Source organism: Halomarina oriensis (assembly GCF_009791395.1).
In the GTDB taxonomy this organism is placed as follows: Archaea; Halobacteriota; Halobacteria; order Halobacteriales; family Haloarculaceae; genus Halomarina; species Halomarina oriensis.
The window spans coordinates 1-40,673 of sequence record NZ_WSZK01000033.1; the positions used below are offsets into that span (position 1 = coordinate 1).

Below are 40,673 nucleotides of genomic sequence, written 5' to 3' on the forward strand. Positions count from 1 at the left end.
CACCTCTCGACGGGACTCGGACTACTACACCCGCGAGAACGAAAGCGCGACCGACCTCGCCAACGTTCTCCTGGACGGCGCCGGACACTTCGAGGAGATCGCTCAAGCACCCGGGCCACGGGCTTCGACTTCGTCCCGTCACTGAATCTCGAACGCGTCGTCGACGAGCTCTCGAAGGACCTCGGTGCTCGCGAGCGATCTTGAAAATGAAAAAACGAGTTCGTCGACCCGCTGCTCGACGAGGGCGAGTACGACTACATCCTGTTCGACCTCCCGGGCTCGCGAAACAAGCTGACGAACAACGCGGTCGTCGCTGCGCCGAACGCTATCCTGCCATTGATGCCTGTCCCGGAGGCACTGAACGGTCTCAGGGAGACAGCAACGAAGTTGGTCGCACCGATTCGCCAGCAACTCGGCGAGTTCGACATCCTTGCGACCGTCCCGAACGACCTCTCGCGACGGGTCGACCAGAATACGAAGGACCGTCGACTACTGGAGTCGATGAACACCGACGAGCACTTCGCGAGCTACCTGATGGCGGGCTACGACGGCGTCGACCCCGACTCTGGCGACCTCCCCGAGGGAACGACCGTCGAGGAGGTCCTCGACGCGCACATCCCACCGTTCGCGCGCGTGACCGCCGAAGAGTGGGACGCCATCGACAACGGCGAGATGGCACCACCGAAGATTCCAATCCGACACAGCGCGGCGTTCGGCGACGCCTACGAAGAGCGCCAACCGCTCACGGCGTACGATCCCGACCATCCCCAGCTGGACCACTTCGAGACACTGGCGCGTATCGTCGAACAAGGAGGTGTCCAGGCGTGAGCTTCGACCTCGGCGATGCGGCCGACGATGCTGATGACGACGAGGAGGAAGTAGAAGAGGAGTCGACCGAGAAGACGGCCGACCAAGAGGAGCCGGCAGACCCTCCCGAGAAGACGCCTGCGTTCGGCTTCGAGAACCAGTGGCAACGGCAACTCTACCCGCGCCCCGAGTCGTGGGAGCGCCTTGAGGACGCGATGACGCTCGACATGGAGCGGGTGTTCCGCGAGCATGGCGTTCGGAACATGTCGAAGCGAGAGATCCACGACGCGCTGGTTCGGTTCAGCGCAGCCCACGCTGAGGAGGTCGCGCGGCTGGCGCTCGAAGAGCGTGGGGTCGACATTGAGGAGTAGCCGAGACGGTCAGCTCACGGTTCGTGGGCAAAGGCCGGGGAGAACGACCCCTGTTTTTGGCACAACAAGTGGGTACGTTAGCTCCGGCCCTGTCGATAGTAGCGGGTTCACCATCAAAAGCGTATGCCTCTCCTTTACACACTCCTTGGATACGCCTTTGAGCGGTGGGTTCGGACGAGTAGTCATGAGTGAAGCCTCCAAAGTGGATGACGATCGCCTCGTCGAGCGGGTCGTCGCGACGGTCGACGCCCAGACCTCGCCGAAGCAACCCGACTCGGTGCCAGAGCACGTCATCGTTCGAGCCCTGTCGTGGGACCGTCGCGATGGTGCTGGGCACATCGAGGAGTCTGTCGTCTCTGCCAGTGATGTCGAAGCCGCAATCGAGCGGGCTGTCGACGAAGAGAGACTCGTCGTCGATGACGAGGAAGAACAACCGCGCCGGTATCGAGTCGAAATTTAATGGTCATGACAATCATGTCGTGTTAACCGAAAAGTCCGACAGCACCTGACGAGTTCGTCAGGTGGATTATTGTTCCAGAGTAACTGAGTCCTCTTCTTTGTCCGATTCCGCCGCAAACGTTAAAGTAATCGAGACTTAACGGACTGCTGATGACATTGATTGGTGCACTGACTGGAGCGGTAAAGTGGCTCTTCGGCAGTGGAGCAGGTTTCCTCGGTGTCGTTGTTGGCCTGATGGTGATCGGGGCGGGAAGTACAGTGGCTTCGACGATAGCGGGCGGCCTCATCTTCGTCCTCGGTGTCGGCTTCATAATGTGGGGCGAGCAAAGCCGTCGAGCGGCGGTGGGTGGTCGGTAGTGGGGTTTTTCGGAAAAGGACTCGTGTTCCTTGGCTCGCTGACGGCTGCGTCTTGGATGCTCACGAAAGCCGAATTCTTCGACATGGTGGGCATGTCTGGTGGCATGTTCGCCTGGGTCGGCCTATTCCAGAGCGTTCCTGTATTCGGGGAGTGGGTGGCTCCTGCACTGATTCTCTTCATCGTAGGTCTGGCTGTGAAAGCCGCGCTATAGCTACTCCGACGACCCGCTGCGCTTCGGATTCACCGGCGAGAGATACTCAGATTTCGTTTTTCCGTCTTCCCACCACTGATAGTAGTAGTACTGATTGCCGTCGATGGTCTTCGTCACGATGTTCGCCTTTCCAGGGACGCCATCGGGTCGATCGGCGTCGGCGACCTCGTCGGGGACGTCCTCTTCTTGGTCGGCTTCCTTCCAGTCGGCGAGCGCCTCGGCGTACTCTGCGAGCTGACGCAGCATCGGTGGCTTCTGTCGGTTAAGACCATCGACGATGTACTGTACGGCGTTGTTTGGGGGAGCTGGACGCTTAGCTTCGGCCATTCTCTAACCAAGGATGGCGGCAGTGTCTTATATCGTCTTGGTTAAGAGGTGAGGTTGCTGTCGCTGAGGTCTTGCAAGAGAGGAGGGGACCCCGCATCCAAGAGAAAATGAGCGCCAAAACGTTGCATTCGTCGATAGCAACGTCGAGATGTTCGTAGTCTTCAACGACTGGAGTGTGAGTTACTCCTGATCGGCTTCTCGGTCGTTGCCCTCGTCTTCGAGGGGAGGTAGCGGTTCGTCGACGCCGACAGCCATCTCCTCGTCGGTGAGGTAGCGGGTAGCCAATCCTTTCGTGTAATAGTGAGGGATGCGCGAGGAAAGCGTAGTCTCGAGCGTGCCACCCCCCATCCTCGTGCAAATGGCCACCCAGATGACGACAGCAACGACCCCACACGCTTCCGTTAGAACCTCTTCAGTCGAGTAACCGGGGTGAAGGACACGAACGGCAGTAACCGACCACTGAAATACCGCAGAGACGATTGGTGAGGGCTGTTCACGTCCGGCTGCCCATAGTTCGTCGAGGATGATGTCTCCGAGTGTCGGGTTGTGGTACCCAGATGTAGCCGGGTCGACCGTGTAGTCTATCCCCTGAAACAGGGTGTCGAATATGTCAGAGGGGGGCCCGAACGTTTGTAGTTCTTCTACCGCGAGCGCCGCGTTGACACCCTTCATCATCTCTTTCCCAAGCGTGACCTTCGGTATCTGGCCTGTGAGGCGCATTTGTTCAGCGACCGATGTGAGGTCCATCGCTCCTTGGATTGCTTGGGTCGTCGGGGTAAAGCCGGAGGAGGCGTGCATGGCCTGGATGGCCGGAGATATATCGAGTGCTCCGTGCAGCGCTTGAACGGCTGGCGAAATATCGTTGCTGGCGCCAACCAGTGTTGGTGCAATGTCTGCTGCGCGGAGAATCTCGTTGGCAGGCAGGTGCGCTGCCGTGAGGGTCGAGGTGATGGTGCTGGAGTCACCGAGGACGCTTTGAGCCATCGTTGGACTCATCACATCTGCTGCATCCACTTCTGCTCCTGTGAGCGCGGTGGTGAGCGTCGAAGCCTCGGTTGGTGTGGGGGTGAAGTCTATGAGGTTCGCGGTTTCGACCGCCGGTCCGAGATTGTTGAGCGCGCTCGCCTCGCCGAGAGCACCCTTCATGGCGAGTTCGAGGCTGGAATTTGCATCAACGGGTGTTCCAGCCATTCCAGCAACTGTAGCGGCGTCAAGTGTTGAAGAGTCGAACGCCGCCGCTAGTATCTCACTCGTCCCGGCGACTTCCTCGGACACAGCATGGAGGGCTGAGAATTTCGAGATATCTGAGGTCATTCCGAAGACCATGTATAGTCACATTTCACGGTTGTAATATTTAAGATTCACGCGCGTACGCGCACAGATTCGGTATCGCGTGATATGGTTTAAACAAATTACAGGTGGGTGAATATCTGCGCCTTGAGGCCTGTATCGGCGTTGAGGGCCGGTTCAGATATTCCGGGATGCCACTATGTTGTAAAGACACACAACCAAGTAGATATTTCCGGGGCCTCGCCCTCGGGTCGTCGTACGAGATGGAACCCACCGAGACGGCCGTTACTCCCGGGGACGACGGCCAGCAAACATCGCTGCAGATAGCGGCCGAGCGCTACCTCCGGTCGAAGTCGACAGGTCGAGATGACGACGGTGACCCGACCGGCGCGTACGTCGACGCCGCGGGCTCGGAGCTCCGGCGGTTCATCGGCTGGATGCACGCCCGCGGTCGTGACCTCGACGACCTCGCCGGTGACGATGGACCGCTCGTGATGCGTCGCTACGCCGAGCGTCTCGATGACCGTGTCACTGCGGGTGGTATCGCGGGTTCGACCGCGAACTCGTACTTTTCGTATCTATCTGGGTTCCTCACCTACTGCGTCCGTGACGATCGCCTCCCGACGAACCCTGCCCTCACCAACGCCGCCCAGGAGGCGCTCCCGGCTGGCGAATCCTCGCGAACAGACCAGCAGTTCTGGACGACCGAGCAGCGTCGCCAGCTCGTCGGCTACGTCGACCACCGCGCAGCGGAGGCTGTCGACGAGAAGGGGTTCGATGCGACCACTGAGGCACGTGACCGAGCGCTCGTGCGCGTGCTCGCGTACTCGGCCGTTCGTGGCGCGGAGGTGCTGCGCCATCCGAAGGACGACCGTGAGGGGCGTCAGGGCCTTCGGTGGGGCGACGTCGACCTGGAGGGCCAGACGATGCGCATCCTCGGGAAGGACCTGCACCTCGGGCCCGCAGCGCTCCCACAGAAGTCGGCGGTCGGCCTCGAACGGTGGCAGGCTGTCCAGCGCCCCGTAAGCGAGGATTGGCCGGTGTTCCCGACCGGGCACGCCCCCTCGAAGTACGACGCCGTTCGCACAGTGCTGGGGGACGATGTCGACGTCGCCAACCTCGCGTCGGAAGCGGGCGGCATCGACTCACTCCTTCGCGAGCGCGATCTCGCTCCACCATCGCTTACGACCGAGGGCGCACGCACTGTCATGAAGCGACTCACCACCGAGGCGGGTATCGAAGTTGAGGACCGAGCGGGCTACCTCCAACTCCACGGCGCTCGTCGAGGCATCGTCGGCGAGGTCTACCGGCGCGATCGGGGCGACGCCCAGGACCTCGCTCGGCACAAGGATCTCTCGACGACCCATGCCGCCTACCAGCACATCGACGTCGAGGAGCAGACCGAACGCTTCGACGACCATCTCTCTAACATCGATTGAATTCTTCGGCCTCTGATATATCCAGGTGACTCACGAGGATGTGATATGGCCTCAGAGGTCACCATCAACGACGATACGGAGGACTACGCCGAATACGAGGCGCGTTGCGACGAACTCAACGAAGGCCTGTTGAAGGCCTACGCCGCTGGGTTCTCGAAGGCGCTCGAAACGTTCGACGTCCAGGTGGACTTCGACACCGACCCGGAATCGATTCAGGAAAACCGGTTCGTCATGGAGAGCCACTACTACTTCTGGGACGGCCGGCTGAAGCCGCTCAAACTGTTCCTCCGTGACCAGTTCCACCTCGACGAAGACGACGACCGGGCTGCTCCGAGATGCTACGAGGACGGGTGTGACGAGGAGGCAACGCACGTCTCGGCGGGTGGAGACGTCCTGTGCGGCGAGCACCGTCATGACGGGGACGCCCCGCTCGCTGTCTTCGAGGACTACGAGGTAAACGATGAGTGACGCGAAACCGCCGCAGGAGGTATTTCAATGCCCGGAGTGTGGCTATCAACCGCGTCAGTGCGCCGAACCGGGCGACGAGGGGGCGTGCGCGTCCTGTGGCGTTGAGTTTCCAGTCGGCGCGACGAGAAAGGTGGTCAGTCGTGAGTGACCGACGCTCGCAGGAAGTTCAGCAGGACGGCGACGGCCAGAACGTTTGGATAATCACTGTTCGAGACTCCGACTCGGGGAAGTGGACGCGAGACGTGTTCATGGCGTACACACTCAATAACGCCAAGCATCAGGCGAAGTACGCCGTGCGAGACACCTACGACGAACCGCAGGTAATCTACACTGAGGAGGTGGCTACCGATGTCTCGGCCTGATAAGCTCTCCACGAGCGACGGTCGAGACGGTGACTCGTCGCAGGGGATGTATCACTTCGAATGTGGCAAGTGCGGATGGGTAGAGAAAATCGACGGTGCTGGCGACGCCGAGCGAGAAGGTATGAGCCACGAAGACCACGCAGGTGTCGGTCACAGCGTCACTATCACGCGAGAACGTGACGGGCGGGTGATTCACCCATGAGTGAGTGGAAATTCGAGGACGGCGACCTGATTCGAGAGACTGAACAGCAGTTTGCCCCCGGCGGTATCGCTGTCGAGAAAGCCGAGTACGCCGTCACGCACTTACTCTCTGAACCGGACGGGACGCGGTACTACCACGTCGAAGCGACTGACTCCGGCGAAGGGTCGCTTTACCGCGCGAAGACGCTCGAACTGAACTACGAGGTGTCTCCCCGTGAGTGACAGACCCTCCATGAGAACCGATAGCCTCGTCGCCGTCGACCTGTTCTGCGGCGGTGGTGGGTTTTCGACTGCACTCGCGCTCGCGTGCGAACAGTTGGAGCGTGACGCTCGCCTCATCGCTATCAACCACTGGACGAAGGCCATCGAGACGCACAAGCGGAACCACCCGTGGGCGGAACACCACAACGCGAAGGTTGAGGAACTCCACCCACCCGCTGTCGTCGGGAAGGACGATGTTGATCTCCTCGTCGGCGGTCCCGAGTGTACGCACTTCTCGTCGGCGCGGGGCGGGAAGCCCGTCAACGAGCAGAAGCGGGCGAGTCCGTGGCACGTCGTCGACTGGGTGCAGAAGACCCGACCGAAGCACCTCATCATCGAGAACGTTCCCGAGCTGGAGTCCTGGGGACCAGTCGACGAGGACGGGAAGCCGTCGCGGAACGGCGAGACGTTCGAGGCGTGGATAAACGCACTCCACTCGCTCGGCTACTCAATGGACTGGGACGTGCTAAACGCCGCCGACTACGGTGACGCGACGAAGCGACGGCGGTTGTTCATCGTCGGCCAGCGCAACGGACGAGCGACGTTCCCGACGCCGACCCACTCGAAGACGCCGGACGAGGACACCGCACCGTGGCGGAGGGCGGCGGACATCCTGAACCACTCCCACCGTGGCGGCTCTGTCTGGGAGCGGTCGCGGCCACTCTCGGACAACACGATGCAGCGAATCGCACAGGGCTTACGAGAACACTGTGGCGACGAGGTCGCCGCGTTCGCTGACGCTATCGAGGAACTCACCCCGGACGACGTCCACCAGATGCAGGAGGACATCGTTGCTGTTGATGACTTGGACTCGGCACTCGTTGAGCGCACCGAACCGTTCTTCGTCGCAGCTCCAGCCGTCGCCGCCGATGGCGGCAGTGTTGCCGAGTCGGAGACGGGGACGCGGATGGTGATGGGCCAGCAGTCGAACGCTCGCGCCCTCGACGCCGACGACGCGCCCGTTCCGACCATCGCCACCCGGGGCGCTATCCACTACATTGAGGCCGAGCCGTTCGTGAAGCCTCGGAACGGCCCGCGTCGTGGCCTCCACAGCAACGCCACGTACCAACCAGACGAGCGACCGCTGCACACCGTGACTGCGAAGAACCACGACGGCCACCTCGTCTCGCCGTTCCTCGTCGAGTACTACGGGAACAGCGACACGGCCTCGCTCTCGGATCCAGTCCCGACGGTGACGACGAAGGACCGACACGCGCTGTGCGTGCCGGAACTCTCACCGTGGGGGCTGGACCTCCGTTACCGGATGCTCCAGCCGGACGAACTCGCCGCTGCACAGGGCTTCCCGCCCGAGTACGAGTTCGTCGGGAACAAAGGCGAGACGACCGAGCAGATTGGGAACGCCGTGCCGGTGAACATGGCGAAGGCGCTCATCGAGAACGTCCTAACCGACGAAGCGGTCTCACTCACGAGTTTCGGCAACGAGGAGGTTCCTACGGATGACTGACAGCGATAGCTTCACGTCAAGCACTCCCCTCGCTGACCGCGTCGAGGTTGTCGGTGGCGAGTACGACGTTCGACTTGTCTTCCACACCGAGTACGTGCTGGAGGGCGTCGTCGCGGGCCACTACGACAATGACGCGGTAGAGGTGGCCGAGACTCTCGCGCTACACGGGCGGCACTCGAATCCCGCCGACCGTGACCCCGTCCACAGCGAGGTCGAGCGTACGCGGGATGTTTTCGAGGACGACGTGGCCGCCGAGCGAATCGACTGGGTCGACGGCCCGACCGCACCGAGCGAGTCGACGTTCTGGGACGACACCGCCCACTTCCAGGAGACAGACCAGTGACCGCGACCGATGACCAGTGGTACGACGGTCTCGAAGAGGGTGACCGCGTTCCGCTCATCGACGAAGTACCGAGTGAGTACCGCCTGCAGAAAGTACTCCCCGAGAACGGTATCGACGGCGATCTCCTCATCGCGAGCACCGACTACAGCCACATGGGGTCGCACCCTGCGTGGATAGAGGTCGACCAGCGCGTCATCTGTCCAGAATGCGGGACGCTCAACCTCACCCGAACGCAGGAGTTGAACGCATGACTGCTCGGGACAGCTCGGAAACGTCGGCGCATGGCGAGTGTGAGGACTGCAGCACCGAGTGGTGGGGTGCGGAACCGAAGCGCTGCCACCACTGTGGCCACCCGACTGCCGCCGGCGAGAACTGGACGACGTCTGGCCTGGACCGTGACGTTCTCGAAGCACGAGGCTGGGACTACTGCTCGGACCAGACGGAGCGCCATCCCATTCTCGGCGATGTCACCCTCCAGGAACTTGATTTAGTTGACGGACACGCGGTAGTCGCCTTCGATGAGGACGGTGAGCACCTCCACTCCACGGTTGTAGTTGAGGTCCGAAGGTGACTGCAACATAGGACTCTGTGTGTAACCTCTGTGACTATACTTTTTTGCACCGGAACCATCGTCTCGTCTCTGTTCCTCAGAAGCGATGAATTCGGGCACCAAAGACCGTGATGGGAGGTCTGACTTTGTTGCACGTCTTCATCGACGCGAATTCATCGACGTATTTTTATAACGGCGTACCTTTGAGACATCTACCGGTTAGAGGTGTGGGGTCCTCCGATTAAGAGTTGGAGGCACATTTCCACACTGACTCAACCCCGACCAGAACAATCTAAATTTCGTGTGGGTCGGCCCCACATGGGCTACACGCCAGTGCTAAAGAGCCGAATCAGCCAGACAACGATTCGGACTCCGAGGAGGACTCTTTCGAGTACCTCCTTCGACGGGCCACGGGGATTGCCCTCTTCGTTTGGCTGGCTATCCGACGAAGGTGTTGAGATGTTCTCACCTCCGTTCAAGTGCCCGAACTCAAGGACAGGGAGAACTCGATCACCGGTTAGAGGTGTGGAGTCCTGTGCCAGCGGGTAGGTCTTCGTGCCCTCGCGTTGGCACGCTTACTTGTACCGCAGTATCTGCCCCAAGTTAAACCCTTGGAGTCGGGGGGGTTTGGGGGTAGAAATTGCATTGACAATATATCTCACAGTACTGATGACCACGCAAGTCTCAGCCTGTTCATGTATACTACGACTTCTCCAGCGACAGAAGCCATTGCCCACTATCCTGCCTCTGCTATTCCCGGGGTCACCCGACACACCGAGTAGTGACTGACGACCTCCACCTCTCCGACCTCGTCACCGAGCGTGGTGAGCTCCGCGACCTCCGAAGTCGCCTGAAGCAACTCCGGGACGACCTCAACGTCGAGCGCGACCCGACCGAACAGCTCGACATCGCCGACGTCCTCGCGCTCTCACCGAAGAACGACGCTGGGTACATCCGCCCCTCAGACCTCGAGAAGGCAGAGTGGTTCGCTGACCTCTACGAAGCGCAGGGCAAACCGGACGTCCACCCCCGCGGCTTCCACTATATCATCATCCACGAAGACGTTGAGCGTCGCAACGGCGACCCGTACGGGAACACGACAGCCTGCTGGCGCGAGCTGAAGGAGGGGACGTTCTGGGCCCAACTGCTGGGCCTCGTCGATGCCGACCGAATTGGTGACTCGAAGAACGACCGCGAGCCGGTGACGAGCGCGTTCGACACGTCCGACCGTCCGCTGCCACGGTGGGACCGACCACTCGACCCGCGTCGGACCAGCGTCGAGCACGCCGTCGACGACGGCTACCGGCGAGCGACCATTCCGCGCGAGCTCGGGCCTGCCCGCGTAGAGGAGGTCGACGTCGAGGCGTTCATCGACCAGCAGGTCGAGCGTGTCGTGAGGGCGGCGTTTGACCGTATCCAGTACCACCACCAGGCACGACAGGACTACTACGTCGAGGTGTGGGCTGAGAAGTCCGGTGTCATTCCCACCGAGACGGTGACGGACTACGGCGCCACCGTTCGCGAGGCCGACGGTGGGGAATTCTCCTATCAGATGTGTCGGTCGGCCATCGAACTCGCCGCTGCTCGCGACCAGGACCTCGCCATCGTCGTCGTCGCTGACTACGACCCGAAGGGCCACGACATGAGCAAGTCGGTCGCCCGAAAGGTCGAAATCGAGTCGCTGTTCCACGACTGCGAGGCCGAAGTCGTCCACGGTGCGGTCACCAAAGAGCATGTGCGCGCGTTCGCGCTCCCGGGTACGCCAGCCTCCAAGCCTCGCGGGCTCGACCACGGGAATCGCGGTGCCGTCTCCTACGAGACGCACAAGGATCTGTTCCGGAACTACGCCGGTCAGGAGCCAGTTGAGATACAGGCGTTCTCCTCACGGTACCCTTCGGCGTTCCGGCAAGCCCTCGAAGACTGTCTGCGCCCATACGTCGACGAGTCGCTGTCGTCGCGTATCGACCAGGCCATCGAGGACGCGCGGGCAGACGCGCGGGATGGTGTTCGGGCGGCGTTCCTCAAGCGTGATGAGGACCTCGCCACCGCGCTCGGCGAGTTGGAGACCGCGGTGGAGCGGTATCAAGAGCGGATGAACCCCCACTTCGGGGCTGCTGAGTCTGGGTTGGATGCTCTCCACGTCGAAGACCAGAACGTCCGGCGAGAGGAAGGCGTCCCCGATCGGCGCGACGCGTTCGTCGACATCGTCGAGTCGGTCGACTGGGAGGGGGCCCTCGCGGATGTATCGCTGGAGCTCCCTACTGCCGAGGTCGACCTGTCCGACGGCGCCGTGCTGGACACGCGGCGCTCGCTGCTGGACCAACTGGATGCCTACAAACGGTTCGACATGCGCTACGACGAGTAACTGTTCAGGTTTCGGGAACCACCTTTTCGAAGAAGCCGTTACCGCATGCCCCGCACTCGTTAGGGGTCATGAATGGTGCGTATACGACTCCACAGTCCTTACAGGCGTAGAATGTACGCTCTTTCGCCATTTGCAGCTGACTGTTCGGGGTCCACTAACTCAAAGCTCATGGAGAAGGTGATTACCGATTACGGCGGAGTAGAGGCTGAGGCGCACTCTACTCTCGCTACCCGTCACTGGTCCACACAGCTTACTAATCAGCGACATCCCGCCGTCTGGCTCCTGATCGGAGGATGAGCGTTTGGCGCGCTTACGATTGGAGTGGGTCGACAGCGACGATTCGCTCTTTGTCGATATCGAACAGCTTGGCTGTGAGCATCGAACCAGCCAAAGTCAGTGTCATTACTTGAAGGCCGATACCCTCTCGACAGCCCTCCTTCCTCCCCCAGCAGCGGGACGACCCCGACGGGCCCCCGACCCGACACCTTGGTGTCGGTCTGTGGTCCAGTTTTCTATTAGTTGGCTCTGACTCTATCCGATACGGTATACATCGCACAGGCGGGTGGACGCGGGACGCTGGCTACTGTACCTACTGTACCTGTTCGTCCTACTGTACAGTCAGGTGGGGCATCCACCAATCCGCCAGTCCGTTCAGTCGGTGGATGCTGTGTGGTGATGTGGTTACCCCATCACGACGAGCTTCGAGGAGACGGCGTCTACACGCGACTCCCGAGAGAGCGTCTCGATGGTGTCCCGAACTTCCTCCTCGCGCAGTCCCTTCTTCCGGAACTCCGTGACGACCGTCTCGCGGTGGACACCCCAGTCGCTTCCCTCGTCCATGTGTTCCTCGACGAACGCAACGATGCGGTCGCTCAGCTCGGCGGAGTCCGCACCGACCTCCTGGTACTCGTCGACGTCGAGGTCGAACGCTTCAACATAGGTCTTCAGCTTCGTCTCGTTCTGCTTCGGGAGCGTGTCGAAGACGCCGACGACCGTCACCCGGTCATCGACCCCCATCCGGTCACAGAGGTCGTCTTTAGCGAACACCGTAACTGCCGGCGGACTGTCGAGTTCGGTGTCCTGTGGGATGAGGACGACCTCCTGAAAGTCGACGAGGTCGGACTCACGCTCGTTGAACACGAACGGGCCCTGGTTCTCACAGGCGCCACAGATGCTCGGCTCGATCATCTTTCCGGCCGACTGCTTCATCCGCGTCATCGTCCCGCAGCGCTGGCACTCCCAGGCAGCCTCGCTCGCGAACGGAACGACACCTTCTGTCTCGATGACGGTGCCCGTGAGGGCGATGAGGTGGCCCAGATGCCGCGTGCGCTGTTTCCCGACCCGGTAGGTGTGTTCGGTAGGGAGGTTCCGGATGCGGACGTTGAGCCGAGCGTGGCGGCCCGCGTGCCGACGTTGGCGTTCGAGGTCCGGTCGGAGGTTGACCAGCGCTTGCTCGGCGAGGACTCGCTGCTGCCGTGGATCCTCGCGCAACTGCTCGGCGAGGCCGCGGTCGAAGTCAGAGAACGCCGCCCAGTCCAGCCGGACCGAGCAGCGGCCGGGGCCGTACTCGTCGGCCAGTGAATCAACCGCCTCGCCCATCTCCTGGGCGAGGAACTCACGGAAGCGCTGGGCGTTCGGCGGGAGTTCGCCCTCGTCGGTCTGGTCGTAGTGTTTCGGCGAGAGGACGAATTGACACCCCCCACAGCGATGTCCCGTCCCGCCGGCGGTTTCTTGACGCACTCCCAACGTGGCTCATCGGTGCCACAGCCGGGGCAGGCGTCGATAGCGATTCCACTCTCGGTGTCGTGTGTTGCGTGGCTCATCGACTCACTCCATGAGTTGAATCTCGACTTCGTCCCAGTCGATTCGGCACACTCGCGTGCCCACAGGCGTCAGCTGGTAGAAGCCCTGTTCGTCCGTCTCGTAACACGGTGAGAGGTTGCTGTCGGGGCCACAGTGGTTCCGAAGCGTCGAGACCGGGATGGCTGGGTCGGTGAGCCGCTCGGCCCACTGGTCTTGCGTCCGCACCTCTCCTTCGGCGAGCCCTCGGCAGGCAGCGACCAACCGATCACGGATATCGGGCTTCTTGTCCAGCCAGAAGCGAATCGCGTTCGGTATCTCGTGAATCTCGATGAGTTCCTCGCGGATGCTCTTCTGGTCGACAGCGGTCAGTTCGAGGTCGCGCTGCCGGTCGGCCGCGCCCGTGCGCTGAAGCCGAAGCTCACTCGGAATGGAATACGGTCGCCGGCGACGCAGCGCCCGTTCGAGGACGTCGCCCGGTACGACGTCGTCCGTCTCCCGCTCGTCTCGCGGTTCGTACGCGGGCAGGTCCGACGGCAGGAGATACCACGTTCCGATTGGGGGTTTGCGGTCGTCGGTTAGGGTCCGCCGGCCGGTGTTGGCCTCGACCCACCACTCCGGGCGGCCGTTCCCGGCGGTCCACTTCGCGTGTTCGCTCTCGCGGACCCGAGCGCCCCACGCGATACCGTAGCGGTCACGCCACGACCGATCACCGTACCCGAGGCCGCACGGCGCTCCCCGCCACTCGATGGGCCAGTACGCCTTCCCGTTCGCGATGATCATGCCCTGGCCAATCGAAAACTCCGAGAGCTGGCGCTGTTGCTCGTAGCTGAAGTTGTAGACCTTCCCCAGCGTGTCGATTTCGTCCTCACCGAGCTGGAGGAGAATCTTCGTTGCCATGTTCGAGCGAATCGGTTTGTAGACGTCGTTGTACTTCTGCGTCGAGGCGAGCATCATCACCCGCCGCGAGCCACCTTGTGTCGAGAGGAAGAACAGCGTCTGCCGGAGGGGCTTGATGGCGTCCTTGTACGGAACGTCGGCCCATTTGCTCGGTGCCAACGCCTTCAGTTCCCGCAGTTCGAGACACACCCGGGGTAACCGCGAGTTCCGGTCGCGGGCCTTGAAGATGAGTCGCAGCCAGAGGTCGATGATGGTGTACTTCAGCGCCTCCTGGTCTTCTTCCATCATCGAGCAGCACAGAACAGCCGCCTGTTCCTGATTGGCGATGACACCGTCCATGTCGATGTTCGTCGCTGCATCCGGCGAGGTGATGAGCCCCTCACCGGCGAGCCGAGCCAGTTGGGCGGCCGCCTTCCGGAGTGCGTCCGCTGCGGGCATGGAGTAGGAAGCCTGGTACGTCGAGACCGAGTCACCACCTCCCTTCTTCTCGCGTATCTCGGTCCACTCGATGGTCGCGTCCGTTTCGTGCGCGTAGACCTGTAGGCGCGTCACCAACTGTGAGACGTCACCGCCGTTCTCGATGGTCTCCGACAGCGCTCGGCCGATGCGCCCCTCGATGTCGGCGTCGGACTTCGTGACGCCGCTCAGTCGAAGGACCATGTTCGGCGTCAAGCGGTCGATGCCGATAGTGAACTCCCGGAAGTTCGCTGGGAGTCGGTCGGGGACGCCCGGCATCCGCGGGACGAACACTTCAGCGTCCATCGCTCGCGGGCCCTGGCCCATTCGGTCGAGGTTCTCCTTGATGGCGGGCTCGTCGGCCGGGACGGCCGTCATCGGCGTCTCCATCCGGCCGTCGTCGTAGATGCTGAAGTACGAGTAGCCGTGTTCACGCTTCAGGTTCATGCCAATACTCGCCAGTGTCGAATCCTTCCCGCGCCTCGGCAAGGCGACCGTCAGGATGTGGTCACACGACTGGTGCGGTATCTCGACGATACGGTCGTCGAGCGAGCGCGTCGACGTTGCCCCGACACGGATACGCCCCACTGGCGACGGTGTCTCGACGTTCGTCTGCGTCCCCGGCTCGTTGATGCCCTCCAACCGGACGGGCGCGTAGCGCGACATGTCGCGCACGCCGGCGATATACTCCTGGGCACGGGCGACCTCGACGAGTATCTTCAACTCCGTCTCCAGCCCCGGTTGCTTGCCTCGACACCGGTCGCGATGGACGGCCCGGAAGCCGACCTGCGCCCACGGTTCGAGGTCACTCCCCGGGTGGAGGACACGCTCACGCTCGGGGTCGCACCACAGGAACCAGTGCAGCACCCGGATGTTCTCGGCGGCCCCGACGAGGTCGTCCTCGGCGAGTGTCGTCTCGACGGCCTTGATTTTCTCCCGGACGGTCGCCTCAATCTCCAGGTTCTCCTCGTGGACACGACGCTCTGCCCGCTTCCGGATCTTGTTCTCGATGGCCGTCGATGGCGTCGTCTCGTCAGGCGACTGGATGGCACTGTACTGCTGTCGGTACTCAAGCTGGTCGTTGGAACTCATTGGTTAGGTCTGTGTAGAACGTGGTTAGGTCTCAGTCGTCGGCGACGGCAATATCGGTCGCCTGCTGCTCGGGTGCAGAGACGAAGAACGGCGCACGCTGGGCGCGAAGGTCCACGTCGGGCGGCGAGTACCGAGTGTCGAACTCGCGAGCGCGGAACTCGTCGGCGAACGCCGCCTTCGTGACGGCGATGGAGCGGTCGAGTTCCTCGCTTCGGGCACGGACCGCGGTTATCTCGCGGGTCTCGCCGTTGGGACCCTCAACCTCGATGGTCTCCTCGACGAGGCCGTGGGGGACGAGGTCACGGTAGCACTCAGCGACGAGGTCAGGATCACGGCCGAAGCCGACGAAACGGAGGCCACGCCAGACGTATCGGCGGTCGTCCTCGATGACGGCGTCGAACAGCACTTCTTTGGGTATCATCCCGAGTTCGGCGTCCTGAACGCGGCCGACGAGTTGCTGGAGGACGTCGTAGCGTTCCTGGTCGCGCCACTTCCCGAGCGAGGGGATCTTGCGGCGGAGACACCACGCGAAGCGTTCTTCGAGCGCGGGCGCAGGATGCTGGCCGCGGGCGCGATGCAGTGAGCGGGTGGCGAGGACGCTGGCGAGGCGGTCGAGGTCGGTGGAGGCGTAGCTGCGGCCGTTGACGAAGCCCATCGCCATCGTCACCTCGTCGGTCTCGACGGTCTTGACGAACACCGAGAGCTGGTCGACGGTGACGTTCGTCTCCTCAGCGCGGAGCTGGGCGAGCTTTCGCTGGTCGAGCCAGTCACGGACCCGGTACTGGATACCCGAAACCGCGCCGGCGAGTGCCAGGAGGACCGGGTAGACCCACCACGCGACCCACAGCTGCACGAGCAGGAGTTCGGCGACGAACAGCGCGAGCGTCGGGACGGCCCAGCGCCAGAGGATCTTCTCCTCGTCGAACGTCGTGGCGAGGTCCATCCACGCGAGCTTCCGCGTCTCGCGGTCATCACGAACAGACGCCTCGTCAGTCTCAGCCACCTCGGGGACGGGTGCGAGACTCGTTGGCTGGAGCGCGAGTGGCTCCTTGGTCTCCGCAGGGTCCGCACGTTCGGCCAGCTTGATTTCTTCATCCGTGACGTCCTCGCCGGCGAGTCGAGCGCGGATGCGCGCTGTGAGTTCCTCGACGTCGTCGTCGTGGAACGCGATGACTCGACGCGAGCCGTCAGCGGTCTTCGCCTCCATCGCCAGCTGGTCGACGGTCGCCCGCGAGTAGCCCGTCGAGCACGCGACCTTGGTGGTGACCGTCCGGCCGAGGAGGAACAGGTAACTCCGGAAGTAGAACGCCAGCAGCAGGACGAACACCGGTCCAGAAGTACCGAAGCTGAACATGAACCGCAGGAACGGCCCCGAGGAGCCCGAGGCACCCTCGGCGTCTAGCAGTGCGTACAGCATCCCGACGACGGCGATGAACAGCCCGAGGCCGATGCCCCAGACCTGGAGACGACTGCCGAAGTCACCACCGTCGCCGAACAGCGCGTAGCGGACCCGCGCCGCCGAGCGCTGGGCAAATCCGAGCAGGGCCGAGAGACCACGACCGACCGCTCGGAGGAGTGTTCGGTGGGCCCCAGCGTAGACGCCTGCACCGAGTAAGATGAGCGCCCCCAGCGCCGCGCTGAGGACGAGCGGACTCACCGGTAGACCGGCGAGTTGCGCGGGGTCAGTCATCGGATGGCACCCCACCAGCGCGGCCGGTCGTCGACGGGAGCGACCCGCCGACACCGCTCTCGAGTTTCACGTTGTCGATGAGCACTTCGAGGCGCTGGGCGGCCTCGCCGTAGCGATGCGACTGGCCGTACTGCGAGCCCATGTACTCACAGACCGACTTGACTTGCCCGAGCGCCTGGACGACGGTCATGTTCCCGTTGCGATGCACGGGTTCGAGCCACGACTTCCCGTTCCGCAGGCTCTCGACGGTGAGGTCCTCGACGCCGTAGTGGACGACCTGCGTCTCGCCGGTCTCGTCACGCTTGACGTGGCCGCGGGCCGCGAGATTCGCCAACTGCGCCGGTGAGAACGTCCCGAGGCCGTCCTCCCAGTAGACGGCGTCCGAGCCGATGGCCGGCACGTCTCGCAGCGACTCCTCATTGGCCGTCTGGACCTGCCGTTCGTTCGCCGACTTCAGCTGGTCGATCGTCCGGCGAGCCTTCCCGGGGTCGTTGTTGACGATATCGAGGATACCGCCGTACTTCCCGGCGAGGAACTTCCCCGCAAGAACGAGCAGGCCGAGGACGACCGCCCACAGGATGGGGTTCGTCCCGGCGGCGACGATGATGGCGAGCGCCTGCATCGCCTTCTGGCCGAGCCAGCTGTCGATGAGGTCCGCTCGCTCCTGGATGAAGTCGAGATAATTCTCCATCCCCTCGTTGGTACATTCGTAGCCCTTCGCCTCGGCGTCCTCACACAGCTCGGCGAGAACGGGTTCCTTGTCTTCGAGGCGGGCGGCCGCAACGCTCACGTCCGTTTTCTGGGCGTACAGCGAGACGTTCGTCGAGCTTCCATCAGTGAAGAACAGTTCGAGCGTGTAGAGGGACGCCTCGGAGTCGCCGGCGGCATCGTCGTCGTACTCGACGCGGACCTGCTGGCCCCCGGCGAGGACGTCCGCACTCGCCTTCGGCTGGCTGATGCGCGCCGCCTCCAGTGGCTCGTCGACGTCGAGGACGACGAACGGCCCGGTCGTGTTGAACGCCTCGTCACGCTGGGTCGTCTCCACCGTCAGGAACGGCTCGGAGAACTCGACGGGCGTGATTCGAGCCCGTGAAGCGGCATCTGGCCGCCCCGAATCTGGGGTTTCACCGTAGCGATACGTGCTATTCGTCGAGTTGTTCTCCGCGACCGGCGTCGGCGTGGTCGGGGTTGGTGTGGTCGTCGAGCTATCCTGCTGGTAGTCGAGTGCCGCGGCTGGCGTGGCGAACGCACCGCTCACGAGCACGAGCAACACGAGCGCCCAGCGGATGGACGCGCGGCTCAGTGGGTTGCGAATCATGGGTTAGGTTCTGGTCTCTGGGTTCGGTCTCAGTCGTCGCTCGGTGCGGCTCGCTGCCGGTCCATCTCGGCGACCTCCGACTGGGAGGTCGGGTGGCGCTGGGCACCGCTCTGCTGGACGGTGTAGGACTGCTGTGGGTACATCTGTGGGAGTGACTCTTGGAGCGTCGCTATCTTCTCGGCAAGACGCTCGATCTGGTCGTCGTCAGAGAGGTTGACCTTCCGACGGAGACGGGAGATCTCCATCTGTGCCTCGCCCAGTTGGGCGTCGAGGCTCTCGGCGTACTGCTCCATCTTGCTCATCCGCTCCTCGCGGTCGAGATGCACCTCGTACGGGACCGTGATGGGCGTCCGATAGCTGTAGTGCGCCTCGGCGTCGGGGTCGATGACACCCTGCTGGTTCGTGTTCGCGCGGCGGCCACGAGTCCGGACGACCCACTCGTCGGGGCCGACCTCCGCGGCCTCCTTCGGTATCTGGTGGGTCACAGGTTCGCCGGGGAACGGCGTCTTTCCCCGCAGTGACCGGACGTCGCCGGCTAGTCGACGCTTCCCGAACAGGCCGAGGAATCGCGTCTCGTAGGACTCAGCGACGATAGGGCGACCCTCGGAGTCCTTCTTGACGGTTCTCGTGTCGTAGTAGACGATTTCGGTGCTGTCGATGCCGCCGTCTTCGTCCTCGTAGATGACTTCGATCTCTCCGCGGAAGCGGTCCTGTCGACGGGCGGCAGCGAGGCCGATGATAGCCGCTGTGACCGCGATGGCCCCGCCTTCGAGCGCCCAGACGTACGGCAGTTCGATGGGCGCACCGCCCTTGAACGTGAAGTAGAGGTAGACGCCGGCCCCGATGACCAGCAGGTTCGCCGCCAGCCCCGCGATTTTCGCGGGCAGGGTGTAGCGGTTGAACCGCGCCCGTAGCGGGAACGCGATGGAGTACCCTGACTGGTCTTCCCGGTCGACCTGCCGCTGGATGCGGTCGGTCGCCGTTGTGTCCTCACCGCGGTCGCCGATGACGCCGAAGCGGACGAGTGCGAACAGCGTCCCGAACAGTGCGACCAGGCCGATGAGTGCGACCGCGATGAACGTCGTGTTCAACGGCATCTACGCGCCCTCCTCGTCTGTACTGTCGACACCGCCGTCGGTCACGGCCGCACCGGCAACGCCCGAGGAGGCTTGCTGGTCGGCAACCACCTGTGCGGCCTCATCCGCCGAGGCGACTGCAGAGGTGACGTCGGCGTTGATGCGGCGGTACAGCTCCCACCCCGTCGTTGCGAGTTCGGAGTAGTCGGGACCGTCGTTGACGAACTGGCGAATCTGGTGGCAGTTGTTCGCCGCCGCAAATCGCTCGTAGCGCTGCTGGACCTCGACGGGCTCGGCGTCCCGCTCGCGGAGTGTGTCCTGGAGGCGCTTGCGAGCCTCTCGCTCGTCGGGGTCGATGAACACCGGACAGCGCGTTCCGTAGTGGGGACAGCCCTGGCAGGCGTCCGGAAAGAACGACTCGCCGTCGTCGCGGCCGGCCTTCGTCGGTCGGCGCATGTCGTACTCGCCGACCTCGTCGCCGTCTTTCAGGCGGAGGTCGGCCAGCTCTCGCTCGATGTGAGCGAGGCGGTCACTCGACTGGAGGCTGTCGACGGTCTCCAGCCAGGCCATCGCCTCCCGCTTGAGGTTTGCGTCGGAGACGTACAGGAGGTTGTCGTGCAGGTGTTCAGCGATACGGTGGATGCCGCGTGTGCGAGCGGGTGCGCCGCTCTGTGAGGATGAGTGTTGGAACATGGATGGATTGTGTCGGTCAGCGAGTCGGTTCGGCCGGTGTCGAGGCCGGCGAGGTGGTCGCATAGTCTCGGAGTTCGTCGAACTCCTGGCAGAGGCCCGGCGGTGGGTCAGGCACCCGGACCGGGTACGTGTCGGGGCCGAGCGCCTCGATCGGCAGGACGAGCAGGCCGCCGTTCGGCAGAGCGTGTGCGACACACGCCGTGTCGTCGCCGATTGGATGGTCGATGAGACGCGAGTCGTTGACGAACTCGCTCCCGAGATACGCGTTCAGACCACGCCCGTTCTGGCGGAGTGTGAGTCGCGTGAAGTCGGTCATCGGTCGAGCCCTCTCGAAGCCGTCGAACGCCGACCAACCCAGATTATACTCGGATTATAACGCCGCGAACGACGGAACTGACGGCTTGAACCCGTGTCTCGATGGTTGAACATGGTTACTTGTCACCCCAGTTCGACGCGGTGGCACGGAGGTCCGTCCCGCCGGCCTGTTTCGCGTTCGAGCTGTTGCCGAGCGCGAGGAAGACACTCCACGTCGCGATGGCCATGCCGATGACCATCAGCGGAAGGATGCCCGTGATGAGCATGATGCCGCCGACGAGGATGCCCGAGAGGTTCTGCATCGTCGCGCTGAGCGCCCCGGCTCGTCGAGCGTGGCCCGGCGACCGGCGGAACAACAGGAGGCCGATAGCGAGACACACGACAAACAGCCCGCCGATGATGAGCAGCTGGCTCATCGCCGGCCCCACTGGTCGTTCGAGCCGCCCTTGTTCTGCTTCCGGTTCGACCCGCCGATGACGTCCTGGATGTCCGTCCGACGTGACTTCGCGCCCATGTGGCGGTTCTCCCACGCCCTCGTCCCCGTCCGGACTGCGAACCGGCCACCGAGGAGGCTCGCGACCACGGCGACCGCCAGCGCAGCGGCGATGTAGAAGCCCGCACCCGCAATGATGGCGGGGAGAAACGCGATTGCCGCGAGCCCGACGACGACGCGCAGGTAGGTGTCGCTCATCTACCGGCCCTCCTCGAGGAGCGTGGTGTCGATCGCGAGCGCTCCGAACAGGTCACCGATACCACCGAAGAACCCACCGAGGTCGCCGAAGCCAGCCCTGTAGCCGGCCAGCTGGTGGTCGAACTTGTCGCCGTGGTCGGGGTTGGCGACGAACTTGACCGAGACGTTCGACTGGGTGAACGTGAACTGGACGGTCTCGTCGCCCGGTTCACGGTAGAACGCCGGGTCGTCGACATCCTTCGAGATGGGCCGCCAGTCGTCCTCACCGACGCGGTAGTAGCCGAGCCACTCCTCGACGGTGCGGCCATCGGTGTCGTTCGTGAGCGAGACAGTGATCGTCTTCGTGCTCTCGCTCTCCGGCGAGAACTCGTAGCTTCGTTGTTCCAGGTCATCGTGAAAGAGGTCGTTCCAGAACTGCTGTGCCCCGTCGAAGAGGCCCGAACCGGTTTCCTTCGCCTTCGCCGCCCACGAGAGCGTCTCGATACGCGCCGAGCTCGGGGCGAACGTCACGCTCTCGTGTGCCCCGAGCGTGAACTCGACGCTCGTGTACGTCTCGTTGCCCTCGAAGTCGGCCATCGCCCGCCACATCGCCGTCTGGTTGCCGTTCGACGCGCCGACCTCGCCCACCTCGGAGGGGGCGACGACGCGCTCGGAGAGCTCGATGACGAACCGAACGCAGTAGCCGTTCGGGTTCTCGCCCTTGACGCGGACGAACCCAGGCGCTTGCTCGACCGTCACACGGGTGTTGTCCCGCACGGACGCGGCCGAGACGTTCGCCGCTGCGCGGATGGTCGACTCGTCCGTCCGGAACGCGTCGTGAACGACCCGCGTCTCGCAGGTCGTCTCGGCGCTGGCTGTCGGGGTCGCGCCGATCGGGGCGACGCCGGCGACGGTAGCGACCAGGAGACAGGCAACAAGCAGTGTCTGGACCACTCGATTCATCGGCGAAGCCTCCCGAAGACACCCGTGGCGGTCTCCGTCGTCTCGTCGTAGGCTTCCTCGCCTGCCTCGCCGCTGTAAAGCGCCCGTGCAGCACCCTTGAACCGGCCCGTCGGCAGGACGATTTTCAGCATGACCGAGAGAGCGACACCCGCCAGCAACGCCACGAGCAGTGGCGTGGTCTCGACGAGTGTCAGCGCGAGGAGGCCAAGCATGATGCAGAAGAACAGTCCTTTCCCGAGCCACCCGGCGGCGGTCCGAGCCGACGGGATGGCTCCACGAGGCGAGTTGGGGAGCGAGCGACCACCGGCGTTTCTAACCAAGCGTCTGATATCAGGCATGGTTAGGTCAGTCACGCTCCCAGAGCGGCACGTCGTAGTCGTTCTTGATGGGCAGGCGGCCGGTCACCCGTTGCCACGTCTTGTTCACGCCCGGGTTGAGGCGAGCGAGAGCGACGAGCATGAGCGCAACACACGCGCCCGCGAGGACGAGCGTCGTCCCCAGCGAGATGACGCCGAGGAAGACGAACGTGATGGCCAGGCCGGACGCGGCGTAGAACATCCGGTCCCGTGAGGTGTCGCGGATTCCCAGCGCTGCGGGGACGGCGTCGACGTAGAACTGGATGTTGTCAGCGAGCGCTGGCGGCATCGCGCGGTCGAAGCCGAAGCCGCCGACGAACGACCGGGCGTTGCGGGCGGTCGGGCCGAGCGACCCGAGAACGGCGTAGACGACCGTGAGCGGAAGCAGGACGAGTGTCTGTGCCGTCCGCAGGAGAAACACGGTGACGTCGACGAGTGTCTCGCCACCCAGACGAGCCGTTCGTCGGGTCGCCGATTCCCAGCGTGACTTCGCCGCCTCACGGTGGTGCGTGGACTTCTCGCGGCGTTTGTCTCCCCACATCACTCAGCCTCCGAGTCCGATTCGAGGAAGTCGAAGGTACCGTAGACGAACCCGTTGTACTGCGCACCCTTCCGAGCCGCATAGGTGCGTTCGGGCGTCTCGTTGGCCTCGACGTACTCGTCGGTGAACGCCTCCAGGTCGTCGGGGAGTTCCTCGGTCGCCAGGCCGGTGAGGACGATCTCTTCGTCGACGACCCGCTCGGTCGCACTCGGTTGCTGGACCTCGAAGTTCTCATAGACGAGCTGACCGTCACGTTCGACGACGTCGGCCGTCGCGATGACGGATGTCTCGTTCTCACCCAGCCGGCAGGTGATGCGGAGGACGTCACGCGACTCGCTGGCTGTGATGCGGTCGTTGACGTACGTCGTGTAGGCCGCGCTATGCTGGTTCAGCTCGTGGTGAATGTCCTCGGCACACTCCGCGTCCGTTCGGACGGGCTCGTGCCACGGCGTGCCTTCGGAGAACGTCTCGTACCAACCGCGCTTGAGCGCTGCGTGCGTCTCGGTCAACCAGGCGGTGGCACTGTCGGTGAACGATTCGAGGCTCTCGACCGGATGCGTCACGCGGTGGGTGACGCTGGCGAGAAGCCCCCGCTCAACGTCTTCCTCGGGGGCGCTCCCAAGCAGGGCGTCGGAGATGTCGGAGTCCGCACTTCCCGCGGTCGCGGTCGTGACCCCGACAGTCGAGGTCACCACCAACACCGTGGCGAGAAGCGCGAACGCTCGCTGTGTGGATATCATGGATGGGTTCGTGGGCTGTTCTGAAGGCGATACGGAGTGCCCGCGGTCGGCGTGAGCGACCTTGGCGGCGTGACCGCAACGGGCGAACCAAACCTCGGCCTCACAGGCGGAGGTCAGAGTGACAGACAGGTACGAGCGAACCGCTCGGCGCGGTTAGAACAGCGACGGGAACTCGAAGTCGAGACCGGCCGTCGACCAGAAGCCGAAGACGTCCATCTGCTTCCAGATGCCGACGTTCGTGTTGATGAAGACCTCGTCCATGGACTCGGCGTCCTCGAAGGACTCACCGTACTCGACGACGACCGAGTCGTTCGCGACGTCGTAGACTGCGTAGGTGTCCGTCTCGGTATCGACCTCGTCAGGAACTTCTTCGTTGTAGAGGTTCGCGACGACAGCCGTGTCGTCGTTCGTCACGAGGATGGGCACGCGCTTGATGCGCTCGCCGTCGTCTTTCTCCTCGGCGGCCATCTCCAGACGGTCGGCGGCGTCGCCGTCGTAGAAGTACGTCGTGCTCGCGTTGGCGTCAGAGCCGTTCACGGTGACGTCCTCATCCGAGATGGTGGCGAAGTTGTCCGCCGTCCAGAAGTCGAAGCCGGCGATGGAGAAGCCGTCAGTACCAAGATCGACGAACTCCGAGGCGTTCCCGACCGTCCGGGCCGTCTGGGCACCGGGTGCCGTGTGGGTCAGCGTGAGCGTTGAGTTGTCGAAGACCGCACTGCTGTTCGACAGTTCGATGTCGACGGTCTCGTTGCCGACCTGGTTGATGATTTTGTTGTTGCCGGTCTCGACAGCGACGATGTCCGTCGCGGCGACCGCCTGCGTCGTGTCGAGCGTGACGGTCATCGTCGAGGTACCGGTGTTCTTCACTGACGCGATGTCGGCATCGACACCGGCGATGGAGACGTTGACGTCAGCTGCGTTAACGCGCTGGACGTCGGACTGCTCGTAGTCGATGACGACTTTCTTCAGGTCGCCCGCTGCGGAGGCGTTGATGTCGTAGGCGTGGTTCGTCGCCGTCAGTGCGGCGGTGCTATCCTGGGTCGCAGTGGTGGTCGCTGCACCGGCCATCCCACCCGTCATGATGACGGCGAGAACGGCCAGCGCGGCTACGATACGTGTGCTGAAGCTGTTGCTGAACATGTGAATCTTTAGTGGAAACGAAGGGGTTGATCTGTCGGTGATACATCGGAAACGCGGTGTCTCAGCGGTGTAGAGGCGGTGGGACGCACGGTGGCGGCCACCGGGTCCAGCGTTGGGGTGGCGGTCGATCCTCTCTGGTCAGGCCGGCCATCAGAACCAGCCCCACGGGTCGAGCGAGATGTCCGCGTTCCCGGCGTCGTCGAGGCCGAACCACGACCAGAGCTTGATGAGACTCGTCTGGTTCGAGCCCTCCTTCCACCAGCTCGGCCGCGCGTGCATCACGGCCGGATCGGCGATGGCGTCCTGGTGGATGGACGTCCAGCCGTCGTCGTACCACTCCTCCAGCGCGGTCGTGCCGTCGGTGAGCTCGATGAGGTCGCCCTCCTCGCGCGTGAGCGTGTAGTGATGGTGTGGGTTGAACGGGTAGAGCAGTGGCCGGCCCTCGCTGTCGGCCTGCCACGCCGCGGCCGTCGCCCGGAACCAGTGGTAGCCCGCGTAGTCGACGCGGAGGACGTCACCGAACTGGCCGTCGTCCTGGCGAACCGTCACCAGCACGGGCTCGTGGTCGCCCCAGTGAGAGTCCGAGAATAGACCGTACCCGCTGAACCAGCCCGTCTGCCGACGGTACTTCGTCCAGTACGAGAGGACTGCGTAGGGCTGGTCGGCGTACTCGGCGACGTACGACGCCATCTCGATGGGCTTCTGTTCGAGGTGGCCCGTCGCGAGCCGAGGCTGGTAGCGCCGTAGCAAATCCTCGTCGTAGTAGGTCGAGACGTACTCGGGGACGCCACCGAACAGCGTGCCCGCCGCAGCGCTGGTCGAGGTCGTGCGTGCCGCCGACCCGAGCATCGTGCTCACGGTGACGGTCCGGAGGAAGCGACGGCGAGTGACACCGCTGGCGCTGGAGTGTGTTTCTGTCATGGTTAGGTTTCTGAGTTCGTGGTTAGACCCGCCACTTCGCCCAGCCGAACAGCTTGCGAGTGCCGTGCCAGTTGCCGCTCAGCCCGCGATTGTACGCATCACGCCCGTCGGCGGCGTCGTTCTGGACCGCTATCTGTGCCTTCTCACTCGGTTGGTTCTCGAGCGCCCGCTCGAGGTGGACGAGCCCACCGGGGCCGACCTCGGTCTCGCCGGCTCCCTTCAGGCGGGTGCCGGTCGTCACGAGTCGGTCGCGGACCTGCTTCGCGTTCAGCGATGGGTCCTCAGCGCGAAGGATACCCGCGTAGGCGGCCACCGTCGGCGTCGCCATCGACGTACCCGAGAGTGTCACAGCGCCGTCCGGTGTGGGCGCTGTCGTATTCATCCCCGGGGCAGCGATATCGGGCATCGCACCCTTCGTCCGTGCGCCGGAGAAGTCACCGAGGCCGCTGTCGGGACCGACACACGAGAAGTAGGCGCTCTCGGCGGCGACTGCGCCGCCCATCTCCTCGGTGGGAGCGTTCGTCGCCGTCACTGTCAGAACACCCGACGCCCGGAGGTCGCCCGGTGAGCCGATCCACCGCGTCGACTGGCGAGAGTTGCCCGCCGCGATGGTGAAGACGACGTCCTCCTTGTCGATGGCGTCCTCGATGAGGTCCGCCTGCTGCTCGGCGTAGATCGAACTGCCCAGCGACATGGAGACGACATCCGCGTTCTGCTCGATAGCCCACTCGATACCGTTCGAGACCGAAACCGTCGAGCCGCTGCCGTCGTCGCTCAGGACCTTGGCGATGAGGAGGTCTGCACCGGGTGCGTGGTCGTGGATACAGCCCGCACACCAGTCACCGTGGCCGTTCCCGTCTTCGATAGGGGTGTAGTCCCCACCGGCGGGGTCGGCCTCGGTATCCTCGACCGCGTTGTAGCCGGCGACGACCGAGTCGCCGTACTGCGCGTTGTCGTAGGTGAGACCAGTGTCGAGGATGGCGATGCGTGCGCCGGTGCCGTCGGGTTGGCCGCTACCACCGGTGAGCTCACGGACGCGTTGCATGTCCGCCTCCGGAGCGTTGGCGTTGTAGGCCACGCCCTCCGTCGTCCACTCGCCGTTATCGCCGAACCAGCCCCACGCACTCGAGAAGCCACCGGCCCACCAGCCGCCGGGAGCCTCCACGGCGTCTGCGGCGAGGTGTTGACTCGGTAGGAGCGGCTCGACGATCTCGACGCCGAGGTCGAAGTCGACGTGTTCGACGACGCTGATGTCCTGGAGCTTGTCGTCGCGGTCCCACCACCCCTGGAGGACGTCGAGCATGGGGGCGGCGACTGTCGCCCGACCCGTGTCGCCGTCTCCGGCGACCGACTCTTTCACCGAGAGAAGCTCGCGTCCGTCGATGTCGCGGACCCACTTCTCGATGTCTTGGGTCCCGTCACCGCGGTTGTCGAACCGCACCGAGAAGATGGGGTTGCCCATCTCCGAGCGCCGCACCGTCTCGGGGAGGTTCAGGTCGAACCACCCGTCGGTCCCGCGAATCGCCGGCGAGAGCGCACCATTGTCCGCCCGCGCCGGTCGAGGACCAGCGGCGAGGGTTGCGGCCGTCGCGCCCGCACCCGCGAGGAACCCACGGCGAGAGACGCTGTCGGTCATCGCAGGTCACCTCGGCGGCGTCCGACCAGCGGAACCAGCAGGCCAGCGAACACGCCCTCCGTCGGTGTGACGGTCAGCGGCAGGAGGCCGGTGATGGACCCCAGCGAGATGTTCGGCGTGATACCTGCCAGCCAATGCGTGAACCGGTCCAGGAAGCCGGGGTCGTTGTTCACCTGGACGGTGAGCGTCCCGTCGTCATCGGTCTCGGTCGTGATGGACGTCCCCGAGTTGGTCTCGGTGACCTGGCCGTAGCCGTTCGAGCCGGGCATGCGCAGGACCTCTCCGTCGCCGCGGTAGAGCAGTGCGTTCTCGGCGAGCGTCCCCGTGTGAACGACGACGCCGACCGACTCGTTCAGCGCTTCCTCGGTCGGGCCCTCGACGACCGAGAGCGAGACCGTGTGGTCCGGGGCGACCGAGAGGCCACTAAGGTAGACGTGGACCTGGCTCGGAACGTCGCCTGTCGGCGTGACCGCGGTGATGTCGATGTCCTGGTCTCCCTCGCTCAGTTCGAGCGAGCCGCGTTCTAGACCACCACCGACGGCGAGGTGTCGTCCGGTCGGACCGGAAACGGCCATCACACGCGCCACATCGGGCTGGTCGGTGTCGGTAGCCTTCAGCCGGTAGGTCTGGGAGAACTCCGTGTTCTCCGTGTTCGTCCACGTCGCACGGATGTGGTAGTACCCAGAGCCGTTCGTAGCGAACTGAGCGGTCTTTCCATCGAGCGTCGTCTGGAGCTCCGTGGCGTCGGGTGCGTGGATCGTAACGTTCTGCAGGTCGTTGAACACGGCCGGGTCCTCAGGCGTCAGCTCCATCGTGACGATTTCGTCCGGGCCGGGTTCGAGCGTCGAGAAGCGAGTCGACGCCAGCGAAGGCGTCTCGCCCCCGAACGCCGGGTTACTTGCACGCGTGTTCGCACTCCCGAGGTCGGTCTCGGTGGCGACATCGTAGCGAAGTTCGACACCCGGCGCGTTGCCGATTGGGTAGTCCTCAACGGAGACACGCGTCTCGGTCGTCTCCAGCCCGAAGTTCGGCGACTGGTCGAACGAGAGGTACTCCGCGGGCACGGGTGCCGTCGTCCCGTTGGCGAAGTGGGCGGTCACCATCACCTGGTCGGGGTCGAGCGGGCGGGTGAACGTCGCCCCGCCGTTGAACAGTCCGTCCTCGTCGATGTCGGCGACTGGATCCTGGGCTTCGATGCTGCCCTGGAGTTCCGTGATGGCCTGCTGGAGCGACTCGATGCGCTCGCGCTGCTCGGCGTTGTCCAGCCCGGAGATGTTGACGTTGACTTGTGGGTTCTCGATACCTGTCCGGTTCTCCAAGATAGCGCGGTAACGGTCTCGGAGTTGTTCGTTCGAGTCCGAGAGGTTCTGCATCTGGCCGTGGAGTTCGTCAAGGCGCTCATCAGACGTCTCGTTCAAGAGTTGCTGCATCGCGGACGGGAGGTCACCGAACGAGCCGTTCTGCAGGTTCGAGAGCCACACCTCGAATTGCTCGTTGACCTCACCGTAGCGCCCACAGAAGTCTGGGGAGCGGGCCTCGACCATCGTCAGTTCGACAGACGAGTTGGGGTTCTGGGGCACCTGCACGCGCTCAACCTCCGTCGGCGAGTAAAAGGACGAGCGGAGGTTGACTTGCTCGCACATCGCGCTGAAGTTCTGGTAGTTCAGCGTCGACGGGTCGACACCGCTCGGAACGCTCGACTCCGGAACCTTGAACGCGTAGACGCCCACGGTCTTGAGGTTCTCGTCGGCGATGTCGAAGCTGAAGCTCCCGTTGGCGTTCGTCGTCGTGGTGACGCGGGTGAACACGCCGTTATCGAGGTACTCCTGGACCTGCTGGGACTGCTGGCTGAGCTGGCCGTCCAGCGTCGGGAGGTCCGGCGAGATGAACGACGAGGCGTCGCCCACGCGAATCATGTACGACGTCCCAGTTTCGCCGTCGACTCGGGGAGTCACCTTGTAGTGGCCCGCCGGAAGCGTGTACGTCGCGTACTGCAGCGTGTCGGGGTCGAGGAACGTCGATCCACTCGATTTGTTCAACTCCAGTTCGACAGGCCCGTTGATACCCTCGTTCGAGGGGCCGACCTGCTCGATGACCACGGTCGCTTCGGAGAGGGAGGTCCCGGGCAGTTGGCGGTCCCACTCACTGGTCTGGATACCGAACGTGCCGGTGTTCGTGGGGTCCCACACGGTGAAGATAGCTGGTTCGCCCTCGCCGAGGACGACCTGCGGCTCTGAGATGTCACCCTTGTCCAGCACGGCAGGGGCGGTGTTGATGCCCGTCTGGGAGACTGCGACGTAGTTCGCGTCTGCCGAGGAGAACAGGCCGTCGTCCTCGACGAGGCTGAAGCCATCATCCATCTGCGTCCGCCAGTCACTCGGCACCTTATCGGCAACCGACTGCAGCGTCTGCCGAGCGTTCGAGGTCGTGTCGGCGACCGAACCGCGGTTGACCTCCGGATGGGAGTAGTCCACCGCGTAGCCGACGACCTGTGCGCCAGACACGGGGGAGCCGTCTGTCGTCTTTACGACCCCGGAGATGTCGCCAGTCTGAGACTGTGAGAAAGAACCAATAGTGTGTTTGGTAGCCGCACGGACCACCGAAGCCGAGGGATGGGGTTGATATTCGTTCAGAACACTGCCGCTGGCCCCCGAATCCTCTATCTCAACGACGTTTCCGTTATCCAATCCAATCCAGAAACCAGACGAATCGGACCTCAGCGCGATCTCAGTATATTGGTTTGCCTCGCCGGGGAGGGATACCTGCCAAACCTGATCCCCCGTTTCAGCATCTATCTTTCTCGAAGTGCCATCATACGAACCTGTGTAAACATAGTCTCCAGATTTGTCGGTCCAAACTGCCGAAACTGTTGTCGTATGACCACTAAACGACCACTTTTGACTCCCGTTCGATGCATTTAGCGCCCGGACCGTGCCATCCTGCGAAGCGGTGTAAACAGTCGAACCGTCTGGCGAGGGAGATACCGAGTCTACATATCCGGTGTGTCCAGTGAACGACCACAGTTCACTCCCGTCCGAGGCATCCAGCGCCTTTACCGTTTGGTCAGCAGAAGCAGTGTATACGACCGACCCATCAGGGGACGGAGCAACGGACATGACATTGCTCGTATGTCCAGTGAACGACCACAGTTCACTCCCATTAGATGCGTCCAGCGCCCTCGCCGTAGCATCTTTAGACCCTGTGAAGACGGTCGAACCATCGGGGGAGGTAGTAACAGATGAAATGGTACTCGTATGTCCAGTGAACGACCACAGTTCACTCCCGTCTGAAGCATCCAGCGCCTTTACCGTGTCGTCGGAGGACCCCGAGAATACTGTCGAACCATCGGGAGAAGCGGCAAGGCCGAGTATAGGAGCCGAATGACCAGTGAATGACCACAGTTCACTCCCGTCTGAAGCATCCAGCGCCTTTACCGCGCTTTCGGAAGATGTGAACAAGACCCCTCCGTCGGCAGATTGTATATTGCTGGTCGAAGCCTGTGCCCCTGCTGGCACGAACGCCACAACCCCGCCAGTAATTATTAACAAAGCAAGAACGCACGACGCGACTCGGGAGTCTATCAGCCGACTCATGGCCGGCCCCCGACGGGCGATGCTACTCGGAGATTGTTCTGGGATTGCATGATGTTGAGGCCAGCACTCGGAATCGAACCGAGGCGAGACACCAGTCACTGGCGAGGTCGCAGGCCGCAGGAAGAGCAGCGGGGAGAACGAGACTACTGGTCGAACGGATCGGGGCCGCGCCGAAGTTCGGTGACGAGTTCGCGCATGTTCGTCTTGTCGTGCATCCCGTCTTGCTTCCGACGACGCGCACGCGTGGCGAGGTCGCGCCCACGACTCGATGGAACATCGCCGATACCGTCCAGCACCGTCGAGACGATCTCCATGAACTCGCCGGCCGGGCGGTCCTGGAGGTGGCCACCCCAGACGATGTGTCCACGCGCACGACAGGTCCGATGGCGGCGGTGGTCGCCGTACATCTCGACGTGGAACCCATCAGCGTCGACGAGCTGGCTCAGCGGTGGATACTCACTCGGGTCCTCAAGGATGACGTGGTCGTCGTGCTCGTCGGCACACATCGGGCAGGTGTAGGTGGCTCCCTTCGCCAACAGGGCGTGAGCGACGTACTGCTCGTAGCTCGTCCCTGCCAGCGCTGGGCCATGGCCCGACTCGTGATACTCGTCTTCCGATGCTCCCCAAAAGTTCTCCCTCGAACCGAGGGCGGTGCTGTTGCTCGAAGACATGACGATAGGATTGGCATAAATTGGCCCGCGGCGAATCGGTTCGAGCGCCCGGAGACGCCCGATTCTGTGTTGCCGACTGGCAGGGCACAGGAGGCATATCGCGACCGTCGCCGCCAACTATCAGGTGAGAGGGAGTTGACCCGTATATAATTGACGCTGGGCAGAACGTCACCCCTACGTTGGTATTAGCGTCAACTTTCTCCCCAACAACGCGGCCTCTGATATATCCGGGTCAGGTCAACAGAGGAGATATGGCACCGACACTGGGCGCGAGCCAGAGCCACGACTCTGACGATCCAGGCCCGACGGACGAGGTCCTCGTCGTCCTGCGTAGCTGTGGTGGTTCGTTCGGCTCGGAGGACACACCGACGTACCACCGCGAAAGCGATTCCCGTTCGCTTCGACCGCCGTGTGGCCCGGCACGATCGGACGGGCAGAAGATGCCCCGTGGCTCGGCGGAGTCCGTCCTCGAAGCCAAACCGTGTCCAAAGTGCTTTCCAGGCCTCGGCGAGCGCCGCGCGTGAGCCGTTAGGGGAGTCGAAATCAGCCCGTCAGCGGCCGCGAGGCTATACTGATTGATAGGACAGTTGCCACGAGGGAAATTCACCGGCTGTAGCGAGAGCGTCTGTACCTGCCGATAATGCTGTGTTAAGGCCCTGGCAACGTTGTTCAACGGAAGATTTACTCAATATAGTGAATGATAGGAATTTAGGATAGACTTATGTTCACAGAGTTTTTCGTATCGGATGAAGCGGATCAGACGCTCACGGAAGAAGGTGAAAGGATGGCGCGGTGGGATGACCCACCACGCTTGAAATCGCCGCGCTTTCGCGCTCTATGAGCCTGTACTATGGCTTGCGTGATAAGCGTAGCGGCCGGACTCCGGGGAACTGTCCGCGACAGAACACAACCATGATGCAAAAAATCAAATCGATGCTCAACGCGGACGACCGCGCAGTCAGTCCCGTTATTGGCGTGATACTTATGGTGGCCATCACGGTCATCCTCGCCGCTGTGATTGCCTCGCTGACGCTCGGCCTCGGTGACTCCGCCCAGACCGCCCCGACCGCGAAGTTCGACTTCGATCAGGGAGCTGCGTCCGGTTCGGGCGACGCTGATGTCACCGTCACGCACGCAAGCGGTGCCTCGATTGACGCAGACCGTATCACTGTCACCTACAGTGGCGCTTCCCCCGCGGACCAGGACGGCACAGCCTTCAGTGGTGCTGACGCAGATAACCCTATTTCCGCAGGTGACAGCCTGACTCTGTCCGACGTCTCGGAAAATGAGCAGATTAAGGTTATCTGGACGAGCGAAGACGGTGGCACGTCCTCGACGCTCGCGACCTACACCGTTCAGGAATAATGAACCTACGTAAGTTCATTGATGCTGAGGACAGGGCAGTCAGTCCCGTCATTGGCGTGATACTTATGGTGGCCATCACGGTCATCCTCGCCGCTGTGATTGCCTCGCTGACGCTCGGCCTCGGTGACTCCGCCCAGACCGCCCCGACCGCGAAGTTCGATTTCAACCAGAAGACGGTCACCTACAACGACCCTAACGACGGGGATTCGATGGAAATCAAGACAGTCGATATTAGCCACATGTCTGGTGCCTCCATTGACCAGGGGCGTCTTGCAGTTACCGTCAACGGCGAAGAAGCCTACACCACCGACGGCGACTCTGAAGCTGTCAAGCTTTGGGACAGCGATGGCACAATGGTCACAGCGAGTTCGTCTACTACGATCTCTCTACACTCTATCGCTACGTTCAGCCCCGACACCAAGGTCACTATCACCGACCCTGCTGGGGCTGACCCGTCGCTCGATGTTGGTGAGTCGCTTGAGTCGGGTGACACGGTTCGTATTATCTGGACGTCTGAAGACGGCGGTAGCTCGTCTACCCTCCAGGAATACACCGTTCAGTAAACCACGCGAATCCCCACGATTCGCACTCTGTTCCACCCACGCGGGCAACCCCCCACGATGCTGCCCTACCGTGGCGTTTTATTTTGACTCACCACCGAGCGATAGCTACCGCATGGCCCTCGACGACTCTATCGCCCGAGCGCTCGCCGAAACTTACACTGGCGATGCCGTCGAACGGGTCGAGCAGTACGCCGAGGTACAAACATATGCCGAGGACCACCCCGACGAGGCTTCGGGGGCTGTCGCAACTGCTCTCGGCCTGTCGCGCTCACGAATCCGTCCCTGGCTGAGCGGGTCGAAACCCGACGCCGTGCGAGGCATCGACGCTGCGACCGATTACGGCTGGCTCGACCCCTCGCTGGAATCGCTTCGAGCGCTCACGACACTCGTGGCGTGGGTGTTCTCGGCGGGCTCGATTGCCACCGAGACCTACACGCCGGTATTCACGGTCAACACCGACGACAAACACCAGCGGCTCACAACTGCTCTCGATTTGCTCGAACTCGCTTACACCGTCACCGAGCGTGAGAGTCGGGCGACCCAGGCGACCGTCGACGAGGATGCCTCGCTGCTCGGCCGGACACTGGTCGCCTACGGTGCGCCGATCGGCTCGAAGGCCGACTTGGACCTCACCGTCCCCGAGTACATCGACGATGCACCCAGCGCAGTTCAGGAAACGTTCGTGGCGACGTACGTGCAGAACCGCGCGGGCCGGCGGATAGAGCCCGGTCTGGGCATCGCCTTCCGAGAGGACCGAACGGACGACTACCTCGACGCGCTCGCCGAGTTCATCGCCGCCGTCACCGACGCGGAGACCAGCCGCTCGGAGAAGAACATCTGGCTCACCGCCGAGGCGGTCGACGCCGTCCTCAACGTGCAACTCACCGGCTTGGCACCATCGGCCGACACTGAACCACAGTTGACTGACCGAGAGGCCAAGCTCGTCGAGGAACTCCGACGCGTAGCCGCTATCGTCGACGGGACTCCTCGCCACGAAGACCTCCGGGAGCACGCCGAGGTACCCTATCACCACTTCCTCAATGCGTTCGGCTCGCTCACGGTGGCCCAGTTGGCCGCTGGACTCCCGCCGAACCAGCCCGGGAATCTTCCAGATGAGTTCCTGCTCGCCGAACTCGACGCTGTCTGTGAGGCCGTCGGCCGCGCCGTGACGGGTCCAGAGTTCGAGGACCGCTCGCAGTTCACCGCTCGCGTCTACATCCATCGCTGGGGAACCTGGAACGACGCCATCCGAGAGACCGGACGTGAGCCCCGCATCGAGCGAAGTCAGGAGTGAGCGTGGCCACTCCGGAGCGTTGAAACAGCGAGGTGAAGCTGAAAGGGACTTCACCCCGCGAGCCACCAGTCGAACGACTGGTACGTGGGCCGCGACAGTCACACGACCGCGCATATGAGTGGCAGAACCACCAGGGTATAGTCGTTTCGTCGTCTGCTGAATGCCCCACTCCAGAGTGACGTATCTCCGGCCCCGACCTAACCAAGGTTGCAGGCGCTCTTTTCTAATCCTTGGTTAGGCCCGATAGACCAGTTCATTCACAGAACGTTTTTGTCTAACGAGCAGTGCCTGCCGGTACGATGGTCGCACAGAACATTGCGTACCTCCGAGAACACGGCCCAAGCCCGATTGCTGAGCTTCCAGGCAGACAGATCCGCCCGGCCGATCGAAAAGCCGATATCCGGCGGTTCACGTTGACCGTCTCCGGTGGGACGCGTATCGGTGGCAGCTGCTCGACAGTCGCGTATCTTGCTGCGCACGATCGAAAAGCCGTCCTTCGGACGTTCCTCGAGGACAACCCCGGTGTCATCGCCAATCGCCGGTTCCGGGACTTCCAGAAGCTTCTCTCGGAAATGAACCGTGAGTGGAAAGCCCCGTCTCGGGAGATTCGAGACGAGTTCTTCGACAAACCAGACGAGAAGGACGCTGACGGGCATCCCCAACCCAGCGAGCAGGAGTGTCCACACTGCGGGGACGCGGTGTCGTTCGGAGAGATTCCAAACCACATCCGCAACGGCTGTGAGGCGTTCGCGGAGGTGTGATAGAAACCAGTAGGGAGACGGCCCCGGAGGCGAGCGAAACCAGTATCGGAAAGAATCGGAAACGGGTCGAAATCGTGCTGAACAGCCGTATCGGAGGAAGCAAAGGCGGTTTTCGTGACCATGCTACTCTTTCTGGCACTTCTGGCGGCGACACCCCTGCCATTTTATTCCCGTTCGACTAACCTGCCCGGTAGATGATTACCGACGCACGCGTTCTGCAGGCGGATTTTACCCCGCGGGACGTCCGCCACCGCGACTCGGAGGTCGATGCCCTCACGACGGTGCTCGACCCGCTCGTCCAGGGCGACTACGCCGACCCAGCCATCCTGTACGGCCCATCGGGTGCGGGCAAGACCTGCATCGCCAACTACACTGTCGAGCAACTTCGCCAAGCCGTCCTCGATGTCGACTACCAGTACGTGAATTGCTGGCAGAACTACTCGGGCTATCGGACGCTCTATCGTATCCTGGAGGGCCTTGGCAAGACAGTCGACGTCCACCGGCGCTCGACTCCGCTCGACGAACTGCTCGAACGCCTCCAGAACTACGACGGGCCACCGGTCGTCGTCATCCTCGACGAGGCCGACCAGCTCGAACACCAGCAGACGCTGTATCACCTCAACAACCTCCCGAAGTTCGCTATCGTCCTCATCGCCAACGACGAAGCCGATATCCTCTCGGGAGCCGACGATCGCGTCCGGAGTCGGTTCGTCGGTGCCGAGCGCATCAAGTTCTCGCGGTACTCGATGGCCGAACTCGTCGGGATTCTCGAAGACCGTGTCCGATGGGGCTTCCAACCGGATGTGGTGACCGAGTCGACGCTCGAACACATCGCTGACAAGGCAGCGGGTGACGCCCGCGCTGCGATTTCGATGCTTCGGAGTGCTGCTCGCCACGGCACTGAGGAAGGACTCGAACAGATCACGCCCGACCTCGTCGACGATACGGAATCCGACGCCCGAGAAGAGGTCCACCGCAAGAACGTCGATACGCTCACACCACACCAGCGAGCGCTATACGATTGTCTCCAGGTGAACGGTGAGATGGAACCTGCAGAGCTCTATCAGGCCTACCGCGAGCGCGTCGAGGACCCACGCGCCGACCGGACCATCCGGGACTACCTCCTCAAACTCGCTCGATACGACCTGATTCGCGTCGAAGGGACCAGCCGTGACCGGCGCTACGGGCCGGTGGAGTAACGCTACTCGGGGGCGGTCCGCTCCAAGTGCCCATATCTGACCAGTACTGGACAACGTTGTCTAATGAGACAAAAAGCGTCAATAGAATACCTTGTGTGAAGTATGATACAGGGTGTCAGAGGCCCCTGTTGTTGCGAACGAATTCGGTGGTGTTCGGGAAACCATCGCAGTCGGCGGCCTGTCTACTCGACTTCTGGCGAGAATAGCGGTCTTCTGGCGGACAGTTTCACCGAGGTGGAAACCGAGTGCGGGCGCAGTGGCGACCCCCCACCATGCTATGCTTTCTGGCACTTCTGGCACCGACTCGGGTCGCGTTATCTGTCAGTCGATGCTGAGTATCAGTATGCATCGTACGCACTCGACGGTCGCACAGGAGACCGGCGCTGGAACGCCGGCTCTTCCCACGCTCCGGCCGGGCGTCCGCTTGCTGGAGGCGGGCAACCCATCGGCGACGGCCCGGCAGCACCACGCCGCTTCGACGACGATCGTGCAGACGCTCGTCCTCGACCACCTGTTACTGAACGGTGGGGAGATTCAGTGGGTCGACGCCGGTGGCCATGCGACGACCCATCCGCTGGCGCGACTCGCACCGAGCAAGCGAAGTCTGGAGCGCATCGCTGTGGGCCGGGCGTTCACGCCCTACCAGCACCTTCGACTCCTCGAAGAGGTGGCCCAGCGCGTCGATGACGACACGTCACTCGTCGTGTGTCCCGCCCTCGACCTGCCCTACCGGGACGACGACTGCTCGCGGGATGCCGACCGACTTCTCCTGCGAGCGCTGGCGACCGTCGCCGGTGTCGCCCGTCAGTACGACGTTCCAGTGTTGGTGACCAGAGCCGGCGTCGACGAGTTCACCGAACCCATCGCCGAAGCCAGCGACGAGCGTATCGAGTACCAGGAGACCCGCCACGGCCCGCGCTTCGCCGGCGAGGAGTTCGAGACACTCGTCTATCCAGCGGGCCATGGCCTCGTCCAGACGACGCTCGCGTTCTGGCGACAGACCATCGAAGCTCGTCGACCGCTGTACGATGACGCCGAGATCGGACTGCTCGCGAGGGCCTGAAGATGGGGCGAACAAATCTCACCTTCCGCGACCTGCTGCGCGGTGTTGAGGACCGGTGGGCGGACTTTCGCCGAGCGCTGCGTCGAGACGACCAGTTCGTCCTGGACCGACTGTTCGAGTACGCTCACGAACACGCCGACGCGGGCAGTTACCTCAATCACCGCTCGCCGCTGATGCCGGTGTTCGTCAGTATCGACCTCGAACAGGAGAAGCGTATCGACGAACTGGAAGGTCGCCTCGACGATATCGAAGATGACCTGAATCGCTGAGTCGTGGTCTACAAAATCGACTACCGGGACGACTGCGTCTGGGAGTGGACGCTCACCGACGACGGGGCAACCGTCGAACGGAATCCAGAGTACACACCGACGCTCTACGCGACGACCGCGCCACCGCTCCCAGATGGGACTCCCTCACAGGTTGGGCGGTTGACTCGACTCACTAAGCGCCTACGAAATCTACCGCACGTCGAAGCCGTTCGTACCGTCTCGAAGCGACCGGGCTTTCGCTATCCTGTACAGGAGGCGCTCGCCATCGACGTCTGTGACCTCACCGCTGTCGAAGAGGTCGCGTGGTTCGTCTCTCGATACGACCGACCGGGGCGATTCCGCCTGTTCAACGTCGACCTTCACCGCGAGTTCCGCTACTGTCTCGAAGAGGACATCCAGCCCGTGGCATCGAGAGCGCTTCGGACAGTCGAGATAGCGATTCCATCCGAGCAGATGGCGAGTGGCGACCTTCAGCGGGTAGTGGTCGACGGGGAAGCGACGACCGGGACCGATTGGGACATCCTCGATGCGGTTCGAGACCGCCTCAACGAACGCGATCCAGACGTGCTCGCGGTGAACACAGGCGACGTCGTGCCGGCGCTGTTCGACGTCGCCACCAGCCACGACGTCCCGCTGCGCCTCGGGCGAGCACCGGGGTACGACCAGCTCGCAGGAAAGTCGACCTACCAGTCATACGGTCGCGTCGGGCACTCACCCGCTCGGTACAACGTTCCCGGACGGGTACTCATCGACACCTCGAACGCGTTCTTCTGGGACGAATCGAATCTCGACGGCATCCTCGACCTCGTCGAGCGCTCGGGGAAACCTCTGCAGGAGGTGGGGTGGGCCAGCATCGGGAACGTCCTGACGGCGATTCAGATTCGGGAGGCACTGTCGCGGAGCGTGCTCGTTCCCTGGAAGGCGTGGCGACCAGAGCGGTTCAAGACGATGCGACAACTCCACGCCGCTGACCGCGGTGGGACGACGCTCTCTCCGGAGGTGGGCCTCCACCGCGACGTTCACGAGCTCGACTTTGCGAGTCTCTATCCCAACATCATCTGTACGCGAAATCTCTCGCCCGAGACGGTTCGCTGTGACTGCCACCCCGATCGACGCGACCTCGATAGCCTGGACTACGCGGTGTGCCCCGACGATGGCTACCTACCCGACGTCCTCCAGCCGATCATCGACGACCGTGCGGCCATCAAGCGCCGGATTGCGGAGACCGACGACCCAGACGAGCGAGCCGCTTTGGAGGGGCGCTCGTCGGCGTTGAAGTGGATTCTCGTCTCGTGTTTCGGCTACCAGGGGTTTGCGAACGCGAAGTTCGGGCGCATCGAGGTCCACGAAGCCATCAACGCCATTGCACGGGATATCCTGCTCTCGGCGAAAACGACGCTCGAAGCCGGTGGGTGGGAGGTCCTCCATGGCATCGTCGACTCCCTCTGGGTGACGCCCAGCGCTGCGGACCCAACGTCGCTCGACGAGCTGGCCGCCGCGATTACTGCCGATGTCGGTATCGAACTGGAGTACGAGGGGGCGTTCGACTGGGTCGCGTTCGTCCCCCAACGCCACGCCGAGGCCGGTGCGCTCACGAAGTACTTCGGGAAGCGGACTGGCATCGACCGTACTGAGGAGAAGGCGTTCAAGTTCCGTGGTATCGAGTGTCGCCAGCGCTCGACCCCACCGTTCGTCGCTGCCGTCCAGCGGGACCTAATCAGAACACTTGACAAGCACCTCGCCGCCGGCAAGCCCGCCGACGAGGCACCTGCGGCCGTCTGCGACGGGCTGCGCGTCCATCTGTCTCGCCTTCGACGCGGGGACGTGCCAACCGACGCTCTGGCCATCGACCAGCGGATGTCGAAGGCCCGTGACGAGTATCACCACGAGACGCGCACCGTCTCCGCGCTCGCCAGAGCTTCCGACTACGGCCTCCCGGTGAGTTCCGGGCAGTCCATCCGGTACGTCGTCGTCAACGACGAACGACGTGGTCGGGAGCGTGTTCGACTCCTCGAGGAATGTTCGAGCGGTGAATACGACACCGAGTTCTACGCCGACCTGGTAATCAGGGCGACGGCGAGCGTCCTCTCACCGCTCGGTTGGCGTAAGGAAGAGGTTCAGGGATGTCTTGATTCTTGGAAGAACCGACCGCTTGAGTCGTTCAGGGCGGGTCTCGAAAGTCGTTAGTTCGATATCGACCGAGCGCCGGAGTGCCCGCGGGAGATAGAACGTCATCACCGGTCAAATCGACAACTACTTTGCCCACAGCTTACAACGGCGGGTACCCGCCGTTGTAAGCTGTGGGCAAAGT

Annotated in this window: 40 protein-coding genes and 1 pseudogene; 20 read left to right on the forward strand and 21 right to left on the reverse strand. The window is 63.1% G+C overall.

The features are described from left to right. Window positions 1–231 precede the first annotated feature (231 nt). The 4 genes from GQS65_RS17280 (at window position 232) to GQS65_RS17295 (ending at window position 1,994) form a co-directional block, all read left to right on the forward strand. The gene (locus GQS65_RS17280; RefSeq protein WP_199268496.1) at window positions 232–828 is read left to right on the forward strand and encodes a ParA family protein; all 597 of its coding nucleotides are present in this window, start codon (window positions 232–234) and stop codon (window positions 826–828) included. Then, on the forward strand, window positions 825–1,178 hold the full coding sequence (locus tag GQS65_RS17285; protein ID WP_158205877.1) for a hypothetical protein: 354 nt from the start codon (window positions 825–827) through the stop codon (window positions 1,176–1,178). The genes GQS65_RS17280 and GQS65_RS17285 overlap by 4 nt, the downstream gene beginning before the upstream one ends. A 184-nt stretch (window positions 1,179–1,362) precedes the next feature. Next, window positions 1,363–1,638: a hypothetical protein gene (locus GQS65_RS17290; protein ID WP_158205878.1), complete on the forward strand. Its 276-nt coding sequence runs from the start codon at window positions 1,363–1,365 to the stop codon at window positions 1,636–1,638. Between the two features lie 149 nt (window positions 1,639–1,787). After that, window positions 1,788–1,994, forward strand: coding sequence for a hypothetical protein (locus GQS65_RS17295; RefSeq protein WP_158205879.1), 207 nt, complete (start codon window positions 1,788–1,790; stop codon window positions 1,992–1,994). 212 nt (window positions 1,995–2,206) lie between these two features. Here the strand turns inward: GQS65_RS17295 and GQS65_RS17300 are convergent, their stop codons facing one another. Both GQS65_RS17300 and GQS65_RS17305 read right to left on the reverse strand, forming a co-directional pair. Further along, a complete protein-coding gene (locus tag GQS65_RS17300; RefSeq protein WP_233265181.1) occupies window positions 2,207–2,452 on the reverse strand; it encodes a hypothetical protein in 246 nt (81 codons plus the stop codon). 261 nt (window positions 2,453–2,713) lie between these two features. After that, complete coding sequence (locus GQS65_RS17305; protein WP_158205881.1) at window positions 2,714–3,847, reverse strand: hypothetical protein; 1,134 nt, start codon at window positions 3,845–3,847, stop codon at window positions 2,714–2,716. Between the two features lie 239 nt (window positions 3,848–4,086). Here GQS65_RS17305 and GQS65_RS17310 point away from each other — a divergent pair, with 239 nt between their 5' ends. The 8 genes from GQS65_RS17310 (at window position 4,087) to GQS65_RS17345 (ending at window position 11,277) form a co-directional block, all read left to right on the forward strand. After that, window positions 4,087–5,262 (forward strand): tyrosine-type recombinase/integrase, encoded by a 1,176-nt coding sequence (locus GQS65_RS17310; RefSeq protein WP_158205882.1) that lies wholly within the window; start codon window positions 4,087–4,089, stop codon window positions 5,260–5,262. 45 nt (window positions 5,263–5,307) lie between these two features. Beyond that, on the forward strand, window positions 5,308–5,730 hold the full coding sequence (locus GQS65_RS17315; RefSeq protein ID WP_158205883.1) for a hypothetical protein: 423 nt from the start codon (window positions 5,308–5,310) through the stop codon (window positions 5,728–5,730). 140 nt (window positions 5,731–5,870) lie between these two features. Continuing rightward, on the forward strand, window positions 5,871–6,092 hold the full coding sequence (locus GQS65_RS17320; RefSeq protein ID WP_158205884.1) for a hypothetical protein: 222 nt from the start codon (window positions 5,871–5,873) through the stop codon (window positions 6,090–6,092). Window positions 6,093–6,290: 198 nt separating this feature from the next. Next, window positions 6,291–6,515: a hypothetical protein gene (locus GQS65_RS17325; RefSeq protein ID WP_158205885.1), complete on the forward strand. Its 225-nt coding sequence runs from the start codon at window positions 6,291–6,293 to the stop codon at window positions 6,513–6,515. A gap of 10 nt (window positions 6,516–6,525) precedes the next feature. Beyond that, a complete protein-coding gene (locus tag GQS65_RS17330) occupies window positions 6,526–8,019 on the forward strand; it encodes a DNA cytosine methyltransferase (protein WP_158205886.1) in 1,494 nt (497 codons plus the stop codon). Continuing rightward, window positions 8,012–8,362 carry a hypothetical protein gene (locus tag GQS65_RS17335; protein WP_158205887.1) on the forward strand — a complete coding sequence of 117 codons (351 nt, stop codon included), beginning with the start codon at window positions 8,012–8,014 and terminating at the stop codon, window positions 8,360–8,362. Before GQS65_RS17330 ends, GQS65_RS17335 begins: the two co-directional genes overlap by 8 nt. Next, window positions 8,359–8,613 carry a hypothetical protein gene (locus tag GQS65_RS17340; RefSeq protein ID WP_158205888.1) on the forward strand — a complete coding sequence of 85 codons (255 nt, stop codon included), beginning with the start codon at window positions 8,359–8,361 and terminating at the stop codon, window positions 8,611–8,613. Before GQS65_RS17335 ends, GQS65_RS17340 begins: the two co-directional genes overlap by 4 nt. A gap of 1,080 nt (window positions 8,614–9,693) precedes the next feature. Further along, on the forward strand, window positions 9,694–11,277 hold the full coding sequence (locus GQS65_RS17345; protein WP_158205889.1) for a hypothetical protein: 1,584 nt from the start codon (window positions 9,694–9,696) through the stop codon (window positions 11,275–11,277). A gap of 681 nt (window positions 11,278–11,958) precedes the next feature. Here the strand turns inward: GQS65_RS17345 and GQS65_RS17350 are convergent. The 19 genes and pseudogenes from GQS65_RS17350 to GQS65_RS17435 all read right to left on the reverse strand — a co-directional run bounded on the left by GQS65_RS17350 (window position 11,959) and on the right by GQS65_RS17435 (window position 31,848). Next, window positions 11,959–13,017: a hypothetical protein gene (locus tag GQS65_RS17350; RefSeq protein ID WP_158205890.1), complete on the reverse strand. Its 1,059-nt coding sequence runs from the start codon at window positions 13,015–13,017 to the stop codon at window positions 11,959–11,961. 87 nt (window positions 13,018–13,104) lie between these two features. Further along, window positions 13,105–15,525, reverse strand: coding sequence for a hypothetical protein (locus GQS65_RS17355; protein WP_158205891.1), 2,421 nt, complete (start codon window positions 15,523–15,525; stop codon window positions 13,105–13,107). Window positions 15,526–15,556: 31 nt separating this feature from the next. Then, complete coding sequence (locus tag GQS65_RS17360) at window positions 15,557–17,215, reverse strand: hypothetical protein (RefSeq protein ID WP_158205892.1); 1,659 nt, start codon at window positions 17,213–17,215, stop codon at window positions 15,557–15,559. Further along, window positions 17,208–18,533 (reverse strand): hypothetical protein, encoded by a 1,326-nt coding sequence (locus GQS65_RS17365; protein ID WP_158205893.1) that lies wholly within the window; start codon window positions 18,531–18,533, stop codon window positions 17,208–17,210. Before GQS65_RS17365 ends, GQS65_RS17360 begins: the two co-directional genes overlap by 8 nt. Window positions 18,534–18,562: 29 nt before the next feature. Next, window positions 18,563–19,630 carry a hypothetical protein gene (locus GQS65_RS17370; protein WP_158205894.1) on the reverse strand — a complete coding sequence of 356 codons (1,068 nt, stop codon included), beginning with the start codon at window positions 19,628–19,630 and terminating at the stop codon, window positions 18,563–18,565. Beyond that, a complete protein-coding gene (locus GQS65_RS17375) occupies window positions 19,631–20,302 on the reverse strand; it encodes a hypothetical protein (RefSeq protein ID WP_158205895.1) in 672 nt (223 codons plus the stop codon). 16 nt (window positions 20,303–20,318) lie between these two features. Next, entirely contained in the window at window positions 20,319–20,618 is a 300-nt protein-coding gene (locus GQS65_RS17380) for a hypothetical protein (protein WP_158205896.1), read from the reverse strand. 115 nt (window positions 20,619–20,733) lie between these two features. After that, window positions 20,734–21,033, reverse strand: coding sequence for a hypothetical protein (locus tag GQS65_RS17385; protein WP_158205897.1), 300 nt, complete (start codon window positions 21,031–21,033; stop codon window positions 20,734–20,736). After that, on the reverse strand, window positions 21,030–21,308 hold the full coding sequence (locus GQS65_RS17390; RefSeq protein WP_158205898.1) for a hypothetical protein: 279 nt from the start codon (window positions 21,306–21,308) through the stop codon (window positions 21,030–21,032). The genes GQS65_RS17385 and GQS65_RS17390 overlap by 4 nt, the downstream gene beginning before the upstream one ends. After that, entirely contained in the window at window positions 21,309–22,250 is a 942-nt protein-coding gene (locus GQS65_RS17395; RefSeq protein ID WP_158205899.1) for a hypothetical protein, read from the reverse strand. It lies immediately after the preceding gene. Then, a complete protein-coding gene (locus GQS65_RS17400; protein ID WP_158205900.1) occupies window positions 22,247–22,588 on the reverse strand; it encodes a hypothetical protein in 342 nt (113 codons plus the stop codon). The genes GQS65_RS17395 and GQS65_RS17400 overlap by 4 nt, the downstream gene beginning before the upstream one ends. Before the next feature lie 7 nt (window positions 22,589–22,595). Then, complete coding sequence (locus GQS65_RS17405; protein WP_158205901.1) at window positions 22,596–23,147, reverse strand: hypothetical protein; 552 nt, start codon at window positions 23,145–23,147, stop codon at window positions 22,596–22,598. Then, complete coding sequence (locus tag GQS65_RS17410; RefSeq protein WP_158205902.1) at window positions 23,147–23,887, reverse strand: hypothetical protein; 741 nt, start codon at window positions 23,885–23,887, stop codon at window positions 23,147–23,149. Before GQS65_RS17410 ends, GQS65_RS17405 begins: the two co-directional genes overlap by 1 nt. 153 nt (window positions 23,888–24,040) lie before the next feature. After that, window positions 24,041–25,027 carry a hypothetical protein gene (locus tag GQS65_RS17415; RefSeq protein ID WP_158205903.1) on the reverse strand — a complete coding sequence of 329 codons (987 nt, stop codon included), beginning with the start codon at window positions 25,025–25,027 and terminating at the stop codon, window positions 24,041–24,043. Window positions 25,028–25,177: 150 nt separating this feature from the next. Continuing rightward, window positions 25,178–25,948: a hypothetical protein gene (locus GQS65_RS17420; protein WP_158205904.1), complete on the reverse strand. Its 771-nt coding sequence runs from the start codon at window positions 25,946–25,948 to the stop codon at window positions 25,178–25,180. A 22-nt stretch (window positions 25,949–25,970) separates the two neighbouring features. Next, window positions 25,971–27,584, reverse strand: coding sequence for a S8 family peptidase (locus GQS65_RS17425; protein ID WP_158205905.1), 1,614 nt, complete (start codon window positions 27,582–27,584; stop codon window positions 25,971–25,973). After that, entirely contained in the window at window positions 27,581–30,088 is a 2,508-nt protein-coding gene (locus GQS65_RS17430; RefSeq protein WP_233265182.1) for a hypothetical protein, read from the reverse strand. The genes GQS65_RS17425 and GQS65_RS17430 overlap by 4 nt, the downstream gene beginning before the upstream one ends. Before the next feature lie 216 nt (window positions 30,089–30,304). Then, a pseudogene (locus tag GQS65_RS22175) lies at window positions 30,305–31,177 on the reverse strand (WD40 repeat domain-containing protein); the annotation flags it as partial. 143 nt (window positions 31,178–31,320) lie between these two features. Continuing rightward, window positions 31,321–31,848, reverse strand: a complete 528-nt coding sequence (locus tag GQS65_RS17435) for a hypothetical protein (protein WP_158205907.1) — start codon at window positions 31,846–31,848, stop codon at window positions 31,321–31,323. 912 nt (window positions 31,849–32,760) lie between these two features. Between GQS65_RS17435 and GQS65_RS17440 the strand changes: the two genes are divergently transcribed. From GQS65_RS17440 to GQS65_RS17475, 8 genes are all read left to right on the forward strand, one after another. Then, window positions 32,761–33,213 (forward strand): type IV pilin, encoded by a 453-nt coding sequence (locus GQS65_RS17440; protein ID WP_233265183.1) that lies wholly within the window; start codon window positions 32,761–32,763, stop codon window positions 33,211–33,213. Beyond that, a complete protein-coding gene (locus GQS65_RS17445; RefSeq protein WP_158205908.1) occupies window positions 33,213–33,776 on the forward strand; it encodes a type IV pilin in 564 nt (187 codons plus the stop codon). The genes GQS65_RS17440 and GQS65_RS17445 overlap by 1 nt, the downstream gene beginning before the upstream one ends. 112 nt (window positions 33,777–33,888) lie before the next feature. Then, on the forward strand, window positions 33,889–35,070 hold the full coding sequence (locus GQS65_RS17450) for a homing endonuclease associated repeat-containing protein (RefSeq protein WP_158205909.1): 1,182 nt from the start codon (window positions 33,889–33,891) through the stop codon (window positions 35,068–35,070). Between the two features lie 299 nt (window positions 35,071–35,369). Further along, window positions 35,370–35,831, forward strand: coding sequence for a hypothetical protein (locus GQS65_RS17455; protein WP_158205910.1), 462 nt, complete (start codon window positions 35,370–35,372; stop codon window positions 35,829–35,831). A 194-nt stretch (window positions 35,832–36,025) separates the two neighbouring features. Beyond that, the gene (locus GQS65_RS17460) at window positions 36,026–37,030 is read left to right on the forward strand and encodes a Cdc6/Cdc18 family protein (protein ID WP_158205911.1); all 1,005 of its coding nucleotides are present in this window, start codon (window positions 36,026–36,028) and stop codon (window positions 37,028–37,030) included. Window positions 37,031–37,373: 343 nt separating this feature from the next. Then, complete coding sequence (locus GQS65_RS17465; protein ID WP_233265184.1) at window positions 37,374–38,093, forward strand: hypothetical protein; 720 nt, start codon at window positions 37,374–37,376, stop codon at window positions 38,091–38,093. Window positions 38,094–38,095: 2 nt separating this feature from the next. After that, window positions 38,096–38,362, forward strand: coding sequence for a hypothetical protein (locus GQS65_RS17470; protein WP_158205912.1), 267 nt, complete (start codon window positions 38,096–38,098; stop codon window positions 38,360–38,362). Window positions 38,363–38,365: 3 nt separating this feature from the next. Continuing rightward, window positions 38,366–40,549 carry a type B DNA-directed DNA polymerase gene (locus GQS65_RS17475; RefSeq protein ID WP_368280304.1) on the forward strand — a complete coding sequence of 728 codons (2,184 nt, stop codon included), beginning with the start codon at window positions 38,366–38,368 and terminating at the stop codon, window positions 40,547–40,549. Window positions 40,550–40,673: the final 124 nt, after the last annotated feature.

Bases quoted from the DNA above. Each gene is read 5' to 3' on its own strand.
- GQS65_RS17290 (WP_158205878.1), top strand. From the start codon at position 1,363: ATGAGTGAAGCCTCCAAAGTGGATGACGATCGCCTCGTCGAGCGGGTC.
- GQS65_RS17295 (WP_158205879.1), top strand. From the start codon at position 1,788: ATGACATTGATTGGTGCACTGACTGGAGCGGTAAAGTGGCTCTTCGGC.
- GQS65_RS17300 (WP_233265181.1), bottom strand. From the start codon at position 2,452: ATGCTGCGTCAGCTCGCAGAGTACGCCGAGGCGCTCGCCGACTGGAAG.
- GQS65_RS17305 (WP_158205881.1), bottom strand. From the start codon at position 3,847: ATGACCTCAGATATCTCGAAATTCTCAGCCCTCCATGCTGTGTCCGAG.
- GQS65_RS17310 (WP_158205882.1), top strand. From the start codon at position 4,087: ATGGAACCCACCGAGACGGCCGTTACTCCCGGGGACGACGGCCAGCAA.
- GQS65_RS17315 (WP_158205883.1), top strand. From the start codon at position 5,308: ATGGCCTCAGAGGTCACCATCAACGACGATACGGAGGACTACGCCGAA.
- GQS65_RS17325 (WP_158205885.1), top strand. From the start codon at position 6,291: ATGAGTGAGTGGAAATTCGAGGACGGCGACCTGATTCGAGAGACTGAA.
- GQS65_RS17330 (WP_158205886.1), top strand. From the start codon at position 6,526: ATGAGAACCGATAGCCTCGTCGCCGTCGACCTGTTCTGCGGCGGTGGT.
- GQS65_RS17335 (WP_158205887.1), top strand. From the start codon at position 8,012: ATGACTGACAGCGATAGCTTCACGTCAAGCACTCCCCTCGCTGACCGC.
- GQS65_RS17355 (WP_158205891.1), bottom strand. From the start codon at position 15,525: ATGAGTTCCAACGACCAGCTTGAGTACCGACAGCAGTACAGTGCCATC.
- GQS65_RS17360 (WP_158205892.1), bottom strand. From the start codon at position 17,215: ATGACTGACCCCGCGCAACTCGCCGGTCTACCGGTGAGTCCGCTCGTC.
- GQS65_RS17365 (WP_158205893.1), bottom strand. From the start codon at position 18,533: ATGATTCGCAACCCACTGAGCCGCGCGTCCATCCGCTGGGCGCTCGTG.
- GQS65_RS17370 (WP_158205894.1), bottom strand. From the start codon at position 19,630: ATGCCGTTGAACACGACGTTCATCGCGGTCGCACTCATCGGCCTGGTC.
- GQS65_RS17375 (WP_158205895.1), bottom strand. From the start codon at position 20,302: ATGTTCCAACACTCATCCTCACAGAGCGGCGCACCCGCTCGCACACGC.
- GQS65_RS17380 (WP_158205896.1), bottom strand. From the start codon at position 20,618: ATGACCGACTTCACGCGACTCACACTCCGCCAGAACGGGCGTGGTCTG.
- GQS65_RS17385 (WP_158205897.1), bottom strand. From the start codon at position 21,033: ATGAGCCAGCTGCTCATCATCGGCGGGCTGTTTGTCGTGTGTCTCGCT.
- GQS65_RS17390 (WP_158205898.1), bottom strand. From the start codon at position 21,308: ATGAGCGACACCTACCTGCGCGTCGTCGTCGGGCTCGCGGCAATCGCG.
- GQS65_RS17395 (WP_158205899.1), bottom strand. From the start codon at position 22,250: ATGAATCGAGTGGTCCAGACACTGCTTGTTGCCTGTCTCCTGGTCGCT.
- GQS65_RS17400 (WP_158205900.1), bottom strand. From the start codon at position 22,588: ATGCCTGATATCAGACGCTTGGTTAGAAACGCCGGTGGTCGCTCGCTC.
- GQS65_RS17405 (WP_158205901.1), bottom strand. From the start codon at position 23,147: ATGTGGGGAGACAAACGCCGCGAGAAGTCCACGCACCACCGTGAGGCG.
- GQS65_RS17410 (WP_158205902.1), bottom strand. From the start codon at position 23,887: ATGATATCCACACAGCGAGCGTTCGCGCTTCTCGCCACGGTGTTGGTG.
- GQS65_RS17415 (WP_158205903.1), bottom strand. From the start codon at position 25,027: ATGTTCAGCAACAGCTTCAGCACACGTATCGTAGCCGCGCTGGCCGTT.
- GQS65_RS17420 (WP_158205904.1), bottom strand. From the start codon at position 25,948: ATGACAGAAACACACTCCAGCGCCAGCGGTGTCACTCGCCGTCGCTTC.
- GQS65_RS17425 (WP_158205905.1), bottom strand. From the start codon at position 27,584: ATGACCGACAGCGTCTCTCGCCGTGGGTTCCTCGCGGGTGCGGGCGCG.
- GQS65_RS17435 (WP_158205907.1), bottom strand. From the start codon at position 31,848: ATGTCTTCGAGCAACAGCACCGCCCTCGGTTCGAGGGAGAACTTTTGG.
- GQS65_RS17440 (WP_233265183.1), top strand. From the start codon at position 32,761: ATGATGCAAAAAATCAAATCGATGCTCAACGCGGACGACCGCGCAGTC.
- GQS65_RS17445 (WP_158205908.1), top strand. From the start codon at position 33,213: ATGAACCTACGTAAGTTCATTGATGCTGAGGACAGGGCAGTCAGTCCC.
- GQS65_RS17450 (WP_158205909.1), top strand. From the start codon at position 33,889: ATGGCCCTCGACGACTCTATCGCCCGAGCGCTCGCCGAAACTTACACT.
- GQS65_RS17455 (WP_158205910.1), top strand. From the start codon at position 35,370: ATGGTCGCACAGAACATTGCGTACCTCCGAGAACACGGCCCAAGCCCG.
- GQS65_RS17460 (WP_158205911.1), top strand. From the start codon at position 36,026: ATGATTACCGACGCACGCGTTCTGCAGGCGGATTTTACCCCGCGGGAC.
- GQS65_RS17465 (WP_233265184.1), top strand. From the start codon at position 37,374: ATGCATCGTACGCACTCGACGGTCGCACAGGAGACCGGCGCTGGAACG.
- GQS65_RS17470 (WP_158205912.1), top strand. From the start codon at position 38,096: ATGGGGCGAACAAATCTCACCTTCCGCGACCTGCTGCGCGGTGTTGAG.